Raw genomic sequence first — 57,671 nt, 5'->3', positions numbered from 1 at the left:
CAAGGGAAAATTTTTGAATAGATCAGAAATCCGTATTTTATTTTTCATTTTGAAGCATTAGATTTTCATAATACGCCCATTATTTTATATACATTGATGTAATTAAACCTCGGATTTACATCAACAGAAAGAACAAGTTTATCTTTCAGCTGTTCAAAATCTGTTTTTTCTGTACCGCCAAGTAAATTAACAGCAGTTATTTTATTGGTATTATAAGCAGATTGCCAGCCTAAAGCCGGTATTTCAATTTTGCCCTTTACCGGGTTGAGTACAAAAACATATAATACATTACCTTTTGTCGTAAAGCGCACTTCGTTATTCGGATAAGCAGGGCTGGCGATTGTCCGTTCATTAAAATCTTCATTCTCTTGCTGCTTATTAGCTTGCAGATCTGTTTCGCTAATGTTCTTTTCCTGCCTGCCACCGTGCAGGTTATCGCCGTATATTTTCCATGGCCTGCTGCCATAAATAGCCTCAGCATTTGCATTTACCCATCTTCCAATGGTATCAAGAATCAGCTTATGCTTTGCGGGAATAGTTCCATCTGGCAATAGTTCTACGTTTAACAATAGGTTTCCATTCTTGCTCATGTAATCTGTCAGGGTTTCAATTACCGTTTTGGCATTATGCCTTAATGGCTTGTCACTTTTATAAAACCAACTGCCGAAGGTTAATGTGCCTTGCCATGGCTGAGATAGTATCGTTCTGGAACCCCCGCGTTCAAAGTCATTGGCTACTGAAGGTTCGTTGTCCATTTTTCCCGCCACCAGCACTGATACTTTCCCATCCTTCTGCAGGTTCTGGTTGTAAAAATAGCTGCAAACTTCTTTACCATAGTCTCCATATGGAAAACCGTAGCCATCAAACCACAGCATATCAGGTTTATATTTACTTATCAGTTCTTCATGACGCTTAACATAGTTTTCTTTCACACCTTTTATCCATTCTTGTGTACGTTTTTCAGGTGGTAAACCGTACAGATCTGCAGGATCAAGACCTTCCCACCACTTCCCTTTTCCATCTGCCTTGGTCATCCAGCCATCGTATCTTAGCCCTTTTTTTGGTCCGGAAGTATCTGCACCAAAAGCGGTTTTCCACCAATCCAAATACCTGTCATCATGAGAGCTGACACCAAAGGGGATCCCATACTTCAAAGCCGACTTTTTGAACATCCCGATCAGATCCTTCTTAGGCCCTACATTTACAGAATTCCATGGTTGGTAGGTGGAGGCAAAATTATCAAAGTGGTCGTGATGGTTGGCCAGGGCTACAAAATACTTGGCGCCAATGCTTTTAAAATACTTTAGGAGTTCATCGGTATTTAACTTATCTGCTTTCCAGGCATGTATTACATCCTTAAAACCTTTTTCAGAAGGATGTCCATAAGTTTTCAAATGATAATTATAAGCTTCGGCGCCCCAGGTTTCGCTGCCGACATTTTGCATATACATATGCCGTGCATACCAGCCCCCTCCTTTTTCGGGCTGGGTTTGAGCCCCCCAGTGTACCCATATTCCAAAACGCGCTTCGGCAAACCATTTTGGAAAATGATAGTCTTTACGTAATGCTTCCCAGGTAAGTTTTTTTTGTTGGGCTGATGCATTTAGTGAAATAAAAGCAGTGATGAATAGCAAGCCTATTTTTTGGTTCAATTTCATTGTGGGTGTTTTAATAATGCCGTTCATAAAAAATGAACGGCATTTATTGAAGCTAAGTTTTTTTGATTGACAAGAACCACTACTTATTGGTTATTGTTGATGTTCCCTAAAAATCATCCACTGCTGGTTTTGTCCGTTGGTATTGTTTTCTTGTACTATCCTCATCCCATTAGCTGTAGACGATTGATAAACCCCTGCAATACGGTTGCTGGTCATGTTTACAATCTGATAATATCCCAGTACATTTGGAAGCAACCTGTAGCGCTGGTTTCCGCCCTCATTCCATGAATTTTGGGCAAACTGTAAACCAAGACCTGTAGCGGTTCCATCCCTTGCATCTAACACTTTGCCACTATTGTAGTTTGTTAATTTAAGATCTGCGCCACCGGGCTCAATTAGCCATTTTTGATTTGCGCTTAAATCTCTGGTTCCTTGCTGTACGCCCGCCACATCAGCTAAAGAAGCATTGATAATTTCCATGGCCTTTCCGCTATGCCTTGCAATTAGTGTAAAAGGAACGGTAGGGTAAAAGCCTTTGTTGGCCGGATTGCCGGCGCAAAAGTTAACCAGTTTTAGCAACGAGCTTTCTTCGCTTTTAGGATCGTGCATAATTTGCCACATCATCATACCACCGATACCTTGTTGCAGGCAATAGGCTACTTTTTGCCTTAGTACAGGATGTCCATCGTACCACCAGGATTTGGTTGCGGTAGGCGTTTGATAATTTAAGGCATAGGCTTTGGGAGATTGTTGGAGGATAGTTTTTAACGAAACCTGCGTGTTCTTAACGCCGTTTAGGTATTGCCAGGCGTAGCCCGGAAAACCCATATTAATTTTTGATGCTGGTAGTTTGGTGTTAAAATTAGCAAAATCAAGTTGAAACTGGCCAAAAGATGAATGTGAACCAGGCGAACTACCGTAATCATAACACATTACATTTAAAAAATCCAGCCTGCTGTATACTGCGGCAGATAATTGATTTCTTTGATAGGCTGACAATGCTGCCGAAAGCTGTTTATTGTATAATCTTAACGTATCAGAAAGCTGTACTACAAAACCATTATAATCAGCCGTAATGCGCTCATTTTCCAAATCAACATCCACGCCGTCAAAATTATAATCAGTAAGTACTTTTCTGATATTTGAAATTACCTGGGCCCTATTGGCTGGCTTGATCAGATTGTCCCAATAGGCCGGTCCACCACCGCCGCCAAAAGAGAAATGCATCCTTACATCCTGGTTATGCCCTTTTATTACGGCCTGTGCAATATCATTACTAATGGTAAATACACCACTAGAGTTTGGATTGATGAACGAAATACAAACATCTGTTAGCTGGTCAATGTTTACCGAATCCATTTGTTGTTCCCAGGAACCTCCAAAAATAGCATAGTAACCGTACATGCGTAAATTGGTTTGGAGTCCTGCTGGATGCCCGAGAATGCCTTTCTTTCCATTCAATGGAGGTTTTTCTTTAGCATTGTCTGTCTCTGCAACAGCAGGTGATTTTTTACAAGATTGCATAGCAACACTGAATAATACAAGTGTAGCTGCAACCATGGTTAATAATTTTTGCTTTTTCATACTTTAGTTTTTTTGGTTAGGTTAATAGTTTATATTCAAAAGTTAATTGAAAGATTATAAACTGCTTTTAGTGTAGCTCCTGTTGTGATACAATATAGCCTGTCGGTCTTACTACAGTGATCACTGCTCTGCCCTCAAAACCTTTATCTACTTTTAAGCTGATCTTTTCACCAGGCTTTATTGGAGGCAACATATATGTTTTCCCATTTTTATAATCTTTTGACTCCTTTGAGAGGTAAAGTTTATATCCTTTTACGGTATGCTGAGGCAAACCGATGCTTCCGAAAATGGTTAATGGTACTGCTCCTTTTTTTATTCCGTTAGGATTATTGTCTATCAGCACCTCAACAGGTGATGACAACTCACGGAGCACTTTCATCGATGGTTTGGGTTTGCCATACATATCATATACGCCATGTATCCTCCTTTTAAATCTGCTGCTTTCGCTGGTACCTGGATAATGGGTACGGTAATCTGTCAAATCAAAATAAATAGCTCCCTGCACATATGGCTTGTTTTCAAAAACAGCCATATGGTATATCAGATCATGAATTCGTCGCTCATCACCTCCTTTAAAATTAGGCTCGCACAGACCAAACTCAGAAATGATAAAAGTTTTGTCAGGATAACTCATATGGATGCTATCCAGATAATTACCAATTTTGGCTATTGGTATCTGCCACCAGCTGCCGCCATATTCATTCATCATTAAATAATCACCCTGGCTGGCAGCATCTGGTACAAAGTTGGGATGGTTTGAAAAACTGCTGGTCAGGGTATTGCTTACGTAAGCCGTCATACGGTCCGGATCGCGCTCCCGGCTGCGCTTCATCAGGTGATAAATCATCTCCTTTACATCTGCATCCCGCCCACGCAACTCGTTGCCAACCGCCCAGGAAAATATACAAGTATGGTTGTAAAAATTATCAACCATACGTTCTAACTGTTTCATAGCAATAGTACTGATATCTTTATTAGCAGGCGTTTCCGGACCCCAAAGAGGAATTTCCTGCTGCACCAAAATTCCGTTCCTATCGCAAAAATCATAAAATAGCTCATCCTGCTGAAAATGCATCCGCGTAAAAATGGTGTTTACATCCTTTAGCAGTTTGCAATGACGGATAATCTCTTCATCCGTTTCAGCAAACCCATAATCTGGATTGGATCCCGCCGTCCACTCTGCTCCCATTAGCTTCACTGCTTCGCCGTTTAAGAATAGCTGACCACCCTGCGTTTTTAATTCCCTGAAGCCTATACTCGTTGTAACCTGATCTACTGCCTTTTTGCCCAGCATTATTTTTACTTGTACCTTGTAAAGGTTTGGAAAATCGAAATGCCATGCATTTACTTTTGGAATATCTACTTCTGCAAATGCTTCGGTGCCATCCCATTTAGGTTTTACTGTTTTTGTAAATACCATGTTATGGGTGTTTTGATTGTCTTCGGTAACCTGGATCGAGTATTGAATATCCTTAGATGGCTGATGGAAACCCAGTTTTATTTTTAAGTGCCCGCTACTGTCAGCCAAACCTAATTTTGGCACAACATGTATATATTGCGCAGCAGGCTTTCCACTTACAATTAAAGCCACCTTTCTAATCAACCCGCCATCGTTGGGCCAGTCAAAAGAATTACTAAACGGCACCTTTTTTTCACTGTACGCATTATTTACGGCTACAATTATTTTGTTATCTGCACCAAAGCTGAGCTTGCCGCTCAGGTTAACACTGATTTGGTTAAAGCCATCTCCAATATTTTCAGCTATTTTTTTACCATTGACATAAATACTTGAAGTATGGTTAATAGCACCAAACCGAAGTAGTACATTTTTATTTTTCCAACTGGCCGGCACTTTTAAGGTATAACTATACCAGCCCCATCCGTAGTGATTTTGAGTAGCATCATCCACATTCCAGGTATGTGGCAAATTTACCATTTTGGCATTGGGCAAGTCTTTTTCGAACCAATTTTTGGCAAGGCCTTCTCCCTTTAAGTCTATGGCAAATTTCCAGTTGACGTTTAAGGGGATAGTATCCCGTTGTGCGAAAGCAGAAAACCTGCAAAAGAAGCAACAGGATAATAAAACAATTATTATCTTAGGTTTCATTAGTTAGTTCAAATTCGTTTACATATTCCGGCAGCTCAAAACGCTAGCTTACACGGGTACTACCCGGTTGCTCCATCAGTTTTTTCAACTCGTTAAAATGATCTTTATAAACACCACGCGGGGTGGTTTTTTGCTGAATACAAATAGCGGCAGCTTTGCCAACAATTTCGCCCATCATACCACAAGTGCGCATTACCCTTACCGGGCCAAGGCCATCATTGGTTACACTGATATCTCTGCCGGCCATAAATAAATTATCGATGTTACGGCTATAAAGAATCCTGTAAGGTGCCCAATACACACCATCGTACACATAACCTTCGCCGGTAGATGCCTGTGATATAAATTCCTGACCTTTTAGTCCTTTATCGAATTGTTCGTTTGCTTTATGTATATCAATATGCCACGAACATGGAAAAACTGCATCGTCAAATTCTTTTCTTTTGAGAAAATCTTCGCCAGAAAGTACAACATCTCCCATTAATCTACGTGATTCCCTCTTACCTGCTATAAATGCACACCAGCCCAAACGATGGTTGGGATATAATTTATCAACATTTTTTAGCGCATCCCAGGCGCCATACATAGCCCTTAAGTTTAAATCCCTGATTTTTTCGACATCTGTAATCGGATCTTTATCAAAACCACTTTCCCAGAACCAACCACCTAAATTACCTAAGGGATCTTCACTGCCCCACTGACCCTTATAATTTTTGCGTCCCGGAAAAGGTTTATCACTCAAATCTATCGCCCATGGGCAACGCGGAAAAGGCTGCGCCAGGTTACCGGTATCCAATGATAAGGTCAGTGCTGTTTTATCTTTACATTCGCATTCTATTACTTTTTTTGCATCGGCAGCATCGAAAACATTCCATAAATTAGACACACCCATGATATTTGAGCTTGCAATCTCGTAATCCGCTCCCGCCATAAACCCAATTACGGCATCTCCGGTACAATCGGCGAAATAAGTAGCCTTTATCTTCTTTTGCAAAGCTGTTCTGGTACTTTGAACAATTACTGCAGAAATTTTATCCTTTGTATGTTCTACACCAATTGCCCGGTGTTCCGTCAGCAAAGTAATCCTTGGTTCATCGGCAACTATCTTCAGCTTGCGTTCATCGCCAAAATACTGGCCTTGTACTGCATTTCTTGAACCATACACAAAGTCCGGAAGATCTGGAAGCATCAGCTCTTCTACGATGTCACCGATGTGTATAAACGGCTTTTGCCTGGTTTTACCTTCCGGCCATACCCTTACTTCTGAACTTCCGTTACCTCCTAAAACAGGCCTGTCTTGTATTAGAACTACTTTTAAACCATTGCGGGCGGCAGCCAGGGCCGCACAGGTTCCTGCCAATCCAGCACCAACTACCGCTAAATCAAATGCACCGCCATCTGCAGGTTGGTTTGGCAAGCCAAGTAATTCTCTTCTGAACTTAGTTAAGGCTTTAACCTCATCTGTAGGCTTAAATTTTTTGTCTTTACAAAAAAGTATTGCGTCGCATCGTCCCTCAAATCCGGTTAAATCATGTAATGCTACACTCGCCTTATTACCTACTCTTACCAAACCACCATCATGCCAATGCCATTCTTCTCCTTTAGTACCGAAAACTTCTTTTACCGGTTTACCGTCAATAACAACCTGAAATTTACCAGGCGCACCCGGCACTTTCCATGGCGCTACCCAATCCCTTGTGCGTACCCATATGCGGTACTGGCCGGCAGAAGGAAACTGGACGGTGGTTTTGGCATCATTAACAGGAACCCCTAAACCGTGGGCCAATAAATATGGTGAACCCATTTGATCCATAGATTGCTGGTCCAGATCCCATCCGCCCAAATCCGCAAATTGCTCAGCCTCTAAAAAAAGAAATTCTCCACTAAAGGCTTCTTTGCTCACATTGGCAAATAAATTAATGCCTGCAAGCAAAAATAAACTTGTACTTCCTGCTTTACCAATAAACTGTCTTCTATTCATCTTTATCCGTCAAAAAAAGTTCTTAATCCTTTATTCTAACCTGAGGCCAGGATAATCCGGCCACCATTATTAATAAAATGGCATCCGGCCAGGCGACCGGATGCCTTTAATTTTATTGCTGCCTGGCGATGCTTATGGTCCAGTCGTGTTGTGATCCATCAGCAGAGTAAACGCGGTAAACATAGGGCCCTTTAGAAAAATCGGCAATAACGCCAGCAGCAGGTGCTCCGTTTAACGGTTCTATCTTGGTAGCCTCATTTGCTAACCGGATACCCATTTTAGTGATATCCAAGGCTGGGTTTGAAGGTGAAATCGTACCTGTTGGATTATTAACAACCACATTGATTTTGAAGTTCACCCGATCAATAGTGGTGGTGTTGCTAAGCCCTCGCACCTGGTAACCCGTTACCGGTTCGTTGTAATTTAGCGGATTGGTAACGGTGATATAATCAAAGGTTGTAACCGCAGTGATAAACGCCTTATCTCCGTATATAGAAAAATCAGGTTCTATACGGGCTTTGGTACAAGCACCCAGGCTTAATATCATTAAAAAAGCTATCAATCGAATTTTATTATTTTTCATTTTAATTAAATTAAATGTCTATAAAATTAGTTCCAACCTGGGTTTTGAGTAAGTGTAACATTGGCATTTGCCTTATAAACCTGTATTTGTGATACGGGGACAAATGTGAGGTAATCCCTGCCCGGGTTAATGTAAAAACCTGCTGCTGTTGCATTCTGAAACTGTGCAGATTTGAAATATGGATTGATACGTCCACTGCCTGTAAAAGCACCTACATTTGCATTTGAGCCACTTGTATTTAACAGCGGGAAAATAACTCCAGCTGTATTAAAACCATCAGCAGCTAAGGCGCCTGGTGTATTAAAATAATCCAAAAACTCCTGTAATTGTGCCCCTTTAGGTACATATCCATTAATGGTTTTATCATAAACAGCCCAGCGTTTAATATCATCTAAACGGTATCCTTCCAATGCAAATTCTATGGTTCGTTCGCGTCTTATTTCATTAACAATATTGGGAGCTCCGGCTGTAAAGCCCAAATCCTCGCGGTACGCCGAAGAAGGGAAACCTTGTACTGTGGCTAAATTCATTGGTGCTATGGTAGTAGCTGTTCCAGCAAACCTACCACGAATTACGTTAACAGTTTTATCTAAATCTGCCTGGGTGATGGTACCTAAAATAGCTTTTGCTTCTGCTAAAGACAACAAACCCTCTTCGTAACGGATAAAAATATCATCGGTTTCTCCTTTGTATACTTCTGCAGCATTTAATACAACACCTTTAAAAGTACGGTATCCTGTACTTGTAACACCAGGCTGTGATAATATCAATGCAGGAAGAGGATAACTTAAGTTCTGCGAGCCAAATTCTCTTCCCGGAATTTTTCCGTATGGACCACGGTCTGGTGTATAAATGGTTTGTCTAAATCGTGGATCTAATTGGGTAGAAAGGGTATTTAATTTATTGTATGGAGTAGTCAGGTTTTGTGGTGAACCATCTTTGTTCAAATACATATCAACCAAATGGTCGGTAATTGATGGTCCATTATCGTTTGTTTTTAGGTAAAAGTTGTTGCTTTGTGTTAATTTAGCGCCATCGTATGCCCTATACCAAAACACACCATCAACAGTTGACATATCATTTTGGGCAAACAACCTGTTGTAGGGTTCGGCACCTGTTTTATAAATACGGGTTCCCTGATAATTGATGAGCTCTTGCATGGCTGGTTCAACCAGTGCTAAAAATTCCTTGCCATCTTTACCAGCTACAGCAAAAGGGGTATTTTTTAATCCATGGTAATATTCCCAGGTACCTTCGAACAAGGCCACTCTGCTTTTAAATACAATGGCGGCTTCTTTATTAATTCTGCCTGCAACAGCTTCGCCCTGACCTTTCCAATACAGTTTTTTAATGGCCGAGTCCAGATCTTTAATGATCTGTTTGGCCACCTCGTTGCGTGATTGTCGGGGTTTGTACAAATTGGGAACATCATTGTCAGTAACCAAATCGGTAATGATTGGTAAATCTCCGTACAGTTTTAACATGGTAAAATAATCAAAAGCCCTAAAAAAGTAACCTTCGCCCATAAAATGATCTGCAGCAGGGGTTTTCTCTACTTTGCCTATGGCATTCTTAAAAAGATAATTATCTTGACGAATGCGTTGAAAACCAGTGGACCAACCACTGGATTCTGCTCCAGCTATACCTGTAGCACTTGCCTGGTTTAAAGTAGCCGTAACTATAATACCATCTATCAGTATATCCGAGCCAACATCAAGCCTCGAATTATCGGCATTTGTATTAAAAATATAGAAAGGCATACGGGTTTCGTACATTGCATTTACGTAAGTCCTGATATCTGATGCGGTATTAAAAAAAACTTCAGGTGCAATTCTATCCTGTGGTAGCTGATCCAAAAAATCCTTTTTACAGGCGCCGAATATGGTAATGCAAAGCAGGCCCAAGTACGCTATCTTTGCTGCTATATGTTTATGTTTCATGATCGTATCTTTAATATTGTATTAAATCAAATATGTAACTGGTATATTATAAGGAGACATTTAATCCAAAAGAATAGGTTCTCATGGGCGGATAACCAATACCACCAGCTGCAGAAAGTAATGCAGGATCGTAGTTTACAAAAGCTTTGTTATAAATAAAGCCCAGATTTTCGCCACTTATATATAAATTAACTTTTTGCAGTTTCACTTTTTGCAACCACTTGCTTGGCAGGTTATAGCCCAAAGTAACATTGCGTACCCTTAGATGAGCCAGATTTAACATGTACTGATCGTTAATTGCAGGCACCTGACCTACAGCCGGTAAAAATGCGTCACGGTTATCTGTATTCCAAAATCCTTTATCTAAAGTTTGTTGGTAAAACGGAGAGAAAAACTGTCCTGCCTGACCAAAAACGAGCTCATTATTCACATATTGTTTCCATTGCATTACGCCCTCTAAAATTGCAGATACCGAAAAATTGTTCCATGAGAAAGATGGCAATATTGAATAACTTTTACGCGGATAATTAAAGCCATCGGTTTTTAAATCTCCGGTACTTGACCAAGCACCGGCAGTTCCACCATTAATAAATCCATCTCCATTACTATCTGCATAAGTAATATAGCCCGGATAGCCGTAACTTCCATTTAAAACCTTCCCATTTAAAGCGCTAGTATTTTGTACAATGCCCTGGCTGGTATAAACCAGGTTTTGCCCAAAAAGTACACCCGGTGTAAATGAGGCTCTGGCACCGGTAGGGTTTAAGTTGTATTTTACCACATAGCCAATATAATCGCTCATTAAAAATGACAAACCATAGTCGGCGTCTTTTCCTGCCAATTTAAATTTATCGTTCCATCCAATATTTACTTCCCATCCACGGGTTTCGGATACGGCAGTATTTTCAGGTGGAGTAGCGGTCCCTAATACTTGTGATATAGGCCTGGCCTGATTAGCCTGATCATATACGGTGCGTTGGTACCAATCATAGGTTATGGTTAACCTGTTTTTTAATGCTGTAATATCAACACCAAAATCAAGTACAGCTGGTTTGGTCCAGGTTAGGGTACTGCTTACCAAATTAGATGGGGTCAAATAGTTGATTAAATTACCGCCCAACAATGTTTGCGAACTTGTTGCTTTAGGCATGGTGGGTAAATAGGCATAATAGTTCGGGGCGCCGGTAAGTGCATCAACGGAAGCCAAATCGCCTGTTTTAGACCAGGAAGCTCTTACTTTAAACTGTGATACCTGATCTTTAAATTTCCAGAAATTTTCATTGGCTACGTTCCAACCTGCAGAAATAGAAGGAAAATAACCCCATCTCGACTGTGGTGCAAACCTTGAGCTGGCATCGGCACGGGCTGCTAATTTAAACAGGTATCTTTCCTTAAAATCGTAAGTAATAACACCATAATAACCCAAAGTTCCCCAATGGTATAAAGCATCATTAGCTGTAAAGGGCCCGGCAGTAGTGCTTATACTGGTTACCGCATCTTGAGCGAATAATCCTTGGCCAGCCCCATCTAATTGTTTATATTGATTGTTTTCTACCTGTGCGCCAACCTGCGCCAAAAAATGGTGCGCATTGGCTAGGGTTTTGGTATATTCTGCCGATAGTTTACCATAACCGTAATCGGTACTACCAAATGATTTACTTGCAGCACTAGTTGCTGCACTTCTGAACCCATTGGTAACGGTGCCGTTCGGATTGTAAGAATATACAATTTTTTGTATAGTCTCATTAAAAAAAGTATTGTTCCTAAAACTATAACTTCCGTTAATGGTAATCCCCTTTAGTGGTCTTAAGTTAAAGCCTCCGGTAAATATTAAATCGTTACTGGTAGCGGCAACTGAACCTCCTATTATTGACGACAGATAAACTGGTGAGCTATAGTAGTTTGGATTATCTGGATTACGGAGTGGGTTGTTTAAAAATTCGCGGCCCAGGAAAGAGAAAAAGGTACTGTAATTATTTCCCTGCCCCATAATATTCGGACCTAAGGTATTTGCACGTGCATAGTTAAAACTGGCATCTAAATCCAGCCAATCGGTAGCTTTAAATTGTAGTTTTGTTAGCCCATTATATCTTTTGTAATAATTATCTACTGGTTTTAGTACACCAGCAGTATTGTTGTAACCTAAACCCACATAATATTTAACGCGTTCACTACCACCAGAAAAGCTTAAGTTTTGGTCTGTAGCTGGCACGGCGGTTTTGAAATACGCATCATTATAATCATCGGTACCAAAACTGTTATATCTGCTGTAACCAGCGCCCACAGGGAAAGAGCCATTGATGACATATTTCATATCTAAACCCGCAAAAACTGGATTGGAATAATCACCCGCGGCATGTGCTTTAATTCTTTCTAAAGATAAATCATCAACTATTTTTACTCCTGTACCATTTGGCGTAGCGAGCGCTATTTGATTGAGATAAGTTGCCCAATCATAAGTACTAGGTAGTTCTGGCATCATGGCAGCTGTAGAGAATTTATAGTTGGAGGTATAATTTACGACCATTTTGCCATTGCTACCACTTTTGGTAGTAATTAAGATTACCCCATAAGGTGCCCTGGAACCATAGATGATGCTAGAAGCACCATCTTTAAGTACAGAAATAGACTCTACATCATTTGGGTTTACATCTTGTATACGTCTTTCTACACCATCTACCAAAACCAAAGGGCTTCCGCTACTATTCATAGAAGTAAAACCCCTTACATTTAATGAAGGAGAACTTTCTGGCGCCCCACTATTGATACTAATGTTTAAGCCAGGCGACAGTCCTTTTAAACCTTCAGCCAGTGATTTTAAAGGGCGGTCTTGCAGTGTTTTGCCGTCAATAGAGGCTACAGCATCAGTAAGGTTTTGTTTTTTAACCCTGCCATAAGCGGTTACCACAACTTCGCCCAGAAGCTCTTCAGTATTGGAAAGTACAATCGTTCCATTTTTTATGTCATTTACTGCCACCTCCCTACTTTGGTAACCAATATAGGAAATGATCAGTACCGCATTTTCATCCACATTTCGCAAATAAAAATCACCGCTGGTATTGGTGGTGGCAGCATTATTTACAATACCTTTTACTTTTACAGAGGCTCCGGGCAAGGGTTTTCCATCCTGGTCTACAACCTTTCCTCTCACATCAATTGCATTTAGCGCAACTATGATCCGGCCAAAAAAAGAATCATCATTCTTTACCTTCACCATTACCGTCTTATCTGAAATCTCGTACATCAAGGGCTGCCCCTCAAAACAAGCCTTCAAAGCACTGATGATATCAGCATCTTTAAGTTTAACAGTTACCGGCTTAGATTTTCTAAATGCCTGATCAGCATAGATAAAATCATAGCCGCTTTGACTGCTAATTGACTTTAATACTTTCTGAAGCGTCTTACCCCGCTCATCAAGTGTAATCTGCGCCCTGGTTGAAGCACTGAGCTGAAGCAGGCATGCAGTCATAATGAATATGGTTAGTTTCATTACAAGTATAAATTTATTTTTACTCGTATGATACCTGCTCTCCCGGAAGACCGGGTTCGAGGTCATAATCCGTAAAATTTGCATGGGAATGCCGACAATACGGCCCATCCCAACATTCTCGTTAATTTTCATTAATTTTGGTTGTTTTGGTTCTTGTTGATCGTTTAGTTCTTTAAAGGATATTGACAGTACCAAATCGCAAAGCGGGAGTAGGTTGAAGCATTCCCGCTTTTTCTATATTACTGCCTGATTTGTAAAATTTTATGGCATAACAATAATCCTCCTTCCTTCTAAAGTTAAACGGGCGCCCCCCGTATAATTAATTTTATCTAAGATCTTTGAAATGTTATCATAACGGCTGATCACCCCTGTAAAGGTGGTAACCGGCCGATCGCCTTTATACAACACCTCCACATTGTACCAACGGGAGAGCTTCCGCATTACACTGGTAATATCTTCCGATGTAAATATAAATTTACCATTCTTCCAGGCAACAGCTTCAGTTACATCCACCTTTTCAACAGCAATTTTCCCCGACAGCCCTGATACGGCCTGCTCACCCGGGTCAAGTACTGTCGAATTATTTAATTGTACAGCTCCTTCCAGTAAAGTGGTCCTGGTAAGCACCTCATCCGGATACGCATTGACGTTGAAATGCGTGCCTAAAACTTTTACCTGTTGTTTATCCGTTTCCACAATGAAGGGATGTAATTTATCTTTAGCCACTTCAAAATAGGCCTCACCTTCCAACTTTACCTTTCGTAATCCAGCTTTATTAATTACAGCATCATAAGTTAAACTTGACGCGGCATTGATCCATACCACAGTACCATCAGGCAAGCGCAACTGATAGGTTTCTCCTTTGGCGGTAGAAATGGTATTTATTGTATTTGTTCCGGTTATCTGACCCTGTATTTCATAAATTAACTGCCCATCCCTTGTTTTTCGGATCACGACTCCCGCCTCTTTAGCCAACTCTCCGTTTGCTGCCTCAGCTAACCTTATTTTTTTCCCATTGGCAAGTATTAGGGTAGCCCCATTTCTTGCGGGTTTGATATTACCGGCATGTACCTGCATCTGAAATACTTCATCTTTAGTTTTATTGGAATAATTGAGATAAAACAGCAATCCCACTGTAAAGATTACCACAATTGCTGCTGCATAGGCAAACAATCTGCTGTAGCTAAACAAAACAATTTTTGACTGAGGTTTCATTTGAATATTCTTCCAGATCAGGGACATTTCCTGTTCCAGATCCTCATCAATAGCATCAGCGCTATGCCTTACTGCATACGAATTATACCAGGCTTCAACAGCAGCCCTTTCTTGCTCAGTACAGGTGCCTTTGTGATATTTTTCCAGTAATGCCAATGCTTCTTTATTTTCCATTTGGTGCTTGGGGAAAGTACCCCTTATATTGATAAGACACATGAAACTTGTTCAGGTAGTATTTTTTAAAAATAAAAATCATTTTCGGTTACCATTCACCAAAAAATGGACAATTCTACAGGCATGGCCCTTGCTCCGCTCATTTTTAATCTCACTGATTTTTATTTTAAGCACATGTTCCCGATCTGGCAATCCACTTTGCAACAATACGTACCAGGGCAAATGCAGACTATTGCTCCAGGGTGTGTACAATTCCTGCTTTATAAAATTGCTACCATCGATACTCCATTCAATTGTCCCGGCATCTGGCCCCGATACCACCCCCAATCCGATTGAAGTACCTTTAAAATTGTAAGTTAACACTGCCCCTATACTATCGCCTTCCAATACTGGTACGTGCACAAAACCGGGCCTGGTTTGCATATTATCAGCAGGTTGCCAGTCATTTTTCAATATCCAGCCACTTTGCAATTTCGCAGATGAAAGCATGCCATAATAACCATACTGAAAATTAGCAGGGTTTATTGATTTAAGTCGTTGAGCAGGTCTGCTAACGCTTTTGGCAGTTAAGCCTTTGTCTAAAGCTGCTTTGATCACAGAAAAATAAAGTTGCTGGCCAAAGGGACTGGGGTGAAGGTTTTTAAAATCTTTTTCCCAGCTAAACTCGCCATTTTGGATTTTATCATGTACTAACTTTGCCAGGTTGATAGAAATAAGTTGATAATATGCAGCAATTTTTTCGTGATTCAGAACTTCAAGAGGCACTTTACCCTTATCATAATTCTGATTCTTGTCTGGATCGGAAAACTCCATCATTACAATATCTATCTTCGGATTAGCATGTTTCGCCTGCCTGATAATCCCCTCAAGTGCCAACAATTGGGTTAAACTATCGGTTCCATTGGCATGGTCATTAACTGCAGCTTCAACAAATAATAAATCAACTTTATTTAAATTGGGTAAATCTGTTGACAAGCGAAAAGCATGCGGTAAGCTACCCAAAGATCCAATACCCGCATTAATAAAATTAAAACGGGTATCAGGATATTGCATTTTTAATGCATGACAGATTTTTTGACGCCATCCCTCCATATTGGTGATAGATCCTCCCAGAAAAGCTATTGTCGTGTTACCACTCCTGATTTTTTTTTGGGTATTGGCTAAGCCTGATCGTAACATAATGTAATCATCGGCAGGAATTACATCTGCTCTGGATTGGGCATAGCTTGAAAGTCCATGAAAACTAAAAATAATCGATATTAACGACAAGACAAAGCTCTTCATTTTTTAAGGATTTGGTCTACTCTAAGTTAAAGCCATCTGCAGAAGAAATGTAAATGAATATTGACGACTTATGTCTCTATATTAGCATCAATTGAGTCAATAATCCAATTATATGGTAAACCAATATCAGGATCTGGTATTTAAATAAATAAACAAAAGAGAAAGGGGTATATTTAACTTGCGGCGTAAGATATGGAGTGCTTTATTGATCTGCTTTTTGACTGTTAGATCAGAAATATTCAGCATTTCAGAAATTTTGGCATGATTAAGATTCTCGTTTCGGCTCAGCTCAAAAACCTGTCGCATTTTTTTTGGCAACATTTCTACCTCGTTATCGATCAACCGCTTTAGTTCATTGAAATTTACTTGCACATCTGTACAGAAATCCCCCTTATCATAAAAATTTCCCAGTTCAGCCAGGTAATGATTTTCCTGTTTTTCCTTACGGATCATATTTAACACACTGTTCCTTACAGACCGATATAAATAAGCATTCAGGCTGGTGGACAATTCCAGTTCTTTTGCTTTGTTCCAAAAGTTGGTAAAAACCTCCTGGACTATGTCCCTAGCTTTATCACTGTTGTGCAGCATGCGGCGTGCATGTAAATAGAGAACAGACCAATACCTGTTATAGATTTCTGTAAATGCATAATCGTCTCCTGATTTAAGTAAGGTCATCAAATCAACATCCGAAAGTTTATTATAAAGTTCCATCAAAATTTAAATACCGTATGTTTTAGGTTACTAATTTCCGCTGCATAGGCATATATAAATATACTGAATATCCCGATCAATGGTAATATTTAATTTTCTGGTAACTTGCAGACGCTATTTTACTAGATATTTACTCAAAAGAAGTCCCCTGTGCAGAAAGCAGATGATACAATTGTGTTCCGGCGAGTAAGAAGGCCCCTGTACCATATACTTCCGTACTATTATAGTTCACTTTATCCGGACTGTCACCGATAGGTTGTACGTAGCCCAACATGCCATTTGGATGTACCGATGAAACCAATGCAGCCCAGGCCTTTTTAATTACTGGCCAATATTCTTTTTTGTCCAATAGCTTACGGTTTACCCCCCACAACAAGGCATAACAATAAAACCCGGTACCACTGGTTTCTTTTACATTATAGCTTTCCGGATCGAGCAATGAAGCGTACCAGCTTCCGTCAGATTGCTGTAAGGAAGCTATTTTATCAGCCATGTCTTTGTAAAGCTTTTCAAAGCGTTGGTGATCAGGATGATCGTCCGGCATATTTTCTAAAACACGCACCAATCCGGCAAGTACCCAACCATTACCACGCGACCAGAACACTGGCTTACCGTTCTTTTCTTTCTTACCAAAAAACCTTTGGTCCCTGTAGTATAGCTTTTCTTCGGGGTTGTACAGATATTCAGTGGATTTCCACCAGAGCTTACTTGCAGCATCGAGGTATTTACTGTCGCCTGTGGCTTTGCTTAAATAAGCCAATGAAGTAGGCCCCATAAACAAGGCATCGCACCATGCCCACTCACGCAAGCCAATTTTGTTTTTCCATTCCAGGCTTTCGTTATGAGGCTGGACAATAATGCTGTCAGCCTGCGCTTTCCAGGCAGCTATCATTTTAGGATCTTTATAGCGCATATACATTTGCGCGTATACCTGGCCTATACAATAATCATCGGCCATAAAGCGACGCGCACCAGTATTCCAGTTCAGATCATTGCCTATCTGCTGCAATGAATTCAGATATTTTTCGTTACCGGATATATTGCCAAGCTCGTAAATACCGACATAACAGGCTGCATTTGTCCAATCTACTTTGGGATAAGCAAAACCAGAACTTTCCCATGTTTTCAATTGCCAATCGGCTACGCGATGCATCACATTCAAAACATAAGCAGTCTGCAAAGTGGAATCGGCAGTTTGACGCGCCGACAAAAACATGGGGCAGAACAGTAATGATATTACAATGGCCTGCTTTAACATCACAATTGGTTTCTGATAATTCATATCGAATATATTTGATTACTGAAACGAATGTAAGGGTATGGGCTCAAAAAGACTTTCAATTTTGTATTTAAAACTATCAAAATTTCGAATAAATCGGAAAAACAGGGTTTACAACTCAGGTAGCAACAGCACCTCCTGCTCAGCATCAGCTGGTCATCAAATGATGCGCCCCCATCTATATTTTGCTCCAGGTAACCACCTTACTGTAATCCACATCCAGGTTAGAATAGATACCGATAATGGCAGGTATAGAATAGACTGAAATTAACACTAAATGACTTTGTTTTATTTAAATTTGAACTAGATTTGAAAAAATCAACCAACAATTGAAAAAACGTTCCGGTTCAAATTTCAATGCAAAATTTTACCCCTATGAAAACATTTATTAGCCTTACCATATTATTCATCACTGCCAGTTTTATTACAGCCCATGCACAATCTGTTCAGCTTTATTTGGCTATAATTAAAGTCAAAAATAATACCAGTCATAAGGGGATATTACAAAGAGTTGATTCTAATAATGTAGTTATTAATTCTGAAAAAGGGCTCGAAACTATTCCTTCTGAGTTTATAAAATCAATCAAAATTCGGGTGCCTAAGAAAAGCTACAAGTTAAAGAATTTTACACCCGATACGGATAAAAACACAAATTACAGGCAAAACGCTGAAGGTAAATTTGTTGATGAATGGGGTAATGAAGAACCTTCCTTAACAGACATAAAAGATGGTGCTATTGCTTCGGTGCTTGGTAACATACTTATCAATAGCGTTGCACTGCCTGTTAGTAAGATCAATCCAAGTATAAGTAATTTTAAAATCGATTATGATAAAACCAGGTATACTAGTCAGCTAAATGAATTATCCTATTATTCGATTTATTATCAGGCAAACCCGGATACGACAGCTGAATTGCGCAAACTAAAAGAAATATCGTTAATCCATCAATAATAAATTCAGTTCATCATTATCATGATGAACCGAAAGAATAATTATTAAAAACCTTAAAAGATAAACAATGAAAGCTATAGGATTTAGAACATCGTTGCCCATAAGCGATGAAAATAGTTTCTTAGAATTTGAAACGGAAAAACCTACACCGAAAGAAAGGGAACTGCTGGTAAAAGTTGCGGCGGTATCTGTTAATCCTGTTGATTTTAAAATACGACAGAACAGTGCCAAAGACAAAGTACTGGAGGCACCCAAAGTGATTGGCTGGGATGCGGTGGGTACTATAGAAGCCATTGGCAGCGAAGTAAGTTTGTTCAAAGTAGGCGATGAAGTGTATTATGCGGGAGATATCAATAAACCCGGGAGTAATGCCGAATACCAACTCGTGGATGAACGCATTGTAGGCAAAAAACCAAAAAACCTAAGTATTGAACAAGCCGCAGCCATGCCGCTAACTGCACTTACAGCCTGGGAGATTTTGTTTGACCGTATCCGCATTAATGAAAAAGATAAAGGCAAAAGCATCTTAATTATCGGTGGCGCTGGTGGTGTGGGTTCCATTGCTATCCAGCTCGCAAAGAAAGTAGCCGGCCTTACAGTGATTGCTACTGCCAGTCGCCCTGAAACCGTTGAATGGTGCAAACTGCAAGGTGCCGATTATGTGGTTAACCACAAAGATCTGGTAAACGAAGTGCACCAGGCTGGTTTTCAAAATATAGATTTTATCCTGGACTTTGTCGACACTTATATGTACTGGGATGTGATGTCAGAGCTCATCAAACCACAGGGACACATTGCTTCAATCACCGGATCGGCTGATCCCATTGCCTTGAACAAAATAAAAGGTAAAAGTGCCAGTTTCTCCTGGGAGCTGATGTACACCCGTTCTACTTTTCAAACGGAAGATATGATAGAACAGCACAACATCCTGAATAAAGTAGCCGATCTTTTAGATAATGGCACACTGAAAACAACGTTGAAGGAAACCCTGGGCGGACTTACCGCCGAGAACTTTAAAAAAGCACATATGCAATTGGAAAATAATACTACCATCGGGAAGATTGTAATTAAGTTTTAAGGTATACTAAAATGAAATTATACCTGACCTTAGTCATTACTTTAATCTTGGGTAGCCAATTCATAAAAGCGCAAGAAACTTCAGCTTACACCAGGGCTATTTATGTTACATCGAAAGACAGCTTACCTTATAGACTTTTATATCCTTTAAACTATAACAAGCACAAAAAATATCCAATTGTGGTTTTCTTACATGGATCAGGGCAGCGTGGAAATGACAATGAGGCCCAGTTGATTGGTGTACCAAAACGTTTAACAGATTCCGCAGGCAGAGCAAAATATCCCTGTTTTATTCTTGTACCACAATGTAGTAAGAAAGATGTATGGGTTAAGTTTCCTAATTTTCCTGCTAGTTTAGAAACCACCAGGCTGGCTACGCCAAGTGCCGGGTTAACGCTAACAAAACTGGATTTGCTCATTAAAAATCTTCCCATTGATCGTAAGCGTATATATGTAACAGGATACTCCATGGGTGGTGAAGGCGCATTTGACTTTTTATCTCGTCGCCCAAATTTATTTGCGGCAGCGATCCCCATCTGCTCCGTATCAGATACAGCTAAAGCCGGTTTGATTTACAAAGTACCGATATGGGCATTTCATGGCGATCAGGACGAGGTAAACCATGTAAAATATTCCAGATTGATGATAACAGCCCTTGAAAACCATAAAGGAAAACCCAAATACACAGAATATCGCGGAGTTAAACACAACAGCTGGACTAAAGCATATGAAGAACCAGGATTGTTTGATTGGCTCTTCTCTCAAAAAAGGCGATAAGCGTATTATTTATGGAATTATGGAAATAGATAATTCTTATATTTACCTATACTATTGTCCCTAGCTTGTCTTATACCGCTACTTGTCTTTAGGTTTAAGCTGGTAAAGGATAATGTTCCTCACAATCAGGAACAAGACAAAAAACCCAAAAAGAACCAACATGATTTCAGAGGGGCCGATCTGATATCCGGAAATCACAAATGCGCTTTGATTCATAGTTTTAATTGTAAGTGTTTACATAACCATCCAATAATGGTGCCCCGAATACGTAAACAAGCAAACCACTTGCAGCAAGCCAGTTACCAAACGCCAAGGCCAATTATAGTGTTTGATCTGGACTAAAGCAACCGACCATACTCACTGCATACCTCTTCTCACTCATTAATACGCCCACTTCACTCATCCGTTAAAAATAAAAGATACCGGATAAATAGCTTTAGGTATGAAAAAGTTTCTACCTATCAGCTGTTTTCTGGCAGTTAGTGCAACAGCCTCGGCGCAACAGGCACAGCTCCAGCGTTCGGTTATTGCAAGTACCGGCGGTACTGCGCAAATTAACAACACTGTCGTTCAGTACACCATTGGTGAGGTACTCATCGATCCCATTGATAGCCCTCCGTTGCTGGTCACACAAGGTTTTCAGCAACCTGAAATTGCAGGTAATGAAACCGAGCCTGAAATTAATTTTGTCAACAGCTTTATCGTTTACCCTAACCCGGCAACCGGTTCAACCAATGTGGAGTTTGACTTATTAAAGTCCGGATTTATTACCCTGCAACTGGTCAATAATGCCGGGCAAACCGTCAGAAATTTCTCTGTCATCCTGTTGGCTGGTAAAATAAAGTATCCCATGCTCATATCAGGGCTCTCTTCAGGACTTTATTATGTGGTGCTTAAAGCTGCAAACCGGCAGTATTCAGAAAAACTAGTCATACAATAAGCTTATGAAAAGTACCATTTACCTTGCTTTATTCTATATGGCCTGTATGATCTGCTGCGATCAAAAAAGTTTTGGCCAGCAAGACAATCGGGTAGTCAGTACCGGTGCCGGATTCCTGCTGCTGAGCCCCGATGCACGGAATGCGGGGGTTGCGGAAGCTGGCACCGGATTACCTGCGGATGCCAATGCCATGTTTATGAATGCCGCGAAACTGATGTTTGGCGAAAAAACTGGCATCAGCGTTTCCTATACACCCTGGATGAAAGAACTGACCAAAGATTCTCACCTGGGTTACCTTACAGCTTACAGACATCTGAATGAGCGGGAAGCTATTGGCATTTCCCTTAAATACCTTGACCTTGGTGTCATCAGTTTCCGTAATGAAGCCGGTGAATTGCTGGAGCAATATAAGGCCAGTGAATTTTCAATTGATGCGGCCTACAGCCGTAAGTTCGGAGAAAATTTTGGGATGGCTTTAACGGCCCGTTATTTTCAAAGCGATATCGGCTCCGGCACTTACAACAATTTACTGTTAAAGCGTACAGATGCTTTTGCAGCTGACATTTCGTTGTATTCCGAGAAAGCATCACAAAATGGAAAGTACGGCAAACGTTTTAGCTGGGGTCTGGCACTAAGTAATATCGGCACCAAGCTCAAGTACAATGAAGTGAAGACCACTTTTATGCCAATGAACCTTCGACTTGGCGCCGGGTACTCGCTATATGCCACACCCGAAAACAGATTAACCCTGCTGCTTGACGTAAATAAGCTCATGGCTCCTACCCCGCCGAAATATAAAGTTGATCCGGATGGAAATATGACCAACCAGATTGAAAAAGGAAAGGACCCGGACAGAGGTGTAGCCAGTGCACTTTTTACTTCGTTATTTGACGCCCCTGGTGGTTTTAAAGAAGAACTTCAGGAATTTACGATAGCTGGTGGCCTTGAGTTTTCCTATGATGACCAGTTTTTTTTCCGTACAGGGTATTTCTATGAAAACCCTGAAAAAGGAAACCGTCAGCACTTTGCAGCAGGTATAGGTCTTAATGCCAATCCCATCCGTGTAGATGTCAGTTATATTTTTCCCAGTTCGGACAGGTATGTGTTGCGCAACACCATGCGGTTCACCTTAAGTTATACCCCTCTTCTAAGCAAACCCATCAAAAAATAATCCTTATATATCTATTTAAATGCTAATTATATGAAACATTTTACTGTATTCGCCTTCTTAATAGGGCTTTTAGCCAGCCCTTGTGTTAAGGCACAAACTGGCTTAACCGGTATAAACTACCAGGGGGTAGCCAGAAATACAAATGGAACGGTATTGTCCAACCAGGCTGTTAATGTTAAAATATCTGTACTCGGGGGAGCCGGCGGCCCGGTGCAGTACATGGAGGAACATGCTTTAAATACCAACCAGCTTGGACTTTTTACTTTGCAAATAGGCAAAGGCACACCAGGAACAGGAACTTTTGCCGCAATCCCCTGGCAAAATGCCAATCAGTATGCAAAAGTAGAAATGGCGCTCGGCGGGGGAGCTTACGTTGCATTAGGCACTACTCAATTAATGAGTGTTCCTTTTGCCCTGTATGCAGCGGCGGGAACCCCGGGCCCGCAGGGAGTTACAGGGCCTGCTGGTCCGACAGGTCCTCAAGGTATCCAGGGCCCTGCAGGTGCGAATGGCGTATTAACCGGCCCAGCCGGTGGCGACCTTTCAGGCACCTATCCTAATCCGGTAGTAGCTCAATTGCAATCCAGACCTGTTACTGCTGCTGTACCTGCATTAAATGATGTGCTCAGATTTAATGGTGCCGCCTGGGCACCGGCTCCTATGGGTGCTGGCGGAGCATTTGTTTTGCCTTTTGCTGCAACAGAAAATAATGCGGCAAGTTTATTCGCATTGACTAATAACGGCGACGGAACTTCCCTCGAAGGTATCAGTAATTCAACCACGTCCAACATTGCAGCGGTTAGAGGAATAGTCAGTCCAACCAATCCCGGCGGATTTTCATCCGCTGTAAGGGGAACCAACAATGGTACCGGCGGACTGGGTATCGGTGTCTGGGGTTCTCATGCAGGCAGTGGCTGGGGAGTTTACGGTGTAACGCCAAATGGTCTGGGGGTATATGGTAACAGCTCAGCTGGCGGAACCGGCGTATATGCCAACAGCAATACTGGAATAGGCTTAACTGCCACAAGTAACAATGGCATAGCAGCTTCCATATCAATATCCAACAATGCAAACCTCAACGATGCGCTCAATGTGTCCACACTTGGCAACGGTACCGCAATAGCGGTAACAGGTTCGGGTACTGGCGCAGGTGTAAAAAGTTCAACAGGTTCCGGATTTGCGGTTCATGGCATCAGCAGTGCCCAAATATCTGCTGGAATTATTGGCGACAATACCGGGGCAGGTGAAGCAGTGGTAGGCAGAACAACCAGCGACATCGCAGGTGCCGTTGTTGGCCGCAATGATGGTGGCGGATATGGTGTACACGGATTTGTTGCTACAAATACAACAGGTACAGGAATAGGTGTATACGGTCGGGTTGGTATAAGTGGAAGTACCGGAAGGGCTGGCAGGTTCGAAAACGTCAGTACAACAAATACCCTTGGAAACACACTCGAAGTAGGAACCAATGGAAATGGAAACATTCCGGACAACACACAGGGTAACGCAGCTTCTTTCCTGGTCAACAACACCAACAGCGTCGCAGCGGGCCTGCGTTCTGAAGTAAAAACCATTTTTGCCAACTTTGGTGCCGCCGGTGTCTTTGGTGTTTCCTCCGGAACAGGTGGTTTTGCAGGTCTTTTTCATGCATCCAATCCTGCGGGAAACGGCCCCGCATTGGTTGCGCTCGCCGATGGCAATGGCAATGCCATTACCGCCAATGCAGAAAAACTGGGTAATGGCATAGAAACAAACATCAACGGATCCGGTAATGCGCTTTATGCCTGGGTGCCTACATTTGCTACGGGAAGAGCAGGTCGGTTTAACATCTTCAATGATGCCAATACCAGTGACGTAATTACGGTAACCACTGTTGGAAATGGAATTGCAGGAAATTTTAAAGTAGATAGGGTTACCGGTACATCCGCGGCCGTAAAAGGTGAAGTGAACTCACAGTTTTCAAATTTTGGCACTGCAGGTATTTATGGTATATCATCAGGTACAGGTGGTTTTGCAGGTCTGTTCCATTCCTCCAATCCTGCTGGTAATGGCCCGGCCCTGATTGCAATAGCCGATGGAAATGGCAATGGCATTACTGCCAATGCCACTAATACCGGAGACGGTGTAGAAACAACCGCAGATGGAACAGGAAATGCATTGTATGCATGGACCCCTAATTTTAGCAACGGTAAAGCAGCCAGGCTTGTCAATTTCAACACGGCTAACGTTAACCCTGTACTTACTGTAGAACAGCACAGCGGCGGCAGCATTGCCCTGTTCAAAAGTGGCAATCCGGCTACCGCAAACGTAGCCCGTATAGACGCAACAGGCAAAGGTTTTTTCAATGGAGGAACACAAAACAGCGGAGCAGATATCGCCGAATCCTTTGAAGTTACGGGAAACAAAGTTGCTTACGAGCCTGGCGATATCCTTGTCATCTCTACCAGTAAAGACCGTACCGTAGAAAAGTCTGCAGGCCCCTATTCTACTTTAGTTGCAGGTGTATACGCCACAAAACCCGGGGTTTTATTAACAGAAGAAGACATAGATACCGATCTGAGTACCCAGGTACCTATGGGTGTTGTGGGGGTTATCCCTACTAAGGTTTGTGCAGAAGGCGGTGCCATCTTGCGTGGCGATCTGCTGGTGACCTCTTCTATTCCAGGTGTGGCGATGAAAGCAGATCCTGATAAAGTTAAAATTGGACAGGTTTTGGGAAAAGCGCTTGAAGCTCATGAAGCTAAAGGCATCAGTAAAATCAAAGTATTGGTAAGTATTAAATAAAATAAATCAGCTTAAAACAAGAATATGAAACCTATTTATAAAATTCATGTAGTGATGGTCAGCGCTGCTTTGCTGATCTGCTCAACAGCCGGTGCACAGGAAAAATACAACACTACAGAACGTGTTGGAAACCAATTGAAACAAAACTCGGTACCAGGGCAAAAATATGGGCCCGAGCCTCAGCAAAAACAAGCGTTTTCAGCAGCTGGCCCAAAACAAGATACAAAGGGGGATATCAGGGCCGTTATCTTTACCAGGGGGGTGCCATCCACAGCAGCACAAACATTGAAAACAAATCGTTCTGCCGCGGCAAAGTCAGCTCCTATAGCATTACCCAGCGATGCAAAACTACCAGAACCAGATCAGCAGAAAACAGCACCACCAAAACTACCGCCAATGCAAACTGAATAGGAGGCGATACAGGCAGTCTGATAGAAATACAGCTTAAATGGCCAAAACTTAAACTAAAAAAATCAAAACCTAAATTTAAAGCGCATAGTGATAGATAGATTTGGTCTCTAACCAAACTATTTAACATATGAAAAGAAAACTATCCTTACTATTTGGACTTTGCTGTATCTCTGCAATTGCGTTGGCCCAGGTTAAGGGCAGCGTAGTAGATGAAATGCAGCTGCCATTGCCTGGTGTTACCGTAACTGTAAAAAACACCAAAACGGTTACGACAACGGATCCGAACGGTGCATTTACGATCAAAGCACCCTCAGCTGCAACACTGGTATTTTCGTATATCGGATATATACAACAAGAAAAACAAGTAAACGGCAGCACTTTGCGTATCGTATTGATCAGCGATAGCAAAGCTTTAAATGAAGTAGTAGTTACCGCATTGGGTATTACTAAAGAAAAGAAAACCCTGGTATACTCTACCCAAACGGTAAGTACCGATGAACTCACAAAAGCGAGGGAATTAAACGTAGTGAACTCCCTGTCGGGAAAGGTAGCAGGACTTGATGTGGTCCGCTCCTCATCAGGTTTAGGAGGCTCATCAAGAATAACTTTACGTGGTGACCGCTCTATAAGTGGCAATAACCAGGCACTGATGGTGGTAGATGGTGTACCTATTGATAATTCGGGTGCCCAGGCAACACGGGTTAACGATGGCAGAGATGCCGGGGATGGTGCATCGAGTATCAATCCGGATGATATCGAATCCATAAACGTTTTAAAAGGTGCCTCGGCTACGGCTTTATACGGAAGCAGGGCATCTAACGGGGCAATCATCATTACCACAAAAAAAGGCAAACAACGCAAAGGCGTAGGCATCAGTTATACAGGTGGTCTGCAAATAGAACAACCTATTTTTTTACAGAAATTCCAAACCGAATACGGACAGGGGGCTTCAGGGATTTTTAGTGCTTCGGGCGAACAAAGCTGGGGGCCAAAACTTGACGGTAGAATGGTACCGACCTGGAGTAAAGACCCTGCTGATGCCGGCAAAACGAACGCTTATGTTGCACATCCAAATAATTATAAAGATTTTTATAACAATGGGACCAACCTGGTAAACAGCATCGCTTTAAATGCCGGCACAGAGCAGGCTCAGGTTTATTTCTCTTATACCAATACCGATGCAACAGGTATTGTAGACAACAACAAACTGAAACGCCATAATTTTAACTTAAGGGCCAGCGGAAAACTTGGGGAAAGATTTACGGCGGACATCAAAGCAACTTACCTGAACCAGGATATCAAAAACCGCCCGGCTGTTGGTGGTAGCAGCGACAATCCCAACTTTAGCATCTACCGCGTACCCATTAATATTGCTCCCGAAGACCTGTTAAACTACGATTATGTTACAGGTTCTGGATTTTTGCGCCAAAATTACTGGAACCCGGGCGCTACCGCTGCTGCCAATCCATATTGGGCAAAAAACCGCAATCTTGCTGATGAAGAAAGAAACAGGTTAACCGGCTTTGCTGCTTTAACCTATAAAATTTCAGCATCTTTAAATGTAATGCTCCGCTCTGGTGTAGACAGATATACCGATGACGGAGAATTTAAATGGTATAACGACACTTACATCATTGCACCATTAGGCAATTATCAGCTTTCCAAAAGAGATGTAAGCGAAATCAACCACGATTTTCTTTTCTCGTACAACAAGACCCTGTCGCCTGATTTTACTTTGAGTGCCAATTTTGGGGGCAATATCCAAAAAAACAATATCGTAACTACAGGGATCAGGAACAATAGCTTAATCATCGAAAATCTATTTACGGTGGGCAATACCAATGGTTCAACCCCAACCAGAAGTATTTATGAGAAAGAAAAACAGGCACTTTATGCAACAGCCGATCTGAGCTATAAGAATTATTTAACCCTAACCGCTACCGGCCGGAACGACTGGTCGTCAACCCTGCCTAAAGAAAACAACAGTTACTTTTTTCCTTCGGTAGGTCTTAGTGCCCTTGTTTCCGAAATGTTTAAACTTCCGGATTTCATCAGCTTTGCAAAATTAAGAGGCTCCTTTGCCCAAACAGGTAACGATGCCGACCCTTATAACCTTAGCCAAACCTACACTTCGTTTCAGGGCGGCAATAGCGTTACTATTGGCCGGGATGCTACCAAACCAATACCAGGGCTAAAACCAGAATTAACTACAGCCCAGGAGTTTGGTTTAGAAACTAAATTTTTCAACAACCGTTTGGGCCTGGATTTTACCTGGTACAACAGCAATTCTAAAAATCAATTACTGGCCGTTACACTGCCAGCCGGCTCTGGCTGGTCTGGCCAATACATCAATGCCGGTAACATCAAAAATGACGGTATAGAACTGACCTTAAATGGTACGCCGGTAAAAACCAAAGATTTTAAATGGGACATAACTGTTAACTATGCTAAAAACAACAATAAAGTGTTAGAGATATCCCCTACCCTGAACGAGTTTTTATTAACCACCGGGGGCGATTTCATGAACACCGTTAAAATCGTAAAAGGTAAACCCTTTGGCGAGTTGTATAGCCGTGGCTATGTGCGCAATGCAAATGGCCAGATTACTGTAGATGCCAATGGCCTTCCTGTAATCAGCGGTGCCCAGGATGTATATGTGGGCAATACCCGTCCGGATTGGATGGGTAGCGTAGTCAACAGGTTTTCTTACAAAAACTTCTTTACCAGCTTTGTCATCAGTGCCCGCATGGGTGGTGTAGTATCCTCATTTACCAATGCCAATATTTATGCAGATGGTGTTGCCGCAAAAACTGCCGAAAACCGCGATGGATTTATATTTGATGGTGTATTTGCCAATGGTACTGCAAACAATAAAATGATTACAGCAGAACAGTACTGGAAAAAAGTAGGTGGAAGAAACACACCTGCAGGCGAGGTTTTTACCTACGATGCATCTAACATCCGTTTAAGAGAGTTTGTATTGGGTTATAACCTGAGTGGCAAATTGTTAAATGGCAAACCTTTTCAATCGGCAAGCATTTCGGTAACCGGTCGCAACCTGTTCTTTTTGCTGAACCGTGCCGATGGTTTTGATCCGGAGCAGGTAATTGGAAGCGGAAATGCCACTGTTGGTATCGAAGCTTTTTCTCCGCCAACTACACGCTCCTTCGGTGTATCTCTAAATCTTACCTTTTAACCGTTTTATTAGCTTATATAAGATGAAAACATTCCACATCAAACACATATTATGTTTCTTAATGATTGCAGGGACCTTCAGTTCCTGCACCAAAAATTTTGAAGAGCTAAACACAGATGGCACCAAAATTTCAACCATCGACAACGCAACACTTGAATACATATTCTCGGCGGCGCAATACCGGGGCACATTTGGTCCCAATACCACCAATGCCGGTGCCACCCCTTTCCAGCGGTTTGCAAACCGTTATTCGGATGCACAGGCCCAATATTTTTCCAATACTTCACAATCTGCCGAATCGGACAGAAACGTGATGGTAGGCAACTGGCTTAATGACGGATGGGTACATTTTTACAGCAATGCCAACGCCCAGCTAAGTGTGGTAATGGAACAAACCAAAGATGGTGCTGCACTTCAGGACCCCATAAAGCATGCGATTGCCAAAGTCTGGAAAGTGTTTATGTTTATGCCGGTAACAGATAACTGGGGTGCCATCCCCTATTCGCAGGCTGGCAACGGCGGCACCGAGGTATTGTACGATAGCCAGGAAGACATTTATAAAGATTTTTTTAAATTGCTGAAAGAAGCCAATGCTACTTTATCTGCCTATAGCGGCACCACCAGATTTTTTGAAAAAGGAGATTTGATCTATGGTGGAGATGTAAAAAAATGGACAAAATTCTGTAATTCCCTTTGGTTAAGGGCAGCCATGCGGGTATCGAAAAAAGATGCTGCACTGGCCCGTCAGCAGGCAGAAGCTGCTATTGCCGCAGCAGGTGGAATGATCACCTCAAATGCTGATAATGCACTGATGAGGACCAGCTTAACAACTCCACATCTTACGGCTTCCATCTCAAATTTTAGCGAGTTCCGCATGAGCGCCGCTATGGAAAGTGTATTAAAAGGTTATAACGACCCCCGTTTGCAAAAGTTTTTTGACCCTAACAGTTCGGGGGCTTATAAAGGTATCCGAAACGGATTGTCGCAGGTGCAAATTGGTATTGCACAAAACAACGTTGCCAACAATAGCAATATCAATGCTTCATTTGGTTTCGCTAACCGTGGTGTAGCGCCTTATACAATCTTTACCGCAGCTGAAACACTATTTTTACTGGCCGAGGCTAAGCTGAACAACTGGACTGCAGGTGCAGGTACAGCACAAAGCTATTACCAGCAAGGCATTGATGCGTCCATGGCACAATGGGGCGTAACCGATCCTACAGTCATTAACACCTACAAATCCGGCACAAGCACACCAGCAGCCCTGGGTGACATTTACAATACACCTGCAATGGCAGGTAGTCCGGTTGCTTTTGGCAGCACTGAAGTGGTACAGCGGGAACAGATTGGTACTCAAAAATGGCTGGCACTTTATCCATACGGACTGGAGGCCTGGGCAGAAGTGAGAAGAACTGGTTTCCCCAGATTGTATCCCCGCTTAAACTCTGACAATACGGATGCACCTGCCAGTGATCCAGGCAGCGTAAAAAGACTTACCTATCCTCCTATCGAAGCCTCTGCCAATGCCGGTGGTTTGGCATCGGGCCTTAGTAAACTTGGCGGTCCGGATAAAGTGACTACGAAGTTATGGTGGAACCCATAACGTTTGAGCAATAGATTAAACAACAAAAAAGGTTTTACTTTGAACTGTAAAACCTTTTTTGTTGTTGATACCTCAATGTTGTCACAGCCACTTACTTAAATAGACACTGAAAGCCTCCTTATACTGATCACCAATACTGATGCTCAGCTCCCCAATATTTATTGCATTTTTCGTAACTGCAGTAATTTTTTCAAGCTGCACGATGTAAGAACGGTGTACCCGCATAAATTTTCCAGGTGAAAGCTTTTGCTCCAATGCTTTAAGACTCGTTAAAGTAAGAACCGGCTTATCTGTATGATCCAGGTAAATCTTAACATAGTCTTTCAACCCTTCAATGTACAAAATGTCTTTTACAGCAATCCTTATCAATTGATACTCTACTTTTAAAAACAAATATTCTTCCTGTTCGGGATTTGAAGAAGCTTTTCCGGCATTTAATTTTTCTGCATAACTCAGCGCTTTGCTTGCTGCTTTTAAAAACTCTTCATAATCAAATGGCTTTAGCAGGTAATCAAGGGCATCTACTTTATAACCTTCTATCGCGTAATTATTAAAAGCGGTAGTAAAAATAACCCGGGGTTTTACCACTGCAGATTTATCATCTAAAATCCTGGCCAGCTGAATACCGCTAAGGTCAGGCATCTGAATATCCAGAAAAATAAGGTCTATGGCTTGTTCATTTAAAATTTCCAGTGCTTTAATGCCACTGGAAAAGCTTCCAGCCAATTTCAAAAATGGTGTCTGCGCTATAAAACTTACAATCAAGCCAAGTGCCAGTGGTTCATCATCAACTGCTATGCAATTCAGTATCATCAAGGATAAGTTTTAAGTGAACAATAAACGAACCGCCATCTTCAGTAAGTCCAGCCGAAAAAACATGTCGTCCAGGGTATAACAACTCCAGTCTTCTTTTGGTGTTGGTCAATCCAATACCCTTATATTCATCTGCAGTCATATCCTGATGGTTAAAAACCCGATTCTTTATATTCATCTCTAAATCCTTGCCCTGAACATCAAGGGTAATAGAAATGACTGAGGGTTCGGTTGTGCTTACGCCATACTTAAATGCATTCTCTATATAAGGCAAAAATAACATCGGGGCAATGAGCGGGTCGTTGGTTAACACAGGCTCTTTAAAAACTACTGTGGTCGCATCGTTTAACCGGATTTTCATCAACTCCATATAATCCACAATAAAAGATACTTCTTTACTTAAGGGCGTACATCCAGTCTGGGTTTCGTACAACAGGTAACGCATCATTCTGGATAACTTGTGCAGTGCCATCCTGGATTTTTCAACATCTACATGCGTCAACGCATAGATGTTATTGAGTGTATTGAAAAAGAAATGAGGATTAATCTGCGCTTTCAGAAAAGAAAGTTCAGAGCCGATTTTCTCTTTTTCAAGGGATTCACGACTTTGTTTATCAGCCTGCCATTTACGAATCATGGTTACACTGGTACTGATACCTATCATAAACAAAGTCATCATCAATAAAAAAACATCGATCTTGTCTGATCTTTTGGGCGGACGGACAATACCAATTTCACTAAAAGCCTTGTTCATCAACTCAGGCAAATTAAGGGCTTGATCGATAATTTTTATGAAAGGGCCTGATAAAATTGCGATAGCCAGTACGATCGCTACAAAAGCTATAATCTTATTTTTAAGGAGCAGCTGCGGTACTAAAAATTCACTGTTTACATAAAAAACAACCACCAGCATCGCCAGTACGCATCCTTGCTTGATCCAAAACTGGGGAGGTACAGTAATACTCCAGGATAAAGGCTGATGAAACAACAGTACAAATGCAAACAACATCCACAAAAACACATGGAGCAGGATGGTGATATAATAACGGCTTTTTACAGAAACCATTCGTCAAAATTTAAGTCAGTATTAAACATGTACAAGGTAGGCAACAGTTAAAGATAAGTACAAATCTTTCCGTCGATTGCCATTGCGCCCTTGTCGGTATGTTTGTGGTATTCATCTATTTCGTTTTTTTTGGCGGATATATTGCAGTTGATTTGACAGGTAAATACAGATTTTATGTCAAGATTAACCATTAAAACTCTGCTACTTTTATGCCTCAGCGGCCTTGTCTTTCAAGGCTTTAGTCAGGACACTACGTCAAAGGCATTACCACCAGTCTGGGATTTGGAGGCTTGCCTGGAATATGCAAAAACCAATAGCATAGAGATCAGAAGTTTGCAGCTGGATAAGCAAAGTGCCGAACAGGATAAACTGTTGGCAAAGTCGGCCTTGCTCCCCGACCTGTATGGCTCCGCCTCACAATCCTTTAATCACTACAACCAGACCACGGGTGGAAACAGTAATGCATTGAATTCATCAGGTTCCCTTGGGCTGAGTTCTTCATGGACTTTATATAGAGGAGGCTATCTTAAAACTGATATTGTGCAAAAAGACCTCGCCATACAAAGCGCAAATCTGAGTATCCTGGAGAGTGAAAATGACATCACCCTGCAGATTACCCAGGCTTACCTGAATATCCTGGTAGATAAAGAAAGTATAGTTTATAACCAGGACCTGGTAAAAACATCGGAAGCGCAACTGGCACAGGCACAACGTCAGTTCGCTGTCGGGACTGTAGCACGAAAGGTAGTCGCACAATTTGAAGCACAGCTTGCTGGCGACAAGTACAATCTCATTGCTTCCGAAAATGCAGAACGTAAGGACAAAATAACACTGAAGCAATTGCTCCAACTTCCGGATCAAAGTAATTTTGATGTAGTTAAACCCGACACTGTATTGTCTTCGGCAAGCGTTACAGACCTAAAAACTGTACAGCAATATGCCTTACAAAACCGCCCGGAAATAAAGAATGCGGAATTGGGCATACAAAGCGCTGACCTTGGTCTTGCAAAAGCAAAATCAGGCTATTTACCTTCATTGACATTAGGTGCAGGCATCGGCACAAATTATGCGAATGATCCGAATTACAATGTATTCAGGCAGTTTGACAACAATTTTAATCAACAGGTTGGCGTAACCTTATCTGTACCGATTTTTACAAAAAGGCAGAACAAAACCAACGTTGCTCAAGCAAAAATTGACATTGCCCAATCGAAACTAACACTCGAAAACGCCAAAACAACCTTAGCGCTAAATACAGAAAATGCCTACATCACGGCTCAAAACTCACAAAACCAGTATCGCTCTGCCGTAGAACAGCTTAAGTATAACCAGGAAGTGTACCGCATTGCAAACCAGGAATTAAAAATAGGGGCTGCAAATATTGTTGAATTTTACCAGCAACGGAATTTATATGTGCAGGCCTTGCAATCCTATATACAAGCCAAATATAACGCCGCACTTTCCGCAAGGATCTATGAATTTTACCTTGGAACCCCAATTAAATTATAAGTTATGAAGTCCAGAAAAAACATACTCATTATTGTTTCCATTGTAGTTGCAATTGGATTGGTATGGTACTTCTTTTTAAGAAGTAAAGAAAAACCGGTTACACTTACACAGGAACAGCCAACCAGGGGTAACATATCGACAACGGTAACCGCTACAGGAACTGTACAGCCCGTAGATACAGTGGTTGTCGGCACACAGGTCTCAGGAACCATTTCTGCCTTGTATGCCGATTTCAATTCTACAGTAAAAAAAGGCCAGTTACTTGCTGAGCTGGATAAGACACTGATCCAAACCAACGTTGATCAGGCCAAGGCCAGTCTTGCCCAGGCGCAAAGTAATCAGACTTATCAGCAGGCAAATTTTAACCGTCAGAAACAATTGTTTGAAACAGGCTCAATCAGCAAAGCTGAATATGACCAGGCACTGAACACTTTACAGGTTGCCTCAGCAAATGTGAGTAATACCAAAGCACAATTGCGCTCGGCAGAGAGGAACCTTTCTTTTACACAGATTTACTCTCCCATCGATGGAGTCGTATTGGGAAGAAGTGTGAGTATTGGCCAAACAGTAGCGGCCAGTTTCAATACACCGACTATTTTTTCTATAGCTAAAGACATTACTAAAATGCAGGTTCAGGCAAAAGTTGATGAAGCCGATATAGGCAATGTGATTAAAGGCCAGCGTGCCACTTTTACGGTTGACGCATTCATCAATGATACTTTTAACGGTACAGTAAGAGACATCCGCTTACAACCCTCAATATCTGCCAATGTAGTAACTTACGCTACACTTATTGACGCACCAAATGATGATAAAAAATTAAAGCCTGGTATGACAGCCAACATCATCATTTATACAAAGGAAGTAAATGATGCGCTATTGGTATCGGCCCAGGCATTAAAATATTATCCGGATTCCGCTTCCCTTAAAAACTATGAAATTGTTCCTTTACCGGGCAGAAAAAGAGGCGGTAAAAACGGCAGGAACAAAATGAAGAAAGACAGTACTGCCCGCGGATCAAATACGGAAACAGAAAAGGTACCACCTTCTTTTGTATGGATATTACAGGGACAAAAGCTGGTCCAGAAAAAGATAAAAACGGGCTTAAATGACAACACCCATGTAGAAGTACTGGAAGGACTGAATGAAAATGATATTGTAGTTACCGGAATGGAGGGCGCGGCCGCTGGCAATACGCCTGCAGCTGCAAGTCCGTTCATGCCGCAGAGAAGAGGAGGCAGACGATGAGCGGCAGGATCCTTGAAATTCAGAATGTAAAACGTGAGTTTAAAATGGGCACTGAAACGGTAAGGGCCTTAAAAGGAGTTTCTTTTGATGTAGATGCCGGGGAATTTGTGACCATTATGGGCAGTAGCGGATCGGGAAAAACAACCTTATTAAATATGCTGGGTTGCCTGGACAAACCAACCGAAGGCATTTATATGCTGGACAATGTGAATGTGAAAAATTTAACCAAGGATGAACTGGCCAAGCTAAGAAATACAAAAATCGGCTTTGTATTTCAGGCCTACAATTTATTGCCAAGAACTTCAGCCCTGGAAAATGTGGAATTGCCTTTATTGTATAATCCGTTAATAGGACATAAAGAACGCAGGGACAGAGCAATGGCCGCATTGGAAGCTGTAAAACTGGCAGAAAGAATGGACCATACACCAAACCAGCTATCTGGCGGACAACAGCAGCGGGTAGCCATCGCAAGGGCATTGGTAAATGAGCCGGTAATGATCCTGGCTGATGAGGCAACAGGGAATCTGGATACCAGGACGTCCTACGAAATCATGTCGCTGATGCAGGAATTGAATGCCACAGGAAAAACCATTGTATTTGTAACGCATGAGCCTGATATTGCCGCATTCAGCAACAGAACTGTGATGCTCAGGGATGGCAGGGTACAGAAAGACACCCACAATAGGCATCCAAAATCAGCAAAGGAAGCCCTGGCAGGTTTACCGGTATCAGACGATTACTAAAGCATTTGAAATGAAGATATCAAATTTGATCAGGCTCGCATTATTAGCCTTACAGAGAAATAAATTAAGGGCTTTATTAACCATGCTGGGCATCATAATAGGTGTGGCATCTGTAATAACCATGATGTCCATTGGCGAAGGCTCGAAACAAAGCATCAATGCTTCCTTATCCAGCATGGGTTCAAATATGATTACCATTATGCCCTACAGCAATGAACCCGGAGGAGCAAGAATGATGGGCAGTAACCTAAAAACATTAACCATTGCAGATGTAGATGCACTAAAAAAGAATGCACCAAGTATTGCCGGGATTTCGCCCCTGGTTTCTTCCAGCGGACAATCCATTAACGGAGCGAACAACTGGCCAACGAGTATGCAGGGTGTAAGTCCGGAATACCTTGACATCAGAAAGCTTATTATAAAAGAAGGAATTGTATTTTCTGAACAAGACATCAAAACATCCGCCAAAGTTTGCCTGCTCGGAAAAACTGTGGTTGACAATCTTTTTCCTAACGGAGAAGATCCCATCGGTAAGATCATTCGTTTTGGTAAGATCCCCTTCCAGGTAATTGGTATTCTGGCAACTAAAGGCACAAGTAATTTTGGCCAGGACCAGGATGATATTATCATCGCTCCATATACCACAGTACAAAAGAGAATTTTATCCTCTATATATTTCAACCAGATCTATGCATCAGCAATTGCTGAAGACGCCTCAGACGCAGCTGTTGCCGAAATTACACGTACGCTGAAGGAAACCCACCGGATCAGGGAAGGACAGGAAAATGATTTCCAGGTAAGAACCCAGGCTGAGCTGATGACCATGATGAATTCAACCAGCAGCATGATGACTGCTTTGTTAACAGCAGTTGCCAGTATTTCATTAGTGATTGGCGGTATCGGGATCATGAACATCATGTATGTTTCTGTAACAGAAAGAACCAGGGAAATTGGCCTCCGGATGTCTATTGGCGCCAGAGGTATAGATATTTTACTTCAGTTTCTGATTGAAGCAGTGATGATTAGTGTAACGGGCGGCGTAATAGGTGTATTGTTGGGGATATCAGCCTCCCTGATTTTACCATCTATATTAAACTGGCCAACAGTAATCTCCGAGTTCTCTATTGTGATCTCATTTCTTGTTTGTGCGATAACGGGTATATTTTTTGGTTATTACCCTGCCTTAAAAGCCTCAAACCTGGACCCAATTGAAGCCTTGAGGTATGAGTAGTTCCATTTATTTACGGCTTTTCCTTGGCATGAAAATACCGGATCATTTTATCCTTTAAACTTTTAACGATCAGTGCATAATCTTTATCATCCACAACATTAACTTTTTCAAGCGGATCTTTCTGATAATCATACAATTCATCGCCAACAATGGAGGATGCCCTAAATGGCAGGTTACTCCTGAAGTTCTCCATCCAAATGGTGTACCGGTATCTTTTTGTGCGAAGTGAATAACCCATAACCTTCGCTGAAGCATCTGTCATCCGTTGTGTTTCCATGACGGTGGAGCTTCTGGGATACTGGCTGATGGCAAACTCCTTGATCGAAGACGCAGGATTTCGCATCAGCGGAACCAGGCTTGTGCCCTCCAGATGTGCTGGCACAGGAATACCGGCCAGATTACATAGCGTAGGAAAAACATCTACAAATTCTGAAATGGAAGTGGTAGCCGAGGATTTAATGCCAGGAGCCGAAAAGATCAAAGGACTATGGGCAGCCTCTTCAAAATTAGAATGCTTACACCAAAGGTTATGATCGCCCAAATGCCAACCATGGTCACCCCAAAGCACGATGATTGTATTTTTACTTAAACCTAATGAATCAAGCGTGTTCAATAAAATGCCAACCTGTGCATCTACATACGAAACCGCAGCATAGTAGCCATGAATCAGTTCTTTTTGTTTAGCCAAGGGCAAAGTAAGGCCATAACTTTTCTGATCAGTAAAAGACAGCAATTCCGGAATGTCTGAATAGGCCCTGAGTTCCCCTGAATTGTGGTAAGCCACATCCACCGCATTTTTTGATTTTTCCTGAAACGCTGCAACCGGCATGTCATCCCGTTGATAGAGGTCCCAGTATTTCTTTGGCGCATTAAAAGGCAAATGAGGTTTAGCAAAGCCTACTGCAAAAAAGAATGGCTGGCTTTTCTTTTGAAGTGCTGTTAGCACATCCTTTGCCTGAAGTATGTTTGCTCCGTCAATATAAGCATGGTCAGGTACGTCCACACATTCTACCGAGGGCTTGATGGTAGCCAGCAACTCCTGATCAGTTACCGTCTTTCCTTTAGCTTCAGCCCTGCGTTTTTCAACCAGCGCTTTGATCTCTTTGCCCTGGTAATAATTTAAAACAGGCTGCCCGGTAGAAGTCGCGTAATATTTTTTATCTGTTCTGTAATGCGGAACGGTCCAGCTTGGTTTATCCAGATCCTCGTCCACACATCTTGGATCATAAATCTTACCAATAGCCTGTGTAGAATAACCCTGACTGGCAAAATATTGTGGTATGGTCAGAATATCAGGATTCATATCCCTCATTTTGGTCTTTAAATCCCATACTTTGGTAACATCAGGGCGCATTCCGGTCATGATACTAGCTCTGGTTGGGCCGCAAACTGCCTGCTGGCAATAATTGCTTTTGAAAACTGTACCCATTTTTGCCAGACGGTCTATATTGGGTGTTTTTATCAACTGATCGCCATAGCAACCTAAAATGGGCTTCAGGTCATCAATAGCAATGAACAACACATTAGGCTTGTCTGATTTTTGGGCAAACGTCTGTGAAGCCATTGTAATTAACACTAAAAAAGAGATGACCCGAATCGGTTGAGTTCTTAAAATCATAATTATACGATTATTTTTTACCAAGAAATATTTTTAAGGTTTGAGGTGCTTCTGAAATAGTGTTAAAACTGATCACAATTGGATAAGCCTCTACCCCAGGAAATGGCGACCAGTATTTGTCTGCATCTGCTCCCAATGTGATTTTATAAGGTGTTGTGCTGCGCATCACTTTTAACTCCCATTCTGCATTTGAGCCAGCTGTTTTTATCATTACCGTGCTGTCGTTTTTCAGGTAAAATGTACTCCCCTTATCTTTTACGATAGGTTCAACAATACTGTATTTTTGTCTTTCTCCAGCAACGGTTATCTCTTTTACAACATAATCATCATAAAACCGGTTGGTTAAACTGTAACTGGTATTGGAATTTATCCCTTTAATCGTTTGCATATGGCCAGCGGTTACCACTTTAACATGATCAGATTCCTTCAACACATTCATTGAGGCTGCTGTCTCAAATATATTAGCGTAGTAGGTGGTGTCGTTTGTAAACTCAATCCTCGGTGTTAATGGAAGCAGGTCCTTTTCAATGGGCATATGCATTTCTTCAATTCTTTGGTAGGAGGAGGAAGATGACGATTGCAAAAAACCATTGGCTCCAAATCCATCATACCAAAGGTTGGTAATGCTTCCGCCCCGGCATACAGATTCGCGTGGATATCTCCTTATTTCCCCATAAGCAGATACCGTAGCCATTATTTTAGCGGTACGAATAACCGCTACTTTAATATCCGGAAAAAATTTATACCAGTTGTGTTTTTCAGGGACTGAGGTAGGTTTACTTTGTCTTTTTATTTTTGCACCATATTCAATAGCCAATGCAATACTTTGTGCCCTTGCAAAAGTAGAGTAATTGCAGGGTGGCGAGCTGCTGGCACGATTTGATGCATGCGGGCCATAGCCAATCCAGCCATCCTGCATGGACCTTGTATTTAAATAGTCCAGACACTTTAATCCTGCAGCTGCAAATTCCGGATCCATATCGGCCAATAATGCAAAACTGAAATATACGCCGGGCGCAGTTTTTGTTCCGCTTTCATAATTCCATTTAAAAGATCGTGTACCCCATGAGTTGTCAATGGAACCATTAGGATATACAAACAGCGCATGTGTTTTAAGCAGGTCGGCTGCGATTTGTTTAATCTGCAAATCATTTTTCAAAATGGCATAAAGTGCAATATAACCGATGCTTTGGGCCATATTGTACCCTTCATCTACTCCCTTCCCCTCACCGCTCAAAAAATTATCAGCGGTAACATAGTTTAAGGTACTGGTATGCATTAAGGAATCGGCCTTTATCAGCCAGCGCTGTTTGGGATGATCCGCAACCTTGTACGTGTATAATAAAGTTGCAGCGCCGGTAGGATTGTAATTGATATTTCCCAGAGGGAAAGTTGCCACAATATAATCGGCTGCGACACGCATAGACTGGTTCCATTTTTCAATTTCAGCAGCACTAAGCCAGGGTTTTAAAATGGCATAAGCACCCGCCAGCGATATCAGTTGATCTGTAGTTGTTCCATGCCAACCCTTTTGTTCGGGATCGGGCCAGCTTTCACTCCAGCCCCCTGCATTTTTACCCTTGGTTTGCTGGATTTTTATCAGCCAGTTGCCCAATTTAATAGCAGCATCCCGATATTGGACCTTATTGGTTAGCTTATAAGCAATGGCAAAAGGATACATGGCCTCTGCCGCACGTGAGTGTATCGGGTGGTCATCCGGATTTACCGATGGGCAAACTAAAGCACCAAAGTTTGGATCAGCAGGTTTGTTTATCTGCGTACGGAGTAATACATCACATAAAGATTGCAATGTAGTTTGATAAGGATTCTTTTGTGCAAATAAGTTACCTGAACTGATGATTACTAAAAATAAAAAAACTGGCTTTAATTGTGCTTTCATATGCAGAGTTGATCATCGTTTTTACATAAACTTATCTCCGTTGGCCTTACACCATTGTTTCAGATAACTTCGCATGGACTGCAGCGTTTTTTTATGCGCTGCATTTACCGCCAGGTTACTCATTTCACCCGGGTCCTTTGTCAGGTTGAACAATTGCTCCCTCACATTGCCTTTATTGTACACAATATATTTGAAATCTTTGGTAATTACAGCCCGCCCGTTGATACCTAATAATGCTTCGTTGTCTGCAAAGTCCGTTTCTATGACTAAAGTGTCACGCAGGTTTTTTGCAGGGTTATTTATTTTTTTACTGATATCAACACCTTTTAAATAAGCGGGTTGCTGTATGCCTGCAAATCCACAGATAGTTGGGATAATATCCGTGCCATTACAGACCAGCATTTCATCTGTACGGGCTTTCCATTCTCCTATTTTAGAAATGATAAACGGGATCTTCGCCGCTTCTTCGTACAATATCTGTTTTTGGTTCCAGCGATGGGCCGCATAACCATCACCATGATCGGCTGTAAAAACAATAATGGTGTTCTTTTCAACTCCATATTTTTTTAGCGAAGCCAATACCATGCCTACATAGTTGTCTACTTTTTCTACCAGACGATTGTAAGCCCAGCGGTATTGACGCCATTGATCGCCGGTCCAGTTTACTGTTGGATAAGTACGGGGACTTACTTTCTGCTGCTCGCGGACAATTTCCGGTTCATGGGCTGCAATACTCCAGTTGGCCGGCAGTTCCGGACATTGAGCTGCCGGTGGTGCATCTGCCAGCACATCCATCTTCATTGCATCGCCCCTTGCCCATTCGCAGATATCATGTGGGTTTAAAAAAGAAGCGACCAGCAAAAATGGTTTGTCCTTATTGGTTTTGATAAACCTGGCGCAATACGAGGGTGTGCCGGCATCATTATAATCCTGGAAATTGGTATTTTGGATGAATTCAAATCCATGCTGGCTGACCTTAGTTGTAGGTACCGGCAGGTGCCATTTACCCACATAACCAGTCTGGTAACCACCATCCTTAAAAATTTTACCCATCATCAGCAAACTGTCCGGCCATTGCCCGTCTCTTTCGGGAGTATTACCAACAAATCCTGTCTCAAAAGGCATTTTACCACTAAAAATAGCAGTCCGTGATGGCGTACACAAGGGCTGGGCACAATAGGCTTTGGTAAACTTCACGCCGTTTTTGGCCAGCTGGTCCATTGCAGGTGTGTGCAAATCTTTATTACCTGCATTGCTCATGGCATCAGCTGTTTGCTGGTCTGTCATGATGATCAGGATATTTGGACGGGCGGCACTTTGCGCATTAGCGGATGCTATGATAAACTGCAGACCCAATCCAATGCAGGCAAAGCTGGCTATCCATTTCTTTGCCCTGATGTTTATCCTCAAGCTCTTATTCTCCATTTATTTGGTTTTTGTATTTAAGTATCAAAGCGAATTTAGGAGAATCCCACTTCAAATAGTTTCAGTTCTGGTTCAAATGCTTTTAAATTTGATGAAGAAAACCGTAAATAACCTTTAATCCATCGCCAAATTAATTTTTTCCAGGAATAAGTAGATAACTAAACTTTGGTGTCATTACCATAAAGGTAATTTATGTTAAAAAAAGAACGCCATGACTTTGTGATGCAGCAAATCAATTTGCACAATAGCGTCCTCACTGCTGATCTTGTTCAGCTTTTAAATGTTTCTGAAGATACCATCAGAAGAGATCTGCGGGAAATGTCTGACGGCAATTTATTGTGCAGGGTACATGGTGGTGCACTTTCTAAACCTTATCACACTACTTTTGACAGCAGTACTGTTTATGCCAAAGCCGCTAAAATGCATATTGCTAAAAAAACTACTCCGCTGATTAAAGACGGAATGGTAGTTTTAACAGCAGGCGGAACTACAATTATTGAATTTGTTAAACGGCTCCCCAAAACACTACGGGCTACATTTTTTACCATCAGTCCATTTGTGGCAATCGAACTGGCTCAATATCCAAAAATAGAGGTTATTTTAGTTGGTGGCGTGTTTTCTAAGAATTCCCAGGTTACTTATGGAGGCCATGTGATTAGCCAGCTTTCGGAAATTAAAGCAGACCTGTGTCTGTTAGGAACAAGCGCAATCCATCCATTGGACGGGTTAACAGACACCGATTGGGAAATTAACCAATTGAAAAAGACAATGCTTGGCGCTGCCAGAAAATCGGCTGTGCTCTGTATTTCCGATAAGCTAAATACTTCCTTAAGGATAAAAGTTGCCGCCTTGGAAAATATCAGTTACCTGATCACTGAATTAGATCCCGAAGACGCCAAACTTGAAAACTACCATGTCACAGGCCTGAGTATACTTTAAAATTTAAATCCCTTAGCTAGCGGGCCTGAATCGTAACCGGCCCTAACAATCCCGAAGGCAACAATTTATCTGTTTTCTTAAAAATGATATTGGTGTTGGTCAGTCGTTTTTCAACAGGCAATGCCGCATCCCCGATCAAACGGTTTGGCCAAAGGTTGATCAGCTCTATTTCCAGCTGGTTGCCCGAAGCTTTAACCGCTCCGCTGATATCCACCATCCAGGGCGCGGTCCATATCGTGCCCAGGTCTTTACCATTCAGCTTTATACTGGCTATGTTTTTAACCACCCCCAGATCCATGAACAACTGTTTCCCTTTAACTATTGCTGCGCTGAGGTCAAACTGTTTACGGTATACCGCTTTACCGGAATAATATTTGATCCGCTCATCTTCGTGCTTGCTCCAATCCTGCAAACTGTCAAATTTAAGGGTTTCAGGGCCACCCCATTTGGGATCAAAGCTTACCATCCAGGAACCTCTGAGCTCCTGCACCGCAGCCAGACCAGACCTGCCCTGGAACAGCCATTCATCCGCTGATTTTAAAGCTACAGCACCTGATTTTACAAAAATGACAAATATGGAATGGGAAGGCAAAAAATCGAAATCAATAGCGATCCTGCCGGCTGTCGTTCTATAGGCTGGCAGCGGTAAAATGCGACCGCTAACCGCATCCCATAATTGCGGATGATAGCCTGAAGCTACCCTGAACATACAGGTAGTTTTAGCAGGTATCTCTTTTCGGTTTACCAGGAAATAGATTTCTGCATCTTTTGTTGTACGGTGAATAAAATCAATGTAATTGGCTTCCCCGGTATATTCAAAATCCGGCTTTATGCCTTTCCCCAGCAACACATTTCGTACGCTCTCTCCGGTGATCACCCCAGTGCTACCCCAGGTCTCCTCTACTATTTGTTTAAGTTCCGTATCGCATTGCGGATAGTTTTTTAAGCCTGGGTCTTTTACCGGTTTAGGGCCGATGATGGTGGCGCCCCCTTTTACCAGCTCCCGGATCTTTTTGGCTACAGGCACAGGCATATGGTTTACATCAGGCAAAACCATCAGGGCATAGCTCATGCCATCAGGCAATACAATGCGTTTATTTTTTACACTCAGCCTGGTCAGTAACACCTCTTCATTACACACATCATAATCATAGCCTTTCCCTAAAGCAGGGTCCGTACGTTTTGGAGCCACCAGGTTCGGTGCCCAGTCGCCATTGTAATACAGCACATCTGCTACAAAAAGTCCCGACTGTAACAAAAACTGGCAGCGGTTCACATAATCCAGAAATACGCCTGCCTTTTCCCACCAGGTAATGTTCCTGTTAAAATGTGTGCCCGCACCATATTCATAGCCCGGTTTGCCATCGCGTGGACGTGTGGCTGTTGAGGTATGGATCACAAAACGATTGATACCTTCGCAGAAAGCGCGGTCTGCCACCGGCTTCAGGCTTTCGGGCGAATCACTCCAATGCGGCTTAAATGAAGTAAGCGCTTCAGCAGATACCTTTTTCTTGCCGTAAATATGGGCCGCCGAGGCCACCAGTTTTCCCACCTGGTTCTGGTCATGCTGCACAAAGGTTTTACCTTGCCAGAATTCACCCATCGGTAAATCCATACGGCCTAAATTTTTGAGTGCGTCCATACACATCGTACCCGACCAGCTGGGGCCACCCGCTTCGCTTTGTACCTGAAGTCCGTTCTCATGGCACAGTTCTGCAAAACGTTTGTAATGCCCGTCGGCCATGCAGTCGGCTACCGTTTTCCGGTAATCGTATAAAAACCGTTCAGATTGTTCTGCGCTATCTACTACCACACCCGCAAATACAGGCAAATAAGGTGTGGCGTCATAGCCACGGTAAGTTTTAAAATGGTTTAAAAATCCAGCTGTCCAGTTGGGGAAACCATCTTCAAAGCTATCGTCATGAAAATACTTCAGCGATTTGCCTTTAAACTCCCCTGCTTCTTTCAGCAGGATATTGCCCAGATGTTCAAACTGCCGCTCTACCCCTTTCTTATCCAGCCAGTCGATCTCCAGGCCTGCCGCTTCAGGCAATGCATAGGCAGTACGCGCGCCGGTCATCCGGTGGCCCGTCCTGATCACTGTCCAGCTGCCTTCGGGAACATCCCAGTCCAGCTGACCATCAGCCTTTACCTTTGAAGTCAGGTCTATAACTTCCGAAGAAGAAACAGGTTGATCATCAGCTGATGCAGTCCAGGGCAACAAAGTGGGCTCCATTACCTCTGCGGCTTCTGCATGACTGCTTGCATCCAGCCGGTTGCTTTTTGCAGCAAATGATTTGGCCCGGTCACCATCTTTTAAAGATATTGCACCAGGGATTTCTTTGTAAGCGACTACCGAAGTATCGCGGTAGTCCAATTGGTCCATGGGCAAGTCAATATAGTCTTTAATAAAAAGTTGCTTTGCATTGTCATATCCATCCCTGCTGCCTGGTAAAGGTAGTTTTCCGGAAAAACGGGCTGGTCCATTGAGGGTTGTTTTAGCCTGCAGCAACCAACGGCCAGAATCTTCCGGCTTAATCCAGGCACCACCCATTGCCCAACCCGTACTCAGGTTTACCCCAACTTCAATACCATGCCTGTCGGCCTCTTTTAACGCATGCCGGAAAAGCGAACGCCATTCCTCCGATAAAAACTTCGGACCTTCTGGTATAGGCCCACTGCCAAATCCACTGATCGAGTTGATCAGCAATACGCCACCCATACCCTTTGCTTTAAATTCTGCCAGATCTAAACTGATCCCTTCCTCATCTACCAGGCTGTTAAACCACCACCAGTAGCAGGATGTTTTGGCACTATCAGGCGGGCTCATAAAGCCAGCTTTCAATAGCTTTAAGGTCAGGTCTTCAGCTGTCAGGTTTTCATCAAAAACACTGGCTTTACTATTTAAACTGAATACAACCATATTTGCTGCGACAACGGAGCTGATCTGTATAAATTTTCTTCGGTTCAGGTTTGACATACAAGGCTAGGTTACGGTCTAATTATATTATTTCAATCAATTGTAAGATCAGATCAGATGGAACAGTTCGTTTAAAGTAGTCAGAATAGGGACACCCTCCGCATCACTTACTGTAATATCGCTCATGTATTTCCACCATTCACGCATCACTTTTTTATCAGACAACGCATCCACCGCATCCCTGTCTGTTATTTTCATGGTTGCAAAAAGCGTATCAGTCTGCTCGTCCAGATAGATGGAATAATCACTTACACCTGCATCCTTTAACAGGGAAGATATTTCCGGCCATATTTCCTCATGCCTTCTTTTATATTCTGCAGTACATCCCGGGCGTAGAACCATTTTAAAGGCCACTCTTTCCATTATCAGTTTTTCATTTTAATAACGGTAACCGCAAAAGGCTTTACCACAAAAGTGTCCCCTTTGATCTGGCCTGCCGCTATCGGGTTATCACCTGTTGTTACATCTACCGTTTGCAGCGCTGCACCATCCATTGCAGGAAGCTTCAGGCTAATCTGTTTATTGGTCTTGTTAATCAGCAGCAGTTTTTTACCGCCCGCAGTTACAAATCCCTGTGCAACTACATCAGGGCTATAGGAATTGGCCGCAACCAGCTTGTCACCCGGGCCAAAATTATCTTTCAGCAGTTTCAACACCCAGTATCTTGCATTGGGTTTTCCGTTTTTCCAGTTGATCATCGTTACATCAGGAAACTGTGTAGGATAACCCACCAGCTGTGATTCACCCGCTACATCAATACCTATTTTGGTAAGCTCCACATAAAGATAGGCAAACATGGCACCCGACAGGTTCCAGTATCCGTCCGGTATCACACCCTTATAATCCCTGTTCTGCAGGATGTTCCCGATCTCGTTGATTTGCGTAAATGTATTTGGTGCAAGGCGCTTACGGATATTTTCAATATACCTTACCCGGTCAAGAAAACCATTGGTCTGGTCAAAAAAAGAATACTGGTAGCTGTCAATATTTTGGTCAATAGAGGCCGGACGGCCATAAAAATGATAGGAAATACCATCAAGCGGCACGCCAGGTTTATGGTTGGCCGGATTAAGGAAAAATTCAAACCATTGCGGATCCGTTTCATGTGCAACAGAGATCCCTACAAATTTTGTTTCCGGAGCAATCTTTTTGAGCTCAGTAACCACGGCATCATAAATTTTGGTATACAGCTGGGGCGACATACGGTGCTCCAGGTCCGGCTCGTTCAATACTTCCCAGTAAGGAAATTTATATTGGTGGCCAGATTTATGGAACTTACCCAGTTCATCGGTAAAACCACCCTTCGTATACCAGCTAAAAACTCTTGCAAAATAAGCTGCAACTTCCTTACAGGTCGTATCGCGAAGTTCTTTGCCCTGGTTATATTCCCAAAAAGGCAGATCGGGATCATCAGGATACTGGACCGGTTTAGCGTTTTTAAACATCCATACCGGGATGGTACTGAAATTCATCACCGGAGGATGGCCTTTTACAGCTTCCATAAAATCTATCACCGCAGGATCCGCATACTGGAAATCCCAGAAGGTCTCGGTAGCAGTTGGTGACTTAAGTTCGGCCACCGCCGCTTTAGGATAGGGAAACCAGGGCACGTAGCGCACATAATCAGCGCCCATATTTTTTAAAGCTTCAAAAGTCGCTTTATGTATCGGAGAATTTGCGCGCAGCATAGGATTGTATACCACCTGCAGTGTAGGCGTGGTTTTAGAAACGGTAAGGGTATTACTCCAGTTTATAGAAACTGGTTTTTCCTGTGCACTGAGCCTGTTAAAAGATACAAATGTCATGGCCACTATTGCCAGGCAATATGCAGTGTTTAGTCGTCTATACATATCTGGTTAGTATAAAGGGGGCATAACGCCCCCTGGTTTAAATGTTTATAAAGGATTTTGGGTCAGATCTGGATTGATTTCCCTTTCTGACTGTGGAATAGGGTACAATAATTTTGCGGGAGTGATGTTATAAGAAGCCGGCGAAAGGTAATTATACATTTGCTTCATTTTAATACCGTGGGCAGTCATTACCTGTACAGCTTTACCAGTACGCACCAAATCGTGCCAGCGGTGATTTTCAAAGGCGAGCTCTACCCTTCTTTCATGATCAATGATGTCACGCAGAGCAACCGGATCAGTAGTGGTAATGTTGTGCGTGGCATTACCAAAGGCCCTTGCTCTTACCGTATTCAATGGCGTCAATGCCAGGCCAGATTTTCCATTTTCATTCAAAGCCTCAGCCAGCAGCAACAATGCATCAGCATACCGGTATATGGGCCAGTTGTCATTGGTATTGTTAGCCACCGGATGCGGGGTATGCAAATACTTTTTAATGTACGGAATACCCACTTTGCCCGCTGCCGGTGTATAATTGACAATACTTTTGTTGGCTGAAACCACCAGCAGGTCACTACCATTATAAGCCCCTTCAGCGATGGCTATGGAGGCATCTTTCCGCGTATCGCCAGCTTCATATGCATCGATGATATCCTGCGTAGGCGTATTCCATCCTCCTGTAGCCCCATTATTGGTGGCTGTACCAGTAATCAGTTTGGTATAGTCATTGGGCGCGGTACGTGGTAAAAACTGGTAAATAAAATTACTTGGGGCTGTGCCTGCCGCCTCGCCTTCCAGGTACTGTACCTCAAAAATTGATTCTTTGGTGTTCTTGTTGGCAGGTAAAAAAACCTCAGCATAACTGGTTTGCAAACCATAACCCATGCCCGCAAGGGTGCCCAGTACAATTTCAGCTTCGCCATATTTTTTCTGTGTCATCAGTACTTCGCCATACAACATAGTAGCAGAACCTTTGGTAGCCTGGCCACTTTCCTTCGCTGGTAGTTTTGTAGGCGCCGCCAGCATAGTGATGGCATCTTTAACATCAGCCGTAATTTGCGCATAAACTTCATCTGCCGTCGATCTGGAAACAAAAGCATCATCAGCTTTTTTTACTTCTTTTAAATACAAGGGTACCCCGCCAAAGAAACGTACCAGTTTAAAATAATAAAATGCCCGTAAAAATTTAGCCTGCCCTTCAATATCATTCCTGGCTGCTGCAGGGATATCTGCATCCTTCAAACGTTCTATTACAATATTTGCTTTTGCAATGCCAGAATAACAGGCAAAGTAAATCGTATTTGTATTCGAATTGGTTGGCCCATCCACAAAATCATCAATGTTTTCCTTAAACAGATAGGCGGTTCCCCTGTTGCTTGGATAAGGTTGATAATGCGTATTGTCTGAACGCATTTCAGCCGCATAAAAATCCTGGTTAGCTAAATCCCTTAGCGGCACATAAGCGGCAATAACCCCCTGTCTGAACTGGGCTTCTGTCTTAAAAAAAGTTTCGACAGAAAAGGAATCTTTTGGTGTCAACTCTATAAAGCTTTTTTTACAGGATACTGCTGTAAAAGAAAGCATGGCTATATATATCAATATCTTTTTCATCTTTTCTTATATTTTGGATTACCCTATTTAAATGTTGTTGAAATACCAATAGAGAAAGTTCTTGGCACCGGATATGCGTTTTCATCCACACCAATCCCCTGGGTAGCATCCGTTCCGTTCAGGTTGATTTCAGGATTAAACCCGGTGTAACCGGTAATAACGAAAGCCTGCTGTACCGAGCCATACACCCTTAAAGATTTCAGGAGCAGCTTATCTTTCAAAGGAATGGTATAACCAAGAGAAATGTTTTTAGCAGTTAAGTACGAGCCGTTTTCTATCCACTGGCTGTTTACCTGGCGGCCTATTGCCGTAGTCCCGCCCCTTGTTGAAGGATAAATCCCTGAACCCGGATTTTGTTCCGATCTCCATCTGTCTTTGATGGCTGCAAGCGGAAGCCTTGAACCATCCATATTTGTTAAATAGGCCCATTTTGCAGGCGAAAGAATATCTCCACCAACAGCACCAGACATGGTAATGTTCAGGTCGAAGTTTTTATAGCGGAAGCTATTGCTGATCCCAAAACTAAAGTCTGGTGTTGGGTCCCCAATAAAAGTACGGTCGTATTCATCGCTGATCACACCATCCGGAACACCATTAGGACCAGAGACATCCTGCATTTTGATCGTACCTACGTAGGAAGATGATCCGTATTTAGGCGAACTGGCCAGATCGGCAGCATCCTTGTATAATCCCTGAAAAACGAAGCCATAAAACTCACCTAAACGGTGTCCTACCTGATTGCGGAAATAATCCGAAGTTACAGTATTGTTACGGCGGATAAAACCGGGGGCTACCAGGGATTTGATAACATTTCGTTCAAAAGATACGTTAATGCCGGTATTCCATTTTAAGCCACCGGTCAGGTTCACCGTATTCAGCGCAATCTCGTGGCCCCAGAATTCAAATTCACCGATATTAAATTTAATGGTCTGGAAACCCGAAGCTCTTGGAATTGGCCTGTCCTGGATCATGCCATCAGTTATTTTATGATAGTAATCGTAGTTAACCGATATCCTGTTCTTAAGTATTGCAAACTCTAAACCAATGTCAAACTGCTTGTTCCTTTCCCATGCGAGCTCAGAATTTCCAAGCCCCGCGATGGTATTTCCAGACACCAGGGCTCCGTTGAGGATGTAGTTATACTCCCCGATCGTCGATAAGGCCTGGAAATTGCCTAAATTGTTATTCCCTGTTATCCCGTAACTGGCGCGAAGTTTAAGAAAATCAACAAATTTAAACTTCTGCATAAATGCCTCATCGCTCAGGATCCAGCCTGCAGATACAGATGGAAAGTACCCGTATTTTCTATTATTTCCGAACCTTGAAGATCCATCATTCCTAATCGCCCCCTGGAGCAGGTATTTGCCTTTATAGCTATAATTTAAACGGCCAATGGTTGACAGTAAGGAATAAGCCGTAGCATTACTGCTGCCCGCACTGATTACAGTTGCAGCACTCAGGTAAGATACATCATCACTTGGATAGCCGGTACCGGAAACCGAATTGCTGGTCTGCTGAAAATTCTGTGCAGAATAACCCACAAGGGCTTCAATTTTATGATCTGTACCAAAGGCTTTTGCATAATGCAGGTTTGCTTCTGCTGTCCATGAAAAATTATCCACAGAACTGCTTAATCCCGTTGCTATAGAATTGGTGGTGATAAAAGCAGGGGTAAACTGATCCCGAGATTCTGCACCTTTATCAGCAGCAAGATTTGTTCTCAGGCTCAGACCATCAAGAAACTCATAGTTTAAATAAGCATTTCCAAGTATGTGGGTTGTCTTATAATCGTCCTTGGCCATGGTAAACTGTGCATATGGGTTGATATAAGCTACCATACCTGGCGAAGTTACCAGCTTTGGCATACTGCCATCCGGATTTACAGCAGGGAATAGCGGACTTGCCTCCAAAACTTTTTCAAAAAATCCATTCACACCATCTGTAGTCAATCGGTTGTTATGGTCCAGGCGATAGCTTGGTGCAAGGTTAAAGCCCAGTTTCAGCTTATTGTTGCTCAAGGTAAGGTCCTGATTAAGCCGCAGACTGAACAGCTTGGTCCCGGTATTGATGATCACACCTTCCTGCTCCTGGTAACCGGCAATAATCGTAGAAGACGACTTGTTGTTTGCCGATTGTATAGTAAGGTCATAGCTTTGGATGGGTGCCGATTGCGTAAGCACGTCAAACCAGTTGGTGCCTTCGCCATATTGTTCCGGGTTTCCATAAGCTTCCAGCTGGGTAGGGGGCACTACATAGCTTGGCTGAAAAATTTTCTGGTCCTCATATCTTTCTTTCATGAAGGTAGCAAACTCCCTTGCATTCATCATATCCGGAACAAAGCTCTGCGGAATTTTCTGGATACCGTAATTGCTGCTGAATTCTACTTTGGCGTCGCCTGGCTTAGCATGTTTGGTGGTAATTAATATCACACCATTGGCTGCTCTCGAACCGTATAAAGATGTAGATGAAGCATCTTTTAGTATAGTAAAACTTTCAATCTCCGAAGGGTTGATGTTATTGATGCTACCAGTAATGGGTAAACCATCTACTACGAATAAGGGCTGGTTGGAAAGCGAAAGCGATGCCGCGCCACGGATACGGAATTCCATCCCGCGCCCGGGTTGTCCGCTGCTCTGCGCAATTTGCACACCGGCTACTTTACCCTGTAGCTGCTGGGCAAATTGCCCTACAGGCATATCCTGCAGATCGGCAGCATTAATCTGGGCAACAGCTCCGGTAACCTCCCTTGCTTTTTGTTTACCATAACTTACAACCACCTCTTGCAGCTGTACGTTTGATGATAGCTTAAAATTAACAATGGTTTCTTTTCCTGCAGTTACCTTTACCGCTGCTTTTTCTGATGGGGTATAACCAATGTAAGATGCAGTAAGTGAATAGGTACCCTCTGCAACCACGAGGGTAAAATTGCCTTGCGCATCGGCTGTTGTTCCGTTTTTGGTTCCCTTTATCAAAACCGATGCCGACGGTAAAATACCTGAATCATCAGTGATCGTTCCCTTAATGACACCGGTATTGTTTTGTGAGAAGGCAAAATTTGCAAACAAGAGCAGCGTTAAGATCAGACTGCATGGTTTGTAACCGGACCACGTTTTGTAAAAGTGTTTTTTCATAATTTTTAATACTTGGTTAATCTAAATTATCCCTTAATCCTTTAACAACTGTTATGTACTGTCATGGCTTCGAAAGTATTTATAACATATTAAAAGAATATTAAACAAGCATTAAGCTTTAAAATCAATAAAAAACAATAAAATATTAACACAATAAAACTTAACGACAATCCTCAAAAACGCCTTAAAACAGTATCTCAAGCATTAAAAAAAACAATATTTACTTATTGAAGCTCCCCAGATAAGCGCTGTTACTTATCCCTTTTCTGTCCTGTGTAACAAAAGAAATATAAACTTCCATGTATTTAGTGATAAGATCAGGTTGTAAATCCAGCACTTCAGCACATTGCTGTCTGCTGGCACCTGATAGAATATAAATGGCTTTCTGCAATACCGGAAAATAAACCAGGAGCATCAATTCATCATATGGCCTCGGCCAGCCTAGGCTTCCCGGGCAAAGCCAGGTAATTTTCAGGCCATTGGCGGTTAGCTCAGCCGCAGCCTCATCTGCCCCTCCTATTGTACCCTCCGTAACCCGTACTTTCTCATAATTTACCGATACATTTGGGTAAATACCCGTTAGCGCGTTTTTCTTATTGTAAGCCACAGCCAGGTTGTAAGCCGATTTGGTGCTATTGGCTGCCCGCAACCTAAAGCCAGCATTCACAAATTCCTTAACCGGTCTTAAAAAGGCCACTGCAACCGCCAGTTCTTCCCTGTTCTGCAACTGTGCCGGCGTGGCTGGTTTGGTCATTTTGCCAATGGTGCGTATGATCTGTTTACCATTCCTCACATAAAATGCAAGCCCACCAATTTTTCCGGTACAATTTCCGGTTATTCCATTCTTTAAAATTCCCATTTTTGTTGTTTTTAAATTAAACCTAAATAAACACTGTCGCTAACCACTTTCCCATCAGCGCTCACAAAACTCATATACATTTGCATCTCATAGCCAGTAAAATCCTGCGGTATCGCTATAACGTAACCCAAGGCCGATCTTTCGGCGGCTCCGATTACTATAACCTTATGATTTTTACCAGGGCAGTACATCATAAAACTTGCTTTATCTGTATATCGGTTAAACTGCGTTTGCACATCGGGCTGCCAGCTGATCACTACAGCATGTTTACCCAAACTGATTGCCGGGCTATTTGGCCCTACCAAACTACCTATGCTAAATACCAGTTTGCTGTAATCAATACTGTAATCCGGCGAAGTTCCAACAACGATTTGCTTGAAATTGTATTTCACGGCCCTATTAAAACTGTTCTTTTTACCTTCAGGATCTTTGAATCCTACAGCTATTAAACTTTTAAACCATTTCAACAAGGAAACCACCAGTGCAAACTTCAACTGCTGATCTGTTTGTGCTTGCGTTCTTGGTTTTGTAGCCTTACGCCGCAAGCCCGATATCACACATTTACCATTTACTTTACGGCCAATCAATGGCCCGGTTTTTCCTTCAAAGCCATCAAATACACCTTTTCTTAAAATACCCATGTCTTATTTGTGTTTTTCGTCATCTCGACGTAGGAGAGATCTCTTGCCTAAGCATACACAAGAGATCCCTCGCTAAGGAGACGACGGGTTAAATACTACAACCAATCCGCATACTTCGCAATTGTCCTTTTATGCCTCAGCTTCCTCATTACCGCATCGCCTTCCCTACTTCCAGCTACATTGGTATTGCCCTCGATTGAAATAATATAATCCCCTCTAAGCGACTCTACAATCCCACAATGCGCTATGCGCCCTTTCGATGGAAAATAAATTCCCATTACCATACCCGGCAGGGCATCCCTTGCTAATCTCTCTTTCGGGAAGAGCGCTGGGCTCCAGGCCGTTTTCGGTGCTTTGTATCCTGCCTGCCCGAAACAGAAGGAGACGAAACAGGCGCACCACGGAGCTTTTCTAAACCCCACATAATTAAGGTATTGATCAATTCTTGGACTACTGTTTTCAGTAAATTCCCTAATACCAATCTCTTTCCTGGCGATTTCGATGAGTCGCCTGGTGTCATTGTGAGGGCCCCTTCGCCCTGTGACAATCTCTTTATAACCTTTCTCATCACCTACAATACCACCGCCAGGCAACCTAAACCCAGAAAGAGCAGTAAGGCAAACGATAACCAATAAAATCCTAGCTGCTGCCATATTTTTAAATCTTTGTACTGTAAAACCATACTCCCGATTCCAGGGAGTCCAACTCTTTGCCAATACCTTTCCAATAACCAGTACGCCAGGTACAGCAAAATCAAAAAAGTCATCAGGCCAATCACAATCATGATCGGCACACTCTGGTTAATGCCCGCACTAAACTCCGGGCTGCTAAACACATGGGTAATAATGCTCCATAACAGCATCAATACAATCATTAAGCGATGTTCTTTTTTAACCTCATATATCAGGTTAAGGACATTTAAGCCCCAGTATTTGATATTTAAATCTTTCATCTTTTTTAATTTTTAAAACGCTTCGTCATCCCGCGGGAAGCGCAGCGACGAGGAATCTCTTGAACTATGCATTAACAAGAGGTCTCTCACATGCGTTCGAGATGACGTGATGGGGCAAGCACCAAAAATGGTAAACAAGGGTGCCCGCAGGCACCCTCAAACTAAACTACCGTAAACTCACCAACGTAAAACGAATCACTCGTCACCTTACCATTCGCCGATACGAACGAGATCCAGCAATGCACATCATCTCCGCTAAAGTCGCCTGGCACCAGCATACTGTAAGTAAGCGCCGAGCGTGCAGCTGCACCAACCAGTGTAACCAATTGGTCCTTTACCGGGTTATACACTACCAGCGTAGCCATATCTGTAGGCCCGCCAATACCCGTAGCAAGCGTACCCAGCCAGGTAAACTGAACTGTATCCGCTATGGCCGTTACCACTTCGGCATTATAGCCATTGCTCAACTGCCCCTTGCTATAGGCAAAATTAGGGTAGTCAATTAAGTAATTTGGTGCTATACCCGTTACCGCGTTAGCATAATTGTCTACAAAGGCTGCATTAAAAGCACTCTGCTTTTCCTTATGCGCATTCTGATAACCTACCCTGATCAGCGAGGTTAACCGCCTGGAAAAGCCAATCACTGTTCTAAATTTGGCCCGCACGTTTAACTGCGGCACCGTAGGTGGGTTTTGTGAAGGGTGAGGAATGGCAGTAATCACATTCTGCCCGTTTGTCCAGTGCCCAACCAAGGCACCAGCTTTTCCCTGGAAGCCACCGAAGGCTCCCCAATGTTGAATTCCCATAGTTAATCTTTTTTATGGGTTATTTTACGATTGCAACTTTGTTAGCCTGTTGTTAGCAATGTTATTAATCAGGTTTTTCTTTTGTTTTAAGCGAAGCGTATGCGTTTGTCATCCAGAGCGAAGGATCTAGGTTCCTCGCACCTACCATTGACAAAGGAATCGAGACGCCATGGCGGTTAAAAAAACCGCGGCAACTTCGCTATCATCCGGTCAACCGCAGCCTTAAACTCCTTTGCTGTACCCTCCCAGCTAAACTTCACTCTTTGCTTAACCTTCAGCTCCAGCGCTACTACCTCCCGTACAAAATGACAGGTAAGCAATCGTTCCAAACCATCGGCGCAACATAAAGGGTAAGGATGCCTGCAGTCTTGCTCGGCACCCGTATCAATCGCTACACTATGCAGCTTCATTTCGCCAACAAAATGCAATACCTCTATCAGGTTAAAAATTCTTTTCAGTTTACCGTTACTTTGGAAAACCAGGCAACCCTGCCGGTCTTTCATCTTATAAATCGTGAGCAGCAATTCATTATTACGCATTAAATCAAAACGTTAATTTTAATTGAGGGCAGGAACCATCCTCCTGCCCCCAGGGCCTTGCCCAAAAATCAAAGCCCCTGTTTAACCCTTAAAGCTTAGTGCTGGTAAATCACTTCCGGTGGTATACCAAGGCTGGTTGATGTTCCAACAGCGCACTCGTCGTAAGTACCACTGCAACCAAAGTAATTCTGGGCATCAGTTTTAGTACCAACAAAAGGATTCTGTTCTTCAGGCAGCGGCTCACCGCCGGTCCGGGTCCAGCTGTACTCGTTTTCATTCGCACCTGGCAGATTTACCACTTTCGATGCAATCGCACCGGTTACAGCTAATGACATCGCAACAGCCATCATGCATTTTTTGAAATCAATTTTCATTTTTTTTGAATTTTAAGTTTTAAAAATTTAACAATTATAGTCTACAACGGGCTTCGCGACGCCCGGTATATTCAGGATTTAGTTTTGCGGCTTAATGCTTTGGCCATCAAGCACCCTTACCTCATTCTTGTGCATGCCCCACCCCGTCATTGGCCCGCCTGCCGTCATCTCGACGATAGGAGAGATCTCTTGAACTATGCTTAAATAAGAGAACAGAATAGGCTCCGGCCCGCAAGGGCCACCTATTGTACAAGCCCAACAGGGCAACCGTACCAATAAACATAAAAGTGGCGTTAAAAACCAAGTGGTGCTTCCAGGATAGCAAATTCACTACACCCCCACATGTACAGCCCAGCTTTAAACCAGACAGTAACATCCCGCCTATATAAACTTCAAACACGCCCAGCAAAATCAGTGCAGCCCACAACCCTTTCTTGCGCCAGCCGGACAAACATAAAGCCAGCACGATAACCAGTTCTACCAATGGCACCAGCCAGGCCAGCACCGGGGCAAAGGCCTG

The 57,671-nt window shown here is 42.5% G+C and carries 45 protein-coding genes (2 of these 45 running past the window's edge); 14 read left to right on the top strand and 31 right to left on the bottom strand.

Annotation, left to right across the window (positions count from 1 at the left end; translation table 11 throughout):
* The 12 genes from R2Q85_RS15240 to R2Q85_RS15185 form a co-directional block, all read right to left on the bottom strand.
* Positions 1-48: the start of a glycoside hydrolase family 95 protein gene (locus R2Q85_RS15240; protein ID WP_316812658.1), read on the bottom strand. Its footprint begins 2,193 nt before the window's first position; 48 of the gene's 2,241 nt are visible here — the first part of the coding sequence; its start codon is at positions 46-48; its stop codon lies off the left edge, out of view.
* Between the two features lie 17 nt (positions 49-65).
* Positions 66-1,658: an alpha-L-fucosidase gene (locus R2Q85_RS15235; RefSeq protein ID WP_316812657.1), complete on the bottom strand. Its 1,593-nt coding sequence runs from the start codon at positions 1,656-1,658 to the stop codon at positions 66-68.
* A gap of 90 nt (positions 1,659-1,748) precedes the next feature.
* Positions 1,749-3,242: a glycosyl hydrolase family 18 protein gene (locus R2Q85_RS15230; RefSeq protein ID WP_316812656.1), complete on the bottom strand. Its 1,494-nt coding sequence runs from the start codon at positions 3,240-3,242 to the stop codon at positions 1,749-1,751.
* A gap of 67 nt (positions 3,243-3,309) precedes the next feature.
* On the bottom strand, positions 3,310-5,349 hold the full coding sequence (locus tag R2Q85_RS15225; RefSeq protein ID WP_316812655.1) for a glycoside hydrolase family 2 protein: 2,040 nt from the start codon (positions 5,347-5,349) through the stop codon (positions 3,310-3,312).
* A gap of 43 nt (positions 5,350-5,392) precedes the next feature.
* Positions 5,393-7,330 (bottom strand): FAD-dependent oxidoreductase, encoded by a 1,938-nt coding sequence (locus R2Q85_RS15220; protein ID WP_316812654.1) that lies wholly within the window; start codon positions 7,328-7,330, stop codon positions 5,393-5,395.
* A 112-nt stretch (positions 7,331-7,442) separates the two neighbouring features.
* Complete coding sequence (locus R2Q85_RS15215) at positions 7,443-7,913, bottom strand: DUF5018-related domain-containing protein (RefSeq protein ID WP_316812653.1); 471 nt, start codon at positions 7,911-7,913, stop codon at positions 7,443-7,445.
* Positions 7,914-7,939: 26 nt separating this feature from the next.
* The gene (locus R2Q85_RS15210; protein ID WP_316812652.1) at positions 7,940-9,853 is read right to left on the bottom strand and encodes a RagB/SusD family nutrient uptake outer membrane protein; all 1,914 of its coding nucleotides are present in this window, start codon (positions 9,851-9,853) and stop codon (positions 7,940-7,942) included.
* Between the two features lie 46 nt (positions 9,854-9,899).
* Complete coding sequence (locus R2Q85_RS15205; protein WP_316812651.1) at positions 9,900-13,475, bottom strand: SusC/RagA family TonB-linked outer membrane protein; 3,576 nt, start codon at positions 13,473-13,475, stop codon at positions 9,900-9,902.
* A 129-nt stretch (positions 13,476-13,604) separates the two neighbouring features.
* On the bottom strand, positions 13,605-14,732 hold the full coding sequence (locus tag R2Q85_RS15200; RefSeq protein ID WP_316812650.1) for a FecR family protein: 1,128 nt from the start codon (positions 14,730-14,732) through the stop codon (positions 13,605-13,607).
* A gap of 78 nt (positions 14,733-14,810) precedes the next feature.
* Positions 14,811-16,016: an SGNH/GDSL hydrolase family protein gene (locus R2Q85_RS15195; protein WP_316812649.1), complete on the bottom strand. Its 1,206-nt coding sequence runs from the start codon at positions 16,014-16,016 to the stop codon at positions 14,811-14,813.
* Positions 16,017-16,142: 126 nt separating this feature from the next.
* Positions 16,143-16,730: an RNA polymerase sigma-70 factor gene (locus tag R2Q85_RS15190; RefSeq protein WP_316812648.1), complete on the bottom strand. Its 588-nt coding sequence runs from the start codon at positions 16,728-16,730 to the stop codon at positions 16,143-16,145.
* A gap of 130 nt (positions 16,731-16,860) precedes the next feature.
* The gene (locus R2Q85_RS15185) at positions 16,861-18,012 is read right to left on the bottom strand and encodes a glycoside hydrolase family 88 protein (RefSeq protein ID WP_316812647.1); all 1,152 of its coding nucleotides are present in this window, start codon (positions 18,010-18,012) and stop codon (positions 16,861-16,863) included.
* A 372-nt stretch (positions 18,013-18,384) separates the two neighbouring features.
* Between R2Q85_RS15185 and R2Q85_RS15180 the strand changes: the two genes are divergently transcribed.
* The 3 genes from R2Q85_RS15180 to R2Q85_RS15170 all read left to right on the top strand — a co-directional run bounded on the left by R2Q85_RS15180 (position 18,385) and on the right by R2Q85_RS15170 (position 20,814).
* On the top strand, positions 18,385-18,960 hold the full coding sequence (locus R2Q85_RS15180; protein ID WP_316812646.1) for a hypothetical protein: 576 nt from the start codon (positions 18,385-18,387) through the stop codon (positions 18,958-18,960).
* A gap of 67 nt (positions 18,961-19,027) precedes the next feature.
* Complete coding sequence (locus R2Q85_RS15175; protein ID WP_316812645.1) at positions 19,028-20,038, top strand: zinc-binding alcohol dehydrogenase family protein; 1,011 nt, start codon at positions 19,028-19,030, stop codon at positions 20,036-20,038.
* 11 nt (positions 20,039-20,049) lie between these two features.
* On the top strand, positions 20,050-20,814 hold the full coding sequence (locus R2Q85_RS15170) for a dienelactone hydrolase family protein (RefSeq protein WP_316812644.1): 765 nt from the start codon (positions 20,050-20,052) through the stop codon (positions 20,812-20,814).
* Between the two features lie 78 nt (positions 20,815-20,892).
* Here the strand turns inward: R2Q85_RS15170 and R2Q85_RS15165 are convergent, their stop codons facing one another.
* A complete protein-coding gene (locus R2Q85_RS15165) occupies positions 20,893-21,030 on the bottom strand; it encodes a hypothetical protein (RefSeq protein ID WP_316812643.1) in 138 nt (45 codons plus the stop codon).
* A gap of 226 nt (positions 21,031-21,256) precedes the next feature.
* Between R2Q85_RS15165 and R2Q85_RS15160 the strand changes: the two genes are divergently transcribed.
* From R2Q85_RS15160 to R2Q85_RS15135, 6 genes are all read left to right on the top strand, one after another.
* On the top strand, positions 21,257-21,754 hold the full coding sequence (locus R2Q85_RS15160; protein ID WP_316812642.1) for a T9SS type A sorting domain-containing protein: 498 nt from the start codon (positions 21,257-21,259) through the stop codon (positions 21,752-21,754).
* Between the two features lie 4 nt (positions 21,755-21,758).
* Positions 21,759-22,925 (top strand): type IX secretion system outer membrane channel protein PorV, encoded by a 1,167-nt coding sequence (gene porV, locus R2Q85_RS15155; protein ID WP_316812641.1) that lies wholly within the window; start codon positions 21,759-21,761, stop codon positions 22,923-22,925.
* A gap of 30 nt (positions 22,926-22,955) precedes the next feature.
* A complete protein-coding gene (locus tag R2Q85_RS15150) occupies positions 22,956-25,709 on the top strand; it encodes a collagen-like protein (protein ID WP_316812640.1) in 2,754 nt (917 codons plus the stop codon).
* Between the two features lie 24 nt (positions 25,710-25,733).
* Positions 25,734-26,120, top strand: coding sequence for a hypothetical protein (locus R2Q85_RS15145; RefSeq protein ID WP_316812639.1), 387 nt, complete (start codon positions 25,734-25,736; stop codon positions 26,118-26,120).
* Between the two features lie 127 nt (positions 26,121-26,247).
* Complete coding sequence (locus R2Q85_RS15140) at positions 26,248-29,316, top strand: SusC/RagA family TonB-linked outer membrane protein (protein ID WP_316812638.1); 3,069 nt, start codon at positions 26,248-26,250, stop codon at positions 29,314-29,316.
* A 22-nt stretch (positions 29,317-29,338) separates the two neighbouring features.
* Positions 29,339-30,919 (top strand): SusD/RagB family nutrient-binding outer membrane lipoprotein, encoded by a 1,581-nt coding sequence (locus R2Q85_RS15135; protein ID WP_316812637.1) that lies wholly within the window; start codon positions 29,339-29,341, stop codon positions 30,917-30,919.
* An 81-nt stretch (positions 30,920-31,000) separates the two neighbouring features.
* Here the strand turns inward: R2Q85_RS15135 and R2Q85_RS15130 are convergent, their stop codons facing one another.
* Entirely contained in the window at positions 31,001-31,732 is a 732-nt protein-coding gene (locus R2Q85_RS15130) for a LytTR family DNA-binding domain-containing protein (protein WP_316812636.1), read from the bottom strand.
* Complete coding sequence (locus R2Q85_RS15125; protein ID WP_316812635.1) at positions 31,707-32,798, bottom strand: sensor histidine kinase; 1,092 nt, start codon at positions 32,796-32,798, stop codon at positions 31,707-31,709. Before R2Q85_RS15125 ends, R2Q85_RS15130 begins: the two co-directional genes overlap by 26 nt.
* A 174-nt stretch (positions 32,799-32,972) precedes the next feature.
* Between R2Q85_RS15125 and R2Q85_RS15120 the strand changes: the two genes are divergently transcribed.
* Genes R2Q85_RS15120 through R2Q85_RS15105 form a run of 4 tightly spaced genes read left to right on the top strand, consistent with a single transcriptional unit; the run spans position 32,973 to position 37,529 of the window.
* Positions 32,973-34,307: a TolC family protein gene (locus R2Q85_RS15120; protein WP_316812634.1), complete on the top strand. Its 1,335-nt coding sequence runs from the start codon at positions 32,973-32,975 to the stop codon at positions 34,305-34,307.
* 3 nt (positions 34,308-34,310) lie between these two features.
* The gene (locus R2Q85_RS15115) at positions 34,311-35,555 is read left to right on the top strand and encodes an efflux RND transporter periplasmic adaptor subunit (protein WP_316812633.1); all 1,245 of its coding nucleotides are present in this window, start codon (positions 34,311-34,313) and stop codon (positions 35,553-35,555) included.
* Positions 35,552-36,298, top strand: coding sequence for an ABC transporter ATP-binding protein (locus R2Q85_RS15110; RefSeq protein ID WP_316812632.1), 747 nt, complete (start codon positions 35,552-35,554; stop codon positions 36,296-36,298). The genes R2Q85_RS15115 and R2Q85_RS15110 overlap by 4 nt, the downstream gene beginning before the upstream one ends.
* Positions 36,299-36,308: 10 nt before the next feature.
* Entirely contained in the window at positions 36,309-37,529 is a 1,221-nt protein-coding gene (locus R2Q85_RS15105; RefSeq protein WP_316812631.1) for an ABC transporter permease, read from the top strand.
* A 10-nt stretch (positions 37,530-37,539) separates the two neighbouring features.
* Here the strand turns inward: R2Q85_RS15105 and R2Q85_RS15100 are convergent, their stop codons facing one another.
* From R2Q85_RS15100 to R2Q85_RS15090, 3 genes are all read right to left on the bottom strand, one after another.
* Positions 37,540-39,093 (bottom strand): sulfatase, encoded by a 1,554-nt coding sequence (locus R2Q85_RS15100; RefSeq protein ID WP_316812630.1) that lies wholly within the window; start codon positions 39,091-39,093, stop codon positions 37,540-37,542.
* Between the two features lie 64 nt (positions 39,094-39,157).
* Positions 39,158-41,047 carry a hypothetical protein gene (locus tag R2Q85_RS15095; RefSeq protein WP_316812629.1) on the bottom strand — a complete coding sequence of 630 codons (1,890 nt, stop codon included), beginning with the start codon at positions 41,045-41,047 and terminating at the stop codon, positions 39,158-39,160.
* Between the two features lie 21 nt (positions 41,048-41,068).
* A complete protein-coding gene (locus tag R2Q85_RS15090; RefSeq protein WP_316812628.1) occupies positions 41,069-42,472 on the bottom strand; it encodes a sulfatase in 1,404 nt (467 codons plus the stop codon).
* A gap of 192 nt (positions 42,473-42,664) precedes the next feature.
* Between R2Q85_RS15090 and R2Q85_RS15085 the strand changes: the two genes are divergently transcribed.
* Positions 42,665-43,411, top strand: coding sequence for a DeoR/GlpR family DNA-binding transcription regulator (locus R2Q85_RS15085; RefSeq protein ID WP_316812627.1), 747 nt, complete (start codon positions 42,665-42,667; stop codon positions 43,409-43,411).
* 16 nt (positions 43,412-43,427) lie between these two features.
* On the opposite strand, the gene R2Q85_RS15080 is transcribed toward R2Q85_RS15085, so the two are convergent.
* The 13 genes from R2Q85_RS15080 to R2Q85_RS15020 all read right to left on the bottom strand — a co-directional run.
* Positions 43,428-46,391: a glycosyl hydrolase gene (locus tag R2Q85_RS15080; protein ID WP_316812626.1), complete on the bottom strand. Its 2,964-nt coding sequence runs from the start codon at positions 46,389-46,391 to the stop codon at positions 43,428-43,430.
* Between the two features lie 48 nt (positions 46,392-46,439).
* Positions 46,440-46,754: an L-rhamnose mutarotase gene (gene rhaM, locus R2Q85_RS15075; RefSeq protein WP_316812625.1), complete on the bottom strand. Its 315-nt coding sequence runs from the start codon at positions 46,752-46,754 to the stop codon at positions 46,440-46,442.
* A gap of 2 nt (positions 46,755-46,756) precedes the next feature.
* The gene (locus R2Q85_RS15070) at positions 46,757-48,241 is read right to left on the bottom strand and encodes a glycosyl hydrolase family 39 (RefSeq protein ID WP_316812624.1); all 1,485 of its coding nucleotides are present in this window, start codon (positions 48,239-48,241) and stop codon (positions 46,757-46,759) included.
* 45 nt (positions 48,242-48,286) lie between these two features.
* Entirely contained in the window at positions 48,287-49,849 is a 1,563-nt protein-coding gene (locus R2Q85_RS15065) for a RagB/SusD family nutrient uptake outer membrane protein (RefSeq protein ID WP_316812623.1), read from the bottom strand.
* Between the two features lie 23 nt (positions 49,850-49,872).
* Positions 49,873-52,980, bottom strand: a complete 3,108-nt coding sequence (locus tag R2Q85_RS15060; protein ID WP_316812622.1) for a TonB-dependent receptor — start codon at positions 52,978-52,980, stop codon at positions 49,873-49,875.
* Between the two features lie 220 nt (positions 52,981-53,200).
* The gene (locus tag R2Q85_RS15055; RefSeq protein WP_316812621.1) at positions 53,201-53,839 is read right to left on the bottom strand and encodes a DUF6266 family protein; all 639 of its coding nucleotides are present in this window, start codon (positions 53,837-53,839) and stop codon (positions 53,201-53,203) included.
* Positions 53,840-53,850: 11 nt separating this feature from the next.
* Entirely contained in the window at positions 53,851-54,480 is a 630-nt protein-coding gene (locus R2Q85_RS15050) for a DUF6266 family protein (protein ID WP_316812620.1), read from the bottom strand.
* A 95-nt stretch (positions 54,481-54,575) separates the two neighbouring features.
* Complete coding sequence (locus R2Q85_RS15045; RefSeq protein ID WP_316812619.1) at positions 54,576-55,133, bottom strand: peptidoglycan-binding protein; 558 nt, start codon at positions 55,131-55,133, stop codon at positions 54,576-54,578.
* Positions 55,052-55,432: a hypothetical protein gene (locus R2Q85_RS15040; protein WP_316812618.1), complete on the bottom strand. Its 381-nt coding sequence runs from the start codon at positions 55,430-55,432 to the stop codon at positions 55,052-55,054. Before R2Q85_RS15040 ends, R2Q85_RS15045 begins: the two co-directional genes overlap by 82 nt.
* Before the next feature lie 161 nt (positions 55,433-55,593).
* The gene (locus tag R2Q85_RS15035; RefSeq protein WP_316812617.1) at positions 55,594-56,238 is read right to left on the bottom strand and encodes a DUF6266 family protein; all 645 of its coding nucleotides are present in this window, start codon (positions 56,236-56,238) and stop codon (positions 55,594-55,596) included.
* 176 nt (positions 56,239-56,414) lie between these two features.
* Positions 56,415-56,777, bottom strand: a complete 363-nt coding sequence (locus tag R2Q85_RS15030; RefSeq protein ID WP_316812616.1) for a hypothetical protein — start codon at positions 56,775-56,777, stop codon at positions 56,415-56,417.
* A gap of 95 nt (positions 56,778-56,872) precedes the next feature.
* On the bottom strand, positions 56,873-57,151 hold the full coding sequence (locus R2Q85_RS15025; protein WP_316812615.1) for a hypothetical protein: 279 nt from the start codon (positions 57,149-57,151) through the stop codon (positions 56,873-56,875).
* A 121-nt stretch (positions 57,152-57,272) separates the two neighbouring features.
* On the bottom strand, positions 57,273-57,671 hold the 3' portion of the coding sequence (locus R2Q85_RS15020) for a MauE/DoxX family redox-associated membrane protein (RefSeq protein WP_316812614.1). It continues 135 nt past the right edge of the window; the window shows 399 of its 534 coding nt (coding positions 136-534); its start codon lies off the right edge, out of view; it ends in the stop codon at positions 57,273-57,275.

The sequence above is a fragment of the Pedobacter heparinus genome, assembly GCF_032678725.1.
Lineage (GTDB): Bacteria > Bacteroidota > Bacteroidia > Sphingobacteriales > Sphingobacteriaceae > Pedobacter > Pedobacter heparinus_A.
This window is presented reverse-complemented; position numbering and strand designations above follow the sequence as displayed.

What these genes read in the sequence shown, in the direction of transcription:
- R2Q85_RS15235 (WP_316812657.1), bottom strand. Translation starts at nt 1,658, where the DNA reads ATGAAATTGAACCAAAAAATAGGCTTGCTATTCATCACTGCTTTTATT.
- R2Q85_RS15230 (WP_316812656.1), bottom strand. Translation starts at nt 3,242, where the DNA reads ATGAAAAAGCAAAAATTATTAACCATGGTTGCAGCTACACTTGTATTA.
- R2Q85_RS15225 (WP_316812655.1), bottom strand. Translation starts at nt 5,349, where the DNA reads ATGAAACCTAAGATAATAATTGTTTTATTATCCTGTTGCTTCTTTTGC.
- R2Q85_RS15220 (WP_316812654.1), bottom strand. Translation starts at nt 7,330, where the DNA reads ATGAATAGAAGACAGTTTATTGGTAAAGCAGGAAGTACAAGTTTATTT.
- R2Q85_RS15215 (WP_316812653.1), bottom strand. Translation starts at nt 7,913, where the DNA reads ATGAAAAATAATAAAATTCGATTGATAGCTTTTTTAATGATATTAAGC.
- R2Q85_RS15210 (WP_316812652.1), bottom strand. Translation starts at nt 9,853, where the DNA reads ATGAAACATAAACATATAGCAGCAAAGATAGCGTACTTGGGCCTGCTT.
- R2Q85_RS15205 (WP_316812651.1), bottom strand. Translation starts at nt 13,475, where the DNA reads ATGAAAATTAACGAGAATGTTGGGATGGGCCGTATTGTCGGCATTCCC.
- R2Q85_RS15200 (WP_316812650.1), bottom strand. Translation starts at nt 14,732, where the DNA reads ATGGAAAATAAAGAAGCATTGGCATTACTGGAAAAATATCACAAAGGC.
- R2Q85_RS15195 (WP_316812649.1), bottom strand. Translation starts at nt 16,016, where the DNA reads ATGAAGAGCTTTGTCTTGTCGTTAATATCGATTATTTTTAGTTTTCAT.
- R2Q85_RS15190 (WP_316812648.1), bottom strand. Translation starts at nt 16,730, where the DNA reads ATGGAACTTTATAATAAACTTTCGGATGTTGATTTGATGACCTTACTT.
- R2Q85_RS15185 (WP_316812647.1), bottom strand. Translation starts at nt 18,012, where the DNA reads ATGAATTATCAGAAACCAATTGTGATGTTAAAGCAGGCCATTGTAATA.
- R2Q85_RS15180 (WP_316812646.1), top strand. Translation starts at nt 18,385, where the DNA reads ATGAAAACATTTATTAGCCTTACCATATTATTCATCACTGCCAGTTTT.
- R2Q85_RS15175 (WP_316812645.1), top strand. Translation starts at nt 19,028, where the DNA reads ATGAAAGCTATAGGATTTAGAACATCGTTGCCCATAAGCGATGAAAAT.
- R2Q85_RS15170 (WP_316812644.1), top strand. Translation starts at nt 20,050, where the DNA reads ATGAAATTATACCTGACCTTAGTCATTACTTTAATCTTGGGTAGCCAA.
- R2Q85_RS15165 (WP_316812643.1), bottom strand. Translation starts at nt 21,030, where the DNA reads ATGAATCAAAGCGCATTTGTGATTTCCGGATATCAGATCGGCCCCTCT.
- R2Q85_RS15160 (WP_316812642.1), top strand. Translation starts at nt 21,257, where the DNA reads ATGAAAAAGTTTCTACCTATCAGCTGTTTTCTGGCAGTTAGTGCAACA.
- porV (WP_316812641.1), top strand. Translation starts at nt 21,759, where the DNA reads ATGAAAAGTACCATTTACCTTGCTTTATTCTATATGGCCTGTATGATC.
- R2Q85_RS15150 (WP_316812640.1), top strand. Translation starts at nt 22,956, where the DNA reads ATGAAACATTTTACTGTATTCGCCTTCTTAATAGGGCTTTTAGCCAGC.
- R2Q85_RS15145 (WP_316812639.1), top strand. Translation starts at nt 25,734, where the DNA reads ATGAAACCTATTTATAAAATTCATGTAGTGATGGTCAGCGCTGCTTTG.
- R2Q85_RS15140 (WP_316812638.1), top strand. Translation starts at nt 26,248, where the DNA reads ATGAAAAGAAAACTATCCTTACTATTTGGACTTTGCTGTATCTCTGCA.
- R2Q85_RS15135 (WP_316812637.1), top strand. Translation starts at nt 29,339, where the DNA reads ATGAAAACATTCCACATCAAACACATATTATGTTTCTTAATGATTGCA.
- R2Q85_RS15130 (WP_316812636.1), bottom strand. Translation starts at nt 31,732, where the DNA reads ATGATACTGAATTGCATAGCAGTTGATGATGAACCACTGGCACTTGGC.
- R2Q85_RS15125 (WP_316812635.1), bottom strand. Translation starts at nt 32,798, where the DNA reads ATGGTTTCTGTAAAAAGCCGTTATTATATCACCATCCTGCTCCATGTG.
- R2Q85_RS15120 (WP_316812634.1), top strand. Translation starts at nt 32,973, where the DNA reads ATGTCAAGATTAACCATTAAAACTCTGCTACTTTTATGCCTCAGCGGC.
- R2Q85_RS15115 (WP_316812633.1), top strand. Translation starts at nt 34,311, where the DNA reads ATGAAGTCCAGAAAAAACATACTCATTATTGTTTCCATTGTAGTTGCA.
- R2Q85_RS15110 (WP_316812632.1), top strand. Translation starts at nt 35,552, where the DNA reads ATGAGCGGCAGGATCCTTGAAATTCAGAATGTAAAACGTGAGTTTAAA.
- R2Q85_RS15105 (WP_316812631.1), top strand. Translation starts at nt 36,309, where the DNA reads ATGAAGATATCAAATTTGATCAGGCTCGCATTATTAGCCTTACAGAGA.
- R2Q85_RS15100 (WP_316812630.1), bottom strand. Translation starts at nt 39,093, where the DNA reads ATGGCTTCACAGACGTTTGCCCAAAAATCAGACAAGCCTAATGTGTTG.
- R2Q85_RS15095 (WP_316812629.1), bottom strand. Translation starts at nt 41,047, where the DNA reads ATGAAAGCACAATTAAAGCCAGTTTTTTTATTTTTAGTAATCATCAGT.
- R2Q85_RS15090 (WP_316812628.1), bottom strand. Translation starts at nt 42,472, where the DNA reads ATGGAGAATAAGAGCTTGAGGATAAACATCAGGGCAAAGAAATGGATA.
- R2Q85_RS15085 (WP_316812627.1), top strand. Translation starts at nt 42,665, where the DNA reads ATGTTAAAAAAAGAACGCCATGACTTTGTGATGCAGCAAATCAATTTG.
- R2Q85_RS15080 (WP_316812626.1), bottom strand. Translation starts at nt 46,391, where the DNA reads ATGTCAAACCTGAACCGAAGAAAATTTATACAGATCAGCTCCGTTGTC.
- rhaM (WP_316812625.1), bottom strand. Translation starts at nt 46,754, where the DNA reads ATGGAAAGAGTGGCCTTTAAAATGGTTCTACGCCCGGGATGTACTGCA.
- R2Q85_RS15070 (WP_316812624.1), bottom strand. Translation starts at nt 48,241, where the DNA reads ATGTATAGACGACTAAACACTGCATATTGCCTGGCAATAGTGGCCATG.
- R2Q85_RS15065 (WP_316812623.1), bottom strand. Translation starts at nt 49,849, where the DNA reads ATGAAAAAGATATTGATATATATAGCCATGCTTTCTTTTACAGCAGTA.
- R2Q85_RS15060 (WP_316812622.1), bottom strand. Translation starts at nt 52,980, where the DNA reads ATGAAAAAACACTTTTACAAAACGTGGTCCGGTTACAAACCATGCAGT.
- R2Q85_RS15055 (WP_316812621.1), bottom strand. Translation starts at nt 53,839, where the DNA reads ATGGGAATTTTAAAGAATGGAATAACCGGAAATTGTACCGGAAAAATT.
- R2Q85_RS15050 (WP_316812620.1), bottom strand. Translation starts at nt 54,480, where the DNA reads ATGGGTATTTTAAGAAAAGGTGTATTTGATGGCTTTGAAGGAAAAACC.
- R2Q85_RS15045 (WP_316812619.1), bottom strand. Translation starts at nt 55,133, where the DNA reads ATGGCAGCAGCTAGGATTTTATTGGTTATCGTTTGCCTTACTGCTCTT.
- R2Q85_RS15040 (WP_316812618.1), bottom strand. Translation starts at nt 55,432, where the DNA reads ATGAAAGATTTAAATATCAAATACTGGGGCTTAAATGTCCTTAACCTG.
- R2Q85_RS15035 (WP_316812617.1), bottom strand. Translation starts at nt 56,238, where the DNA reads ATGGGAATTCAACATTGGGGAGCCTTCGGTGGCTTCCAGGGAAAAGCT.
- R2Q85_RS15030 (WP_316812616.1), bottom strand. Translation starts at nt 56,777, where the DNA reads ATGCGTAATAATGAATTGCTGCTCACGATTTATAAGATGAAAGACCGG.
- R2Q85_RS15025 (WP_316812615.1), bottom strand. Translation starts at nt 57,151, where the DNA reads ATGAAAATTGATTTCAAAAAATGCATGATGGCTGTTGCGATGTCATTA.